60 protein-coding genes and 1 riboswitch (1 of these 61 running past the window's edge) are annotated in these 54,668 nt (G+C 71.4%); of the genes, 20 read left to right on the top strand and 40 right to left on the bottom strand.

Features of this window, described 5'->3' with window-relative positions; translation table 11 throughout:
• Positions 1-169: 169 nt before the first annotated feature.
• The 12 genes from ACF1G2_RS08805 to ACF1G2_RS08860 form a co-directional block, all read right to left on the bottom strand.
• Positions 170-1,321, bottom strand: coding sequence for a tyrosine-type recombinase/integrase (locus ACF1G2_RS08805; protein WP_391797600.1), 1,152 nt, complete (start codon positions 1,319-1,321; stop codon positions 170-172).
• Positions 1,321-1,509 (bottom strand): helix-turn-helix domain-containing protein, encoded by a 189-nt coding sequence (locus tag ACF1G2_RS08810; RefSeq protein WP_391797601.1) that lies wholly within the window; start codon positions 1,507-1,509, stop codon positions 1,321-1,323. Before ACF1G2_RS08810 ends, ACF1G2_RS08805 begins: the two co-directional genes overlap by 1 nt.
• Positions 1,506-2,909 carry a replication initiator protein RepSA gene (repSA, locus tag ACF1G2_RS08815; RefSeq protein ID WP_391797602.1) on the bottom strand — a complete coding sequence of 468 codons (1,404 nt, stop codon included), beginning with the start codon at positions 2,907-2,909 and terminating at the stop codon, positions 1,506-1,508. The genes ACF1G2_RS08810 and repSA overlap by 4 nt, the downstream gene beginning before the upstream one ends.
• Positions 2,910-2,914: 5 nt before the next feature.
• Complete coding sequence (locus tag ACF1G2_RS08820) at positions 2,915-3,097, bottom strand: hypothetical protein (RefSeq protein WP_391797603.1); 183 nt, start codon at positions 3,095-3,097, stop codon at positions 2,915-2,917.
• 96 nt (positions 3,098-3,193) lie between these two features.
• Positions 3,194-3,739, bottom strand: coding sequence for a GGDEF domain-containing protein (locus ACF1G2_RS08825; RefSeq protein ID WP_391797604.1), 546 nt, complete (start codon positions 3,737-3,739; stop codon positions 3,194-3,196).
• A 5-nt stretch (positions 3,740-3,744) separates the two neighbouring features.
• Entirely contained in the window at positions 3,745-3,984 is a 240-nt protein-coding gene (locus ACF1G2_RS08830) for a hypothetical protein (protein WP_391797605.1), read from the bottom strand.
• Positions 3,985-3,986: 2 nt separating this feature from the next.
• Positions 3,987-4,316 carry a SpdD-like protein gene (locus ACF1G2_RS08835; RefSeq protein WP_391797606.1) on the bottom strand — a complete coding sequence of 110 codons (330 nt, stop codon included), beginning with the start codon at positions 4,314-4,316 and terminating at the stop codon, positions 3,987-3,989.
• Between the two features lie 12 nt (positions 4,317-4,328).
• On the bottom strand, positions 4,329-4,487 hold the full coding sequence (locus ACF1G2_RS08840) for a hypothetical protein (protein WP_391797607.1): 159 nt from the start codon (positions 4,485-4,487) through the stop codon (positions 4,329-4,331).
• A 15-nt stretch (positions 4,488-4,502) separates the two neighbouring features.
• A complete protein-coding gene (locus tag ACF1G2_RS08845) occupies positions 4,503-4,691 on the bottom strand; it encodes a mobile element transfer protein (RefSeq protein WP_391797608.1) in 189 nt (62 codons plus the stop codon).
• A 19-nt stretch (positions 4,692-4,710) separates the two neighbouring features.
• A complete protein-coding gene (locus ACF1G2_RS08850) occupies positions 4,711-5,409 on the bottom strand; it encodes a DUF2637 domain-containing protein (protein WP_391797609.1) in 699 nt (232 codons plus the stop codon).
• Between the two features lie 76 nt (positions 5,410-5,485).
• Complete coding sequence (locus ACF1G2_RS08855) at positions 5,486-6,835, bottom strand: FtsK/SpoIIIE domain-containing protein (RefSeq protein WP_391797610.1); 1,350 nt, start codon at positions 6,833-6,835, stop codon at positions 5,486-5,488.
• A gap of 2 nt (positions 6,836-6,837) precedes the next feature.
• On the bottom strand, positions 6,838-7,170 hold the full coding sequence (locus tag ACF1G2_RS08860) for a hypothetical protein (RefSeq protein ID WP_391797611.1): 333 nt from the start codon (positions 7,168-7,170) through the stop codon (positions 6,838-6,840).
• 165 nt (positions 7,171-7,335) lie between these two features.
• On the opposite strand from ACF1G2_RS08860, the gene ACF1G2_RS08865 reads away from it, so the two are divergent.
• Entirely contained in the window at positions 7,336-8,172 is an 837-nt protein-coding gene (locus ACF1G2_RS08865; protein ID WP_391797612.1) for a sigma-70 family RNA polymerase sigma factor, read from the top strand.
• A gap of 1 nt (position 8,173) precedes the next feature.
• On the top strand, positions 8,174-8,986 hold the full coding sequence (locus ACF1G2_RS08870; RefSeq protein ID WP_391797613.1) for a protein phosphatase 2C domain-containing protein: 813 nt from the start codon (positions 8,174-8,176) through the stop codon (positions 8,984-8,986).
• Between the two features lie 495 nt (positions 8,987-9,481).
• Here ACF1G2_RS08870 and ACF1G2_RS08875 read toward each other — a convergent pair whose 3' ends face one another.
• Entirely contained in the window at positions 9,482-11,119 is a 1,638-nt protein-coding gene (locus ACF1G2_RS08875; RefSeq protein WP_391797614.1) for a DNA methyltransferase, read from the bottom strand.
• Positions 11,120-11,394: 275 nt separating this feature from the next.
• Between ACF1G2_RS08875 and ACF1G2_RS08880 the strand changes: the two genes are divergently transcribed.
• Positions 11,395-11,685 carry a hypothetical protein gene (locus ACF1G2_RS08880; protein ID WP_391797615.1) on the top strand — a complete coding sequence of 97 codons (291 nt, stop codon included), beginning with the start codon at positions 11,395-11,397 and terminating at the stop codon, positions 11,683-11,685.
• 1,042 nt (positions 11,686-12,727) lie between these two features.
• Here the strand turns inward: ACF1G2_RS08880 and ACF1G2_RS08885 are convergent.
• Both ACF1G2_RS08885 and ACF1G2_RS08890 read right to left on the bottom strand, forming a co-directional pair.
• Positions 12,728-13,159 carry a VOC family protein gene (locus tag ACF1G2_RS08885; protein ID WP_391797616.1) on the bottom strand — a complete coding sequence of 144 codons (432 nt, stop codon included), beginning with the start codon at positions 13,157-13,159 and terminating at the stop codon, positions 12,728-12,730.
• Between the two features lie 251 nt (positions 13,160-13,410).
• Positions 13,411-13,686: a hypothetical protein gene (locus ACF1G2_RS08890; RefSeq protein ID WP_391797617.1), complete on the bottom strand. Its 276-nt coding sequence runs from the start codon at positions 13,684-13,686 to the stop codon at positions 13,411-13,413.
• A 400-nt stretch (positions 13,687-14,086) separates the two neighbouring features.
• Between ACF1G2_RS08890 and ACF1G2_RS08895 the strand changes: the two genes are divergently transcribed.
• The 4 genes from ACF1G2_RS08895 to ACF1G2_RS08910 all read left to right on the top strand — a co-directional run bounded on the left by ACF1G2_RS08895 (position 14,087) and on the right by ACF1G2_RS08910 (position 17,567).
• Positions 14,087-15,148, top strand: coding sequence for a serine hydrolase domain-containing protein (locus ACF1G2_RS08895; protein ID WP_391797618.1), 1,062 nt, complete (start codon positions 14,087-14,089; stop codon positions 15,146-15,148).
• Between the two features lie 158 nt (positions 15,149-15,306).
• The gene (locus ACF1G2_RS08900) at positions 15,307-16,134 is read left to right on the top strand and encodes a universal stress protein (protein ID WP_391797619.1); all 828 of its coding nucleotides are present in this window, start codon (positions 15,307-15,309) and stop codon (positions 16,132-16,134) included.
• 102 nt (positions 16,135-16,236) lie between these two features.
• Positions 16,237-16,770 carry a DUF4231 domain-containing protein gene (locus ACF1G2_RS08905; RefSeq protein WP_391797620.1) on the top strand — a complete coding sequence of 178 codons (534 nt, stop codon included), beginning with the start codon at positions 16,237-16,239 and terminating at the stop codon, positions 16,768-16,770.
• A complete protein-coding gene (locus tag ACF1G2_RS08910; RefSeq protein ID WP_391797621.1) occupies positions 16,767-17,567 on the top strand; it encodes an MBL fold metallo-hydrolase in 801 nt (266 codons plus the stop codon). Before ACF1G2_RS08905 ends, ACF1G2_RS08910 begins: the two co-directional genes overlap by 4 nt.
• On the opposite strand, the gene ACF1G2_RS08915 is transcribed toward ACF1G2_RS08910, so the two are convergent.
• Complete coding sequence (locus ACF1G2_RS08915) at positions 17,509-18,267, bottom strand: GntR family transcriptional regulator (RefSeq protein ID WP_391797622.1); 759 nt, start codon at positions 18,265-18,267, stop codon at positions 17,509-17,511. The genes ACF1G2_RS08910 and ACF1G2_RS08915 overlap by 59 nt on opposite strands.
• Before the next feature lie 191 nt (positions 18,268-18,458).
• Here ACF1G2_RS08915 and ACF1G2_RS08920 point away from each other — a divergent pair, with 191 nt between their 5' ends.
• Together ACF1G2_RS08920 and ACF1G2_RS08925 are read left to right on the top strand one after the other, a co-directional pair.
• Positions 18,459-18,683 carry a hypothetical protein gene (locus ACF1G2_RS08920; protein ID WP_391797623.1) on the top strand — a complete coding sequence of 75 codons (225 nt, stop codon included), beginning with the start codon at positions 18,459-18,461 and terminating at the stop codon, positions 18,681-18,683.
• Positions 18,684-18,753: 70 nt separating this feature from the next.
• Entirely contained in the window at positions 18,754-19,002 is a 249-nt protein-coding gene (locus tag ACF1G2_RS08925) for a DUF2277 domain-containing protein (RefSeq protein WP_391797624.1), read from the top strand.
• On the opposite strand, the gene ACF1G2_RS08930 is transcribed toward ACF1G2_RS08925, so the two are convergent.
• From ACF1G2_RS08930 to ACF1G2_RS08945, 4 genes are all read right to left on the bottom strand, one after another.
• The gene (locus ACF1G2_RS08930) at positions 18,962-19,573 is read right to left on the bottom strand and encodes a DedA family protein (RefSeq protein ID WP_391798118.1); all 612 of its coding nucleotides are present in this window, start codon (positions 19,571-19,573) and stop codon (positions 18,962-18,964) included. The genes ACF1G2_RS08925 and ACF1G2_RS08930 overlap by 41 nt on opposite strands.
• A gap of 123 nt (positions 19,574-19,696) precedes the next feature.
• Positions 19,697-20,185 (bottom strand): DoxX family protein, encoded by a 489-nt coding sequence (locus tag ACF1G2_RS08935; RefSeq protein WP_391797625.1) that lies wholly within the window; start codon positions 20,183-20,185, stop codon positions 19,697-19,699.
• Between the two features lie 184 nt (positions 20,186-20,369).
• A complete protein-coding gene (locus ACF1G2_RS08940; RefSeq protein ID WP_391797626.1) occupies positions 20,370-22,088 on the bottom strand; it encodes an alkaline phosphatase D family protein in 1,719 nt (572 codons plus the stop codon).
• Positions 22,089-22,174: 86 nt separating this feature from the next.
• Positions 22,175-22,837: an HNH endonuclease family protein gene (locus ACF1G2_RS08945; RefSeq protein ID WP_391797627.1), complete on the bottom strand. Its 663-nt coding sequence runs from the start codon at positions 22,835-22,837 to the stop codon at positions 22,175-22,177.
• A 254-nt stretch (positions 22,838-23,091) separates the two neighbouring features.
• Between ACF1G2_RS08945 and ACF1G2_RS08950 the strand changes: the two genes are divergently transcribed.
• On the top strand, positions 23,092-23,847 hold the full coding sequence (locus ACF1G2_RS08950; protein ID WP_391797628.1) for an ABC transporter permease: 756 nt from the start codon (positions 23,092-23,094) through the stop codon (positions 23,845-23,847).
• A gap of 163 nt (positions 23,848-24,010) precedes the next feature.
• Here the strand turns inward: ACF1G2_RS08950 and ACF1G2_RS08955 are convergent, their stop codons facing one another.
• Together ACF1G2_RS08955 and ACF1G2_RS08960 are read right to left on the bottom strand one after the other, a co-directional pair.
• The gene (locus tag ACF1G2_RS08955) at positions 24,011-24,661 is read right to left on the bottom strand and encodes an HAD-IA family hydrolase (protein ID WP_391797629.1); all 651 of its coding nucleotides are present in this window, start codon (positions 24,659-24,661) and stop codon (positions 24,011-24,013) included.
• Between the two features lie 202 nt (positions 24,662-24,863).
• Positions 24,864-25,907: a peptidoglycan-binding protein gene (locus ACF1G2_RS08960; RefSeq protein WP_391797630.1), complete on the bottom strand. Its 1,044-nt coding sequence runs from the start codon at positions 25,905-25,907 to the stop codon at positions 24,864-24,866.
• Between the two features lie 300 nt (positions 25,908-26,207).
• Here ACF1G2_RS08960 and ACF1G2_RS08965 point away from each other — a divergent pair, with 300 nt between their 5' ends.
• Entirely contained in the window at positions 26,208-28,262 is a 2,055-nt protein-coding gene (locus ACF1G2_RS08965; RefSeq protein ID WP_391797631.1) for a DHA2 family efflux MFS transporter permease subunit, read from the top strand.
• Positions 28,263-28,266: 4 nt separating this feature from the next.
• On the opposite strand, the gene ACF1G2_RS08970 is transcribed toward ACF1G2_RS08965, so the two are convergent.
• The 5 genes from ACF1G2_RS08970 to ACF1G2_RS08990 form a co-directional block, all read right to left on the bottom strand.
• Positions 28,267-28,767: a GNAT family N-acetyltransferase gene (locus ACF1G2_RS08970; protein WP_391797632.1), complete on the bottom strand. Its 501-nt coding sequence runs from the start codon at positions 28,765-28,767 to the stop codon at positions 28,267-28,269.
• A complete protein-coding gene (locus ACF1G2_RS08975) occupies positions 28,764-29,084 on the bottom strand; it encodes an antibiotic biosynthesis monooxygenase family protein (RefSeq protein WP_383167408.1) in 321 nt (106 codons plus the stop codon). Before ACF1G2_RS08975 ends, ACF1G2_RS08970 begins: the two co-directional genes overlap by 4 nt.
• A 153-nt stretch (positions 29,085-29,237) precedes the next feature.
• Complete coding sequence (locus tag ACF1G2_RS08980) at positions 29,238-29,906, bottom strand: O-methyltransferase (RefSeq protein ID WP_391797633.1); 669 nt, start codon at positions 29,904-29,906, stop codon at positions 29,238-29,240.
• Positions 29,903-30,967 carry a DUF2330 domain-containing protein gene (locus tag ACF1G2_RS08985; protein ID WP_391797634.1) on the bottom strand — a complete coding sequence of 355 codons (1,065 nt, stop codon included), beginning with the start codon at positions 30,965-30,967 and terminating at the stop codon, positions 29,903-29,905. The genes ACF1G2_RS08980 and ACF1G2_RS08985 overlap by 4 nt, the downstream gene beginning before the upstream one ends.
• A gap of 184 nt (positions 30,968-31,151) precedes the next feature.
• Entirely contained in the window at positions 31,152-32,399 is a 1,248-nt protein-coding gene (locus tag ACF1G2_RS08990; RefSeq protein WP_391797635.1) for a cytochrome P450, read from the bottom strand.
• Positions 32,400-32,732: 333 nt separating this feature from the next.
• Here ACF1G2_RS08990 and ACF1G2_RS08995 point away from each other — a divergent pair, with 333 nt between their 5' ends.
• On the top strand, positions 32,733-33,902 hold the full coding sequence (locus ACF1G2_RS08995) for a steroid 3-ketoacyl-CoA thiolase (RefSeq protein ID WP_391797636.1): 1,170 nt from the start codon (positions 32,733-32,735) through the stop codon (positions 33,900-33,902).
• 205 nt (positions 33,903-34,107) lie between these two features.
• On the opposite strand, the gene ACF1G2_RS09000 is transcribed toward ACF1G2_RS08995, so the two are convergent.
• The 8 genes from ACF1G2_RS09000 to ACF1G2_RS09035 form a co-directional block, all read right to left on the bottom strand.
• A complete protein-coding gene (locus ACF1G2_RS09000; protein WP_352188225.1) occupies positions 34,108-34,515 on the bottom strand; it encodes a transglycosylase SLT domain-containing protein in 408 nt (135 codons plus the stop codon).
• Between the two features lie 306 nt (positions 34,516-34,821).
• Positions 34,822-35,664, bottom strand: coding sequence for an ECF transporter S component (locus ACF1G2_RS09005; RefSeq protein ID WP_391797637.1), 843 nt, complete (start codon positions 35,662-35,664; stop codon positions 34,822-34,824).
• Positions 35,661-37,463: an ATP-binding cassette domain-containing protein gene (locus ACF1G2_RS09010; RefSeq protein WP_391797638.1), complete on the bottom strand. Its 1,803-nt coding sequence runs from the start codon at positions 37,461-37,463 to the stop codon at positions 35,661-35,663. Before ACF1G2_RS09010 ends, ACF1G2_RS09005 begins: the two co-directional genes overlap by 4 nt.
• On the bottom strand, positions 37,460-38,644 hold the full coding sequence (locus tag ACF1G2_RS09015; RefSeq protein WP_391797639.1) for an energy-coupling factor transporter transmembrane component T: 1,185 nt from the start codon (positions 38,642-38,644) through the stop codon (positions 37,460-37,462). The genes ACF1G2_RS09010 and ACF1G2_RS09015 overlap by 4 nt, the downstream gene beginning before the upstream one ends.
• On the bottom strand, positions 38,641-39,324 hold the full coding sequence (locus ACF1G2_RS09020; protein ID WP_391797640.1) for an SCO2322 family protein: 684 nt from the start codon (positions 39,322-39,324) through the stop codon (positions 38,641-38,643). The genes ACF1G2_RS09015 and ACF1G2_RS09020 overlap by 4 nt, the downstream gene beginning before the upstream one ends.
• Positions 39,321-40,571, bottom strand: a complete 1,251-nt coding sequence (locus ACF1G2_RS09025) for a prenyltransferase/squalene oxidase repeat-containing protein (protein WP_391797641.1) — start codon at positions 40,569-40,571, stop codon at positions 39,321-39,323. The genes ACF1G2_RS09020 and ACF1G2_RS09025 overlap by 4 nt, the downstream gene beginning before the upstream one ends.
• A gap of 98 nt (positions 40,572-40,669) precedes the next feature.
• A riboswitch (cobalamin riboswitch) is annotated at positions 40,670-40,747 on the bottom strand.
• A gap of 72 nt (positions 40,748-40,819) precedes the next feature.
• The gene (locus tag ACF1G2_RS09030) at positions 40,820-41,002 is read right to left on the bottom strand and encodes a hypothetical protein (RefSeq protein ID WP_391797642.1); all 183 of its coding nucleotides are present in this window, start codon (positions 41,000-41,002) and stop codon (positions 40,820-40,822) included.
• On the bottom strand, positions 40,999-42,039 hold the full coding sequence (locus tag ACF1G2_RS09035) for an MBL fold metallo-hydrolase (protein WP_391797643.1): 1,041 nt from the start codon (positions 42,037-42,039) through the stop codon (positions 40,999-41,001). Before ACF1G2_RS09035 ends, ACF1G2_RS09030 begins: the two co-directional genes overlap by 4 nt.
• 119 nt (positions 42,040-42,158) lie before the next feature.
• On the opposite strand from ACF1G2_RS09035, the gene ACF1G2_RS09040 reads away from it, so the two are divergent.
• The 3 genes from ACF1G2_RS09040 to ACF1G2_RS09050 all read left to right on the top strand — a co-directional run bounded on the left by ACF1G2_RS09040 (position 42,159) and on the right by ACF1G2_RS09050 (position 44,485).
• On the top strand, positions 42,159-43,628 hold the full coding sequence (locus tag ACF1G2_RS09040; protein ID WP_391797644.1) for an aldehyde dehydrogenase: 1,470 nt from the start codon (positions 42,159-42,161) through the stop codon (positions 43,626-43,628).
• Positions 43,628-43,861, top strand: a complete 234-nt coding sequence (locus ACF1G2_RS09045) for a ferredoxin (protein ID WP_391797645.1) — start codon at positions 43,628-43,630, stop codon at positions 43,859-43,861. The genes ACF1G2_RS09040 and ACF1G2_RS09045 overlap by 1 nt, the downstream gene beginning before the upstream one ends.
• An 84-nt stretch (positions 43,862-43,945) precedes the next feature.
• On the top strand, positions 43,946-44,485 hold the full coding sequence (locus ACF1G2_RS09050; protein ID WP_391797646.1) for a hypothetical protein: 540 nt from the start codon (positions 43,946-43,948) through the stop codon (positions 44,483-44,485).
• A 17-nt stretch (positions 44,486-44,502) separates the two neighbouring features.
• Here ACF1G2_RS09050 and ACF1G2_RS09055 read toward each other — a convergent pair whose 3' ends face one another.
• On the bottom strand, positions 44,503-45,183 hold the full coding sequence (locus ACF1G2_RS09055; RefSeq protein ID WP_391797647.1) for a TetR family transcriptional regulator: 681 nt from the start codon (positions 45,181-45,183) through the stop codon (positions 44,503-44,505).
• Positions 45,184-45,401: 218 nt separating this feature from the next.
• Between ACF1G2_RS09055 and ACF1G2_RS09060 the strand changes: the two genes are divergently transcribed.
• The 3 genes from ACF1G2_RS09060 (at position 45,402) to ACF1G2_RS09070 (ending at position 48,683) form a co-directional block, all read left to right on the top strand.
• Positions 45,402-46,760, top strand: coding sequence for a glycosyltransferase family 4 protein (locus ACF1G2_RS09060; protein ID WP_391797648.1), 1,359 nt, complete (start codon positions 45,402-45,404; stop codon positions 46,758-46,760).
• Positions 46,761-46,872: 112 nt separating this feature from the next.
• A complete protein-coding gene (locus tag ACF1G2_RS09065; protein WP_391797649.1) occupies positions 46,873-47,607 on the top strand; it encodes a class I SAM-dependent methyltransferase in 735 nt (244 codons plus the stop codon).
• Positions 47,604-48,683: a prenyltransferase gene (locus tag ACF1G2_RS09070; RefSeq protein WP_391797650.1), complete on the top strand. Its 1,080-nt coding sequence runs from the start codon at positions 47,604-47,606 to the stop codon at positions 48,681-48,683. The genes ACF1G2_RS09065 and ACF1G2_RS09070 overlap by 4 nt, the downstream gene beginning before the upstream one ends.
• 237 nt (positions 48,684-48,920) lie before the next feature.
• On the opposite strand, the gene ACF1G2_RS09075 is transcribed toward ACF1G2_RS09070, so the two are convergent.
• Positions 48,921-49,208, bottom strand: a complete 288-nt coding sequence (locus ACF1G2_RS09075) for a hypothetical protein (protein ID WP_352188242.1) — start codon at positions 49,206-49,208, stop codon at positions 48,921-48,923.
• Between the two features lie 111 nt (positions 49,209-49,319).
• Here ACF1G2_RS09075 and ACF1G2_RS09080 point away from each other — a divergent pair, with 111 nt between their 5' ends.
• Positions 49,320-49,874: a hypothetical protein gene (locus tag ACF1G2_RS09080; protein WP_391797651.1), complete on the top strand. Its 555-nt coding sequence runs from the start codon at positions 49,320-49,322 to the stop codon at positions 49,872-49,874.
• 11 nt (positions 49,875-49,885) lie between these two features.
• Here the strand turns inward: ACF1G2_RS09080 and ACF1G2_RS09085 are convergent, their stop codons facing one another.
• The 3 genes from ACF1G2_RS09085 to ACF1G2_RS09095 all read right to left on the bottom strand — a co-directional run bounded on the left by ACF1G2_RS09085 (position 49,886) and on the right by ACF1G2_RS09095 (position 52,858).
• Positions 49,886-50,896, bottom strand: a complete 1,011-nt coding sequence (locus tag ACF1G2_RS09085) for an LLM class F420-dependent oxidoreductase (protein ID WP_391797652.1) — start codon at positions 50,894-50,896, stop codon at positions 49,886-49,888.
• A 127-nt stretch (positions 50,897-51,023) separates the two neighbouring features.
• A complete protein-coding gene (locus tag ACF1G2_RS09090; protein ID WP_391797653.1) occupies positions 51,024-51,869 on the bottom strand; it encodes a DUF5336 domain-containing protein in 846 nt (281 codons plus the stop codon).
• Between the two features lie 92 nt (positions 51,870-51,961).
• On the bottom strand, positions 51,962-52,858 hold the full coding sequence (locus tag ACF1G2_RS09095) for an N-acetylmuramoyl-L-alanine amidase (protein WP_391797654.1): 897 nt from the start codon (positions 52,856-52,858) through the stop codon (positions 51,962-51,964).
• Between the two features lie 454 nt (positions 52,859-53,312).
• Here ACF1G2_RS09095 and ACF1G2_RS09100 point away from each other — a divergent pair, with 454 nt between their 5' ends.
• Positions 53,313-54,668, top strand: partial view of a hypothetical protein gene (locus ACF1G2_RS09100; protein WP_391797655.1) — the 5' portion only. Its footprint extends 225 nt past the window's final position; 1,356 of the gene's 1,581 nt are visible here — the first part of the coding sequence; the start codon lies at positions 53,313-53,315; the stop codon falls past the right edge of the window.

Raw genomic sequence — 54,668 nt, forward strand, 5'->3', positions numbered from 1 at the left:
CCTCACCTGGGCTCATTCAGCCTCACGGAGCCTCATGATCGCCTTACGGTTTCTTACAAAGCAGATGTCGGCGGTTCGAAACCGTCCGCGCCCACCAGTGCAAAGGCCCCTCGCCGATCACGGCGAGGGGCCTTTGACATCTACTTCTGACATCAACGGGGTCGGTCGATCACGACCGGGGACGACTTCTGAGCAACCGATCCATGTGACTCACGGCTTCCCGCTGCGTGTCCTGGACGACGTGGGTGTAGACGTTCATCGTCACGGCGATCTGGCTGTGCCCCAGGATCTCCATCACGACGCGGGGCGGGACCCCGGCGGCGGTGAGGAGCGTCGCCGTACCGTGCCGGGCGTCGTGCAGCCGGACGACACGGAGACCGGCGTTCTTCGCGACGCGGGTGAACGAGCGGTAGAGGTTGCGCGGCTCGATGGGCTGGCCGGTCCGAGTGGTGAAGACGTAGCCAGTGTCCGTCCACTTCTCTCCGGCGAGCTCGCGGGCAGCGGCCTGCTTGAGACGCTGCCAGCGCAGGGGAGCGACGCAGATCGCGGGAAGCGGGAGCGTCTGCTTGCGCCGGCGTCCCTTGGGATCGTCCTCGTACACCTCCCCGGCGACCCGCTGACGCTGCGTCCTGACCCGGATCTCCCGCTTGTCGAGGTCGACGTTCTCCCACCGCAGGCCGACGACCTCACCGCGGCGAAAGCCGAGGGCGATGGCAAGCACGAAGGCGGCGTACAGCGGGTCCTTCCGGGCGGCGGCGAGGAAGTCGAGTGTCTCGTCCAGGGACCAGGGCGAGAGCTCCCGGGCGGCGACGGTCGGCGGCTCGACAAGCGTTGCGACGTTGCGGTTCACCAGCTCCTCACGGCAGGCCGCGGTGAGGGCGGTGCGCAGCACGCGGTGCGACTCCTTGGCAGTGGCGGCGCTGGTCTTCTTCTCCACGTGGACGAGGAAGCGGCGGACGTCGGCGACGCTGAGGGATTCCAGCCGCTTGGAGCCGATCATCGGAACGAGGTAGAGCCGGACGTGTACCTCGTACTTGGCCGCGGTTGTCCTCTTGCGACGTGGCTTGACGATGTTGTCGAGCCAGTACGGCAGCCACTCGGAGAGCTTCATCGAACGGGTCGGGACGGCAATGCCGTTGTCGACCTTGTCGAGGAGAGCGCGGCGTTTGGTGTCGCACTCGGCCCAGGTCTTGCCATAGGCGAACTTCCGAGCCCGGGTGCCGTCAGGTTGGAGGACATAGACGGCTGCTTGGTAGCGACCGTCCTTCCGCTGAGTGATGGTGCCGGCGCCGTTTGGGTTGCGCCTGCGCTGGGGCGCCATCAGACGGCCTTCTCGATCTGACTGAGGATGAAGTCTCGGACGGCGTCAGCGGGGATACGCCGAGACCGACCAATGGTGATCGAAGTCAGCCGCCGCGAGCGGATCAGGTCGTAGACCGTGGAACGTCCGAGCTTGAGCCGCGCCATGACCTCGGGCACGGTCAGCAGCTCAGCAGTGACAGTGCTCATGCCAGCTCCCCTTCCAGTTCGGCCAGTTCGGCACGGATTTCGCGGGCGTGTTCGCGGTTGTGCTGGAGATCCCGGTGGATGTTGGCGGCGAGCCAGGACTCTCCCGGGGTGGAGCCGTGTCCGGCGTAGGTCCAGTGGGCGACGACGAGGATGGTGGCTTCGGGGTGTTCGTCGGGGTCGGGGAGGCCGAGGGATGCGCGTTGTTGGGTGGCGCGGTAGTCGGCGCGGACCTGGCGTAAGGCGCCGAGGGTTGTGGAGTAGCGGCGGGATTTGGTGGAGAAGTGGCCGCGGAAGCCGAGCATGTGGGCCCAGGCCCTCAGGCGCCGGTCCGGGTATGCCGGGTCGAGGTCCATGCAGGCCTCCATCAGGCGCCTCGGGTGGTCGGGGACGTCGAGGAGGATCAGCGCTTCCTTGTTGCCGACCTGGCGGTCAACGGCCCCGGTGGTCTCGGCGGCCTTGGTGGCGTATTTGGCGACGTAGGCGGCGACGGCCTGTTCGGTGAGGTCTTCGCCCTGGCCGAAGGCGCCGATGGGCTGGACGTCGAGCTGACTGCCCCATGCCAGCTTCACGTCCTGGTCCACGCCGTACTCAGGGGCGGCGGGCACGGTGACACGGGCGCGGGCGGCTGCAGCGCGGATGGCGTCGGTCAGGAGCTCGAGGGTGGCCCAGGCAGGGGGTGGGGTGTGGGGGCCGTCGGGGCCGTCGAAGCGGATGACGGCGTGGAAGTGGACGGCGCCGCGTTTCTGGTATTCGGCGACCTTGCCGAAGGAGACGCGGGACGTCTCGCGCGCGGCTTTCTGGGTGAGGCCGGCGCGGGCGGCGATTTCGCGGCGGAGGTAGATCGTGAAGTAGCGCCACAGCTCGGAAGCGTGGTTGTTCCACAACACGGCGCCCGTGTAGTCGTACGTCTCGGGGTCGAGCGGGGTGCCGAGTTCGGGCGCGTCGTCGGCGTGGCGGGTGCCGCAGCGGCACGGGCGGGTGCCGGGCCGGTTGTGGACCGGGCCGAAGGAGGGGGCGGTGAGGGTGGCGAAGACGCGGGGGTGGTCCCGGATCGTGTCAGGGGTGCCCTTGTCGGGGTTGCCGATGAGCCCAGCGCGGATCAGGTGGTAGGTGTCCCCCGCGTAGGTCCAGGCGCAGGCAGGGCAGCGGGAGGCGCGCCGGTTTCCGCAGGCGACCCGCAGGACCCCGCCAGGCTCGGTGTCGGTGTTGTAGGCGTGCAGGACGGTCTTCGTGCTCGGGTCGAGGAGTTTGCTGCCGCCGGTCAGGCGGATGGGTGCGGTGCAGCCTCCGGTGCGGCGGAGTTGGTCGGTGAGGCGGTCGAAGCCGTGGGACCCGGCCAGCCGGAGCAGGTCGCTCAGGGTGGCCGGGTCCAGGCCCGCCGCGGTGGCGGTGTCGGTCAAGGCGGTCACTTCCCGGCGCGGGCGAAGACGGCCGGGGCGGTGCGGGTGCCGGCGCCCTTGCAGACGGGGCAGGTGGCGGGGAGGGTGCGGCGCTGCCCGTCCGGGGTGGTGGTGCCGGTGGTGACGTGGACGACGGGGAAGCCGTCGCAGTGGGAGCAGACGCGCGGGGTCGAGGGCTGGGGCATCATGGGTTTTCCCTTTCGGGTCCGTTGGGGTCTGGAGTGGGGTGTTGGAGGCGCCCGGGGCGGCGGAAGTTTGGCGACCGAGGCCGCTCCGGGGGCCGCTCAGTGTGTGTTGCGCCTGCCGTGGCCCTTGGCCGCATACATCGCTGCGTCGGCGGCCGAGAGGGCGTCGGTGAGGGTCGGGACGGGCAGCTGGTCGGCGGTGCAGTGGCCGACCGAGGCCGAGACCCGCAGGATGTGGCCGTCGTGGGTGACGGGGGTGTCCAGTGCGGACCAGAGGTCGAAGAGGTTGGCGTCGCCGAGGTTGGTGATGACGGCGGCGAACTCGTCTCCGCCGAGGCGGGCGGCGATGCCGTCCCGTCCGCACCAGTCGCTCAGCCGTTGGGCGGTGGCGGTGAGGACGGTGTCTCCGGCAGCGTGGCCGTGGGTGTCGTTGATGGCCTTGAAGTCGTCTAGGTCGACCAGGAGGACGAGCGCTCCGGGGTGCCGGGTGATGAGGCGTTCGGCGCGGGCGGTCCATCCGGCGCGGGTGTGCAGGCCGGTCAGCGGGTCGCGGCGGGCGGTGGCCAGGCGGCGGGCGAGCAGTCCGCCGTGCAGGGCCCAGCCGAAGACGGGTAACCCGGCGGCGGCGAGTGTGTAGGTGTCCATGGTGGTCACCGTCCCCGGCGCTGGTTGCGGGTGGGCTTGATGGGCGGGATGGCGTCATACGCGGCGCGGCCCTGGTCGAAGGAGGCACGGTCGCTGTCGCTCATGGGGGTGGTGCCGAGCTGGCGGTTGATGCGGCCGACGGCCTTGCGGTCGCCGTGGCGCTTGGCGATGGCGTACTCGCGGCCCAGCTCGGCCATCTGCGGGTTGGACGGCGTGCTCTCGGACTTGCGGCGGAAGAGGCCCATGGTCAGTGCTTCCTTTCCTGGCTGGTCAGGGACTTGAGGACGACGGCGCACACGGCGACCGAGACAGCGGTGACGGCGACCGCCAGGAGCATCGAGACCAGAACGGCTCCGACGACCAGGACCACGGCCCCACCGCCGGCCACCAGGGCGAGCGCGCTGCCGGGGGTGAGCTGAACCGTCGGCCGAGCCGGGGCGAGGGGCGCGGGGGAGGCCGGTTCGATGGCCGCCGACTGGTTGGGGGCGGTGTGCTGAACCGGGGTGGTGGTCGGCTGGAGGAGCGGGGTGGTGATGCCGGTCGGGAGCGGGTTGACCGGGACGCGCGGTCGGAGCATGACGCTTCCCCTCTACTGGTTGATTGCGGTGTCGATGGCGGGGGCGAGGAGGCTGTCGGCGAGGAGGTAGCCGCCGAGGAGGATCACGGCGACGAGCCACCAAGGCGGGCGGATGAGCTTGATGCCGAGGCCGCCGACGGCGATCAGGGCGAGCCAGAGCGGAACGTCCATGACGGGTCTCCTTGGTCAGCGGGGGTTGCAGCGGTGGGTGCGGGCGGCGAGTTCGGCGGCGGCGCGGGTGAAGTAGTCGGCGGAGAAGTCGCAGCCGGGGGCGGTGCACACGGCGGTGTGCTTGGTACGGCCGCGGCCGTCGTGGTGGGTGCCGACGCGGACTGGTCCGAAGCGGGCGACGTTGTAGAAGCGGTTCGGGCGCACGGGTCTCTCTCCTTTCAGATCAGGTGAGTTGGAGGGCGATCGAGTCCGCGAGCGCGGACGGGACGCCGAGACGGCTGCGCAGGGTGGCGGCGTCGATCGGGGCGCCGGTCTGGGCGTGGTGGGCGTCCGCGATCTTCCGGGCGTGGTCGAGCAGCGCGGGCGGAACCGCCACGGCAGGGACCGACGCAGCAGGTTCCGGCGGGAACTCTTTCTGTGCCGGAACCGGCGTTGGCTCGGCCGGGTCGGCAATGGCCGGCGGGAGTTCGGGCGACGGGTCAGGAGCCCGCTCCACGGTCAGATCCGACTCGAATGTCTCCACCGGTTGGTGGTCCGCTGTTGGCTCGTGCTTCGGATCGGGGGTGTGGGCGTGGGCGAGGAGGGTGCCGCCGAGGAAGGCGAGGGCGGGCCATCCGGCGACGAGGATCCGTAGCCAGGGCGGGACGTCGTTCATGTCGAGCATTCCGGCGGTGGCGACGTTGGCACCGAGCGAGGCAACCAGGGCGATGGCGAACCAGAGCCAGGCGTCACGGTTGCCGCCGTCCGTACGCATCCGGCGCCAGGCGGCGACCAGGAGCAGGTCGACACTGACCGGGTAGGCCCAGGCCTTCCAGCCGTCCTGTCCGGCCGCCTGCGCCAGGTCGTGCAGGTGGGAGAAGGACAGGGCCCCGGCGATGACGGCCTGGACCAGCACGGCGTCGAAGCGGAGGGTGCGGAACACGGTTCACCTCCTTTCAGGCATGGCAGGGGTAGGGACCTGGCGCGAGACGGTCACGCCAACCAGGAGGAGGAGAGGGTCAGTCGGTGGCCGGGACAGGCTTGAACAGCGGCATCGGCGGTACCGGCTTGCCCGCGATGAGCTGCACCGGCCGGTAGGCGGCCAGGCGCGGAAGGGCCGGGGTCAGGTGCGCGAACTGGGCGCATGTGGCGGCCGCGTCGGCGGCGCTGAGCTCGGGGGTGCGGATGCGGGACCAGCCGCCGGAGGAGTCGCCGGCCACCGCGACACCGGGCCGGTCCGGCGGGATCGTCGTCACCGCGACCACCGCGTCGGGGGCGATGTCCCCGAGGCCCATGTCCGCGGTCTGCTTGTCGTTGACCCGGTGCACGACGCGGCCGGTGAGCTGGGCGCGGAGCGTGGTGGCGCCCTTGCCGAGGTCGGATCCGAACCGCTGGCCGCAGACTTCCAGGAAGATGCCGGCCGCGCGGGCCAGCTGTGCGAGGCGGATCATCTGCGTGACCATCCGGTCCCGGCGGTCCTCGTCCTTCTTCGCCGTGATGAGGAACAGCTCGGCGACCTCGTCCACCAGGAGCACGACCGGCACCGGCCTCACATGCTCGGGCAGGGCCCACACGTCGGAGACGCCGTTTTCGCTGAGCAGGTCGAACCGGGCTTCCATTTCCTCCACCAGGCCATCCAGGAGCCCGGACGCTTCTTCGGGGGTGGTGGCGAAGGCGGAGAGGCGGGGTGCGTATCCGCGCTGCTCGACGCCGCGCTTGCAGTCGATCCCGACCAGGGCGACCGGGAGCCGGGCGAGCCCGGCGATCAGGTTGCGCTGGTACATGGACTTGCCCGACTGGTTCGCGCCCAGCGTCAGCGCGTGCGGGACCTTCAAGTAGTCCCGGACGAACACCGTGCCGTCCTCCCGGAGCGCGACCGGGACCGTCATCAACCCGGCGGGAACGCGGCGCGGCATCTTCACCTGCCGCAGGACGTCGTAGCCGGTCATCCGCAGCTCGACGAACCCCGGCTTGACCGCCACCACGTTGACCGACTGGACGCCCCAGGCGTGCCGCAGCCGCTCGGAAGCCGCCATTACGTCAGCGGGCTCCAGGCCGGCGGGGAGGCGGAGCGTGACCCGCATCCCGGTCGAAGAGCCCCGCACCCGTCGGATCTTCGGCGGCACCGGCTGCACATCACCGCGGCGGGCGACGTTGCGGACCATGAACGCCCGCAGGCGGGACGGCTGCACCGTCAGCCCGCACACATCCATCGTGGAGCGGTACGTCATCGCGAACCGCACCTGCGCGACCGGCAGACCCACCAGCGACCAGAACACGCGCGGGGCCCGGCCCTTCGCGTAGCCGAGACCACCACCCGCTGCGGCGACGGGGAGACCGACCTCCCATAACGTCGACAGATCCGTCATCGTCAGGCCCCCAGCGGCGTGACCGCGACGGCACGGAAGCTGATCCCGTGCCGGGCCTGGCCGTTGAAGTTGTTCTCCCAGTCCCGCGCCTTCAGTCCGATCACCGACACCGGCATGCCCGGCGCAAGACCGTCCGGGAGGCCGGTCTCCGGGACCGTCACCTGGTAGAGGTTGCCCTCTCCCTCGTCCGAGATCAGCAGGCCCACCGTGGACAGCCCGGCACCGGTCTCCCGGTCCATGGCGCGCTCACCGGTCTGCTTGCTCACGAGCTTCGGCGTCGGCGCAGTCGCGACGAACACCACGGCGGTAGAAAGATCGATCTTGAAGGACGGCATGTCCACTCTCCCGGTAAGGGGGGCTTAACAGCCCGAGCGTTGAGACCCACTCCGTTAAGGGGGGGTTACCACCCAAGATGCATGCGACTGGTGCGAGGTGTCAACCCCCCCTTAGCATGTTGGGTATGAAGACAGTCCCCCGTCCGGTTCCGCGAGGTGCCCGCCGTGATTGATGAAGTCCGGCGCGTTGCCGCTATGCAAGATCACGCGCTCCGTGTGAAGGCCGCCGTGGACCTGATGGGGGAGCTCCAGGCCGCCGTTGTCGAGACCTCGCGCATGCGCAAGGAGAGCATTGCGTGGCTTCGTGATCACGGGCACTCGATGGCGGATGTAGCGAAGCTGATGGGCGTCAGCCGGGCACGCGTGGCTCAGCTCCGTGACGCCGGCCCGCCGCCGGAGCGCGTGTTTCTCGGCACCGGGCCCGTCCAGGTACTGGTCCCCATGCGGCCGGGCGAGCGGGAGTATGTGGCGCTTGAGGACAGCTCCACGGGTCAGAAGCTGGTGGCGTTGGCTCATCAGCTGCAGCTCGAAGGGGACCTGGGGTACATCTCGACGTCGGGCGAGATCGACTTGAACCGCGAAGACCTCATTGTGGTCTGCGGCCCCAAGACATCCCCAGTGACCGCGGCCGCCCTCCAGTCCGACCCCCGCCTCTCGTTCGAGACGCTGCCGGATGGCCGGTGGGCCCTGATCGAGATGGACTCCGGTAAGACGTACACCTCGCCGAGCGATGACCCGGGCAGCCCCACCTCTTCGGATGTGGCGTATTTGGGCCGGCTCCCGAGGCCCGACGGGCAGGGCACCTTCCTGCTGATCGCGGGTGTGCACGCAGTCGGCTCACTGGGAGTCGCGCATTTCCTCATGGAGCACCTGGCAGACCTCTACCAGCAGGCCGGAACGGCCGAGTTCTCGATGGTCATCGGTTGTGACTACGAGCCGGGCACCAAGGCGATCACAGACAGCCGCGCTATCAGTGGGTTGCTACTGCGTGAGGTGAGCTGACGTGGATGTCGCTCTGTCCAGCACCCCCCGACCTGGTGGACCCAACGAGGACTTCGCCATCGGCAGCGCCGAGTGCCTCGTGGTGCTGGACGGTGCCGGGATGCCAAAGGGACTGCCCACCGGATGCATCCACGGCGTGGCTTGGTTCGTCCAGAGGCTGGGCAACTCGCTACACAGAGAGGCCACCGAGAGCCGCAGGGGCCTGACTCACTGCCTTGCTAACGCCATTGAGCGGACGGCGGATCTGCACCGGGGGACCTGCGATGCGGGCAGCCCGTATTCCCCGTCAGCAATGGTTGCCGTGCTTCGAGTCCAGGACGAGCAGGCCGAATGGCTCGTGTTGGGAGACGGCTCACTCGTCCTCGACGCGGGGCAAGAGCCCGTGGTCGTCACTGATCAACGCCTGAAAGCGGTGGCAAGCGAGAAGCGAGCTGCATTGCGCGCGGCCACGCCGGGGTCACAGGAGGAACGGGCCAAGCACACATCGTTGGTCGAGGAAGAGCGGGCACTGCGTAACAGGCCGGGTGGCTTTTGGGTGGCTGCTGCGGAGCCCGAAGCTGCGGCCGAGGCTCTGACGGGCACCATGCCGCTCACACACCTGAGACGGGCGGCGCTTCTCACTGACGGCTCAGCCCGGTTCGTCGACACCTTCGCTTTTGGCGACTGGTCAGATTGCCTCGACGTTCTGGAACAGCACGGCCCAGCCTCTCTCATCGGCCAAGTCCGCGACGCCGAGCAGAGCGACCCAAACCGTGAGCGATGGCCCCGCTCCAAGGGGCATGACGATGCAACGGTGATCTTCGCTCGCTTCTAGGGCGAGCTGTTACAGGTTTCTCTACCTCATCAAGGCACTCGCCGCGCACGGCGCGGCGCGTGCGGCCCGTCGTCCGGGCCGCCGCTCCTGTCTGCGCCCCGCTCCGGCCCGGCCGCCAGCCGCACGCCTGACAGCTCGGGTTGATGGGTGGGGAACCACGATGCGGCCCGGACAGTGCATGAGGTGCGGGTCAGGGAGTGCCTCCGGCGGGGGCGCTCAGGCTCCGGGATGGAGGGGCTCCGATGGCGAGTGCCGGCCGCGGATGGTTGAGGCGGGGACTCCCATCCCGTCTGCCGTCGACCCAGGGCAAGCCGAGCAGACACGGCACCGGGCGTCCAGGTCGTTCGTACAGTGGCGCGCTCCACCTGGACGCCCGGCACCGCGCCTGCTCCACGGTGTGTGGGTCGACGGCAGACGGGATGGGAGTTGAGGGTGATGGTGGGAACGCCAGCGGGGCCAACCAAAGCTGCTCATGCCTAAGGGCAGCTCTGCACCCTAGAACAGCGTCCCAGTGTCGGCGGCGTCGTAACGGCGCTGAGCCTGGAAGAACGGCAGGAGCGCGACTGGCAGGTGCGGCCTCTTACCTTCCAGAAGTTCGGCGACGGTGATGATCTGCACCTTAGGGAACTGCTGACCATTACCGGGGTGTTGATATACCCCAGAGTGATTAGCCGCCTCGATCATCGCTTTAGTCGGCGCCTTCATGCAAATAAAGACCCCCATGGCTGCATTTTGCGACGCGACGGTTCCGATCAGGTCACGCACATGGCCGGGATTTGTGGTTCCGCCCTTGACGGACACGAGGACACGCTGGGATCCACCCTTTGCGTCAACAGGAAAACGAATAACCCCGTCAATCCCCTTGTCCCCCACCTGCTTTTCGTTCGGCTGGCCATCTACCTGCATGACACACCAGCGCTCGAACTCAAAGGGAGACTTCTGGAAAAGCTTTGCCGCTCCAGCCATGTCCTTAGGAGTACCCAGGATCTCGTATGACGCCATGATCGATTCGCCGTAGGTGTGCCTAAGGCGTGCATCTATGAGATCAATCGCAAGCGTAGTGACGTCCATCCCAATCCAACGTCGCCCATTCTTCTGAGCCGCATCGATCGAGGTTCCACAGCCGCAGAACGGATCGAGAACCAGATCGCCGGGTTTACTGCTGGACGCAATGATTCGCTCTAGCAAGGTCAGCGGCTTCTGGGTCGGGTACCCCAGGCGCTCGCTCGCCTGGGAGTTCAGCGGAGCAATATCACCCCACACGTCGCCCATAGGAACACCCGGCTGCTCCCCCAGGTACAGCTTTCGGCGGATCCGCGCACCCTCCTTCTTGGGAAAGATGAGGCGATTGTCGTCGTCCAAGCGCTTCATCTCTTCGAGGTTGACCCGCCAACCATTATTGGGGGGCAGGACACCCTTGTATTCGAAGGTTAGATTCGGACGCGGATTCGGGGAGTCAAGCGGAGCATCCTGATAGGGGCCCCGCCCATCGTGATCATCGAACCTGAAGCGGGCTCTGTACTCGTCAGAATGCGGGGTGGTTTGCGCAGTGAACGAAAGATCGCTGGTCTTCGAGTAGAACAGGATGATGTCGTGATTTCGCCCGTACCGTACCTTGGCGTCACCTTTCGAAGCTGTGCGCTTCCAGACAATCTCGTTGCGGAAATTCTTGGGACCGAAAATGGCGTCTAGGATTATCTTCAGGTAGTGACTCGCAGTTGGGTCGCAATGCAAGTAAAGAGCACCTGTCGAGTTAAGCACCCTATGCAACTCGATTAGCCGAGCCGACATCATGACCAGGTAGGCCAGAACGTCATTGTCTCCTAGGAGTTTACGCATCGCCTCCAGAGCATCCTTGACGGCGTTCGGCGCATTCCCATTCATGAGATCAGCGAAAAGAATCTCCGTCTCGTGGCTCCACATCCACGTGTCACCAAAGGCTTCAATCTGCGCCGGGGACTCACTTCCGCTCTTCTCTTTAAAGAGAACGTTGTACGAGCGGTTCGAGTTGAACGGCGGATCCAGGTACACGAGATCGACACTGTTCGACTCAATGTTCTCCCGAAGTAAATCGAGATTGTCTCCGTAGTAGAGCTTGTTGCGCCATCCGCCGTCACTGACCGTCTTTGCCATAGGGGGATCTTGCCAGACAGTCAGACCGCAGCGAAGGGGGTTGAGCCGCAGGTTGCGCTGTGCCCTGACTTGCGGTGGGACACAGCAGGGGACCCTCGACTAGCGCAGCGCTCATGGCAGTCGTCAGACATCCCAGGGGCTGCCGTCGCGAACTTGCGGCCCATCTGTGGACCGGTCGCGGCCTCCACGGCATCGCCATGTCTCTGACCTGCCCAAATGGACGACAGCACGAGGCCTCCGGAGCCGTGTGTGTGCTGAGCGGCATCATGTTCTCCATGACCTCCGAATCCAGCAGCGCTCCCGTTGAGAGCACCCAAGTTACGGCCGTGACCGATGGCGTCGCGCAAGTCTTCACGTGGGAGGCGGACGCGCGCATCGAGGTGCGAGACCTCGGGGGAGAGGTCGTCATTGAGGCGAACGCCGCCGGCCTCAGGACACTCGCTGGGCATCTCCTCGTGTTGGCCGGCGATGGAGTTCCGGATGGAAGTCACCTGCACCTCGAAGACAGCAACGGTCTGGAGGACGGATCCGTCGGCTTGGTCCTGGAGCGCAGCGACGACGAGTGACAGCACCCGGCGGCGGCAGTGAGGTGGGCGAGGGGTGACATCCACAGCTGACATCAACAGGGATGGACAGCAGCAGTCGTGCTCGTCTCCTCGCGGCACCGGCAGCCGTGGAAACGCAAGCAAGCAGGGGCTCCCGGACGAACTTACAAAGCAGATGTCGGCGGTTCGAAACCGTCCGCGCCCACCAGTGCAAAGGCCCCTCGCCGATCACGGCGAGGGGCCTTTGGTATCCACGCCCGGCCACAACGGGGCCGTTCTCCAGCGACCGATCCATGTGACGCGAGCGGCGTGACAAGAGACTTTCCCTTCTCCATCAAGGGACCCAGCTGCGCTACCGCTTCGCCGGGCGGGATGGGGCCAAGGGCACGAGGTCCGAGCCCCACGGCCGCCGGTAGTCGCGGTCACTGGTATGCCTCCGGCGAGGGCTTCAGGCTCCTGGGTGGCGGCGGCGCTGTAGGCGGCTGCCTGTGGGGTGCGGCGGTGGGGAACTCCCGTGCCGCGTGCCATCGGCTCAGGCCAGGCCGAGCCGACGTAGGCGGGGTGGGAGTTGGGGTGGTCAGCCGACGGAGGCCGGCCGGGCGGTAACCTGTGGCGACTCGAGGCTCACCCCTCCAGCGAACTCGGTCGGCACGCCTCGGGCCCCCTCACTAGATGAGCATTGAGAAACGAGTGAGCTGCGCCTTCTGCATGCGAAGCACCGACGTCCGCCCTTCCGGTGATGGCGTCACGCTGGAGGTCACGCGGGGGAGGAGGACGGAGTACGCAGTTCGTCTGGGCCCACCTGAGCTGCCTGGACGCGCGACTGCGCGAACAGGTCACCCGGGCCCCTGGCTCAACGGCTAAGGGTTGTCCCGTAAGTTTTTCTCGCCCTGCAATGATCTTGATCGTGTCCGGTGTGATCACGGCGTCGGAACCGTCCTGGATACCTCGGCATTGCCCGACCGCACACCGCACACCGCGCTCTCACGGGATGACTTCTGCCGCATACGAGACCTGAGAGGTCCCCGGCAGACGGCTCCCCCCTCGCAGTCTCGGAGGAGAATCAAGCGAGGCAGAACTCATTACCCTCGATGTCCTGCATCGTGATGCACGACTCGTTGACGCCATCGGCGTGCTGCGTCAGCACGTGTTTCCCGCCGAGCGCCATCAGCCGTGCGCATTCGGCCTCGAGTGTGGCCAGGCGCTCGTCACCCACGAGCCCTGTGCCGACCCGTACATCAAGATGCACCCGGTTCTTGACGACCTTGCCTTCGGGAACTCGCTGGAAGAGCACGCGCGGGCCCACACCCGAGGGATCGGCGCACGCGAAGTAGACCTCGTCCTCCGGCGGCAGGGAGTGGTGGTACTCCTCCCACGTGCCAAAGCCCTCCGGGACTGTCGGAACGACGTATCCCAGCACCTCGCACCAGAAGGCGGCGAGGCGCGCAGGTTCCGCGCAGTCGAAGGTCACTTGGAACTGCTTGATCGTTGACATCGGCGCACGATAACAGTGGCCCTGCTCAACTCCCCGGGCGGGTGGATCCACCCGCCCACGGTGACTCGTCCCAGACGGTTTCAAGACTGTCCGTCAGTCGCGCAGGTCGGCCTAGCCAGGTACGCGGCGTAGGGGCCACCGGCCGCCATTGCTCGCGGTCACGCTCGCAGTAGGGCGCATCGAGGCCGCAGTGTGCAGCTCCTCCATGGCTGTCGTGGGAATGACGGGCAACTCCTCCTGGCCGTCATGGTCTAGATCGCCCAGGATTCGAAAATCCCTGACTCCCTGCCGAGGAAGAGCACCGCCGAAGCGGGAACCAGTAAGCAGACGCCGATTCCGCCCAGCACATACGGTGCCGCTCGCAACACCTTGGGGACGTGGGCGTCCGGTCGACGCCCGCGGGTACCTGCGAAGCGCCAGGCGGACAGGGTGAAGCTCGTCAGGATCAGGAACGCGCCGGCGATCTGCAACGCCATCAAGGCGCATGCGACGACGAAAATCAGGAGGTATGAGAGCAGTACGCCCATGACTACCCTCACTTGCCGAGACTTCGGAAATCACCAGAATGCGGTCGCTCTGATCGCCGCCTGCGGCGACCACGCGCAGGGCGGACAATAGGATCATGGTCTGGAGCGCGTCAATCGGTGACGGCTGCGCGGGTGCCCCGCTCGTGCGGCATGTCGCAGGCCATCCCGATGGGTGACGTTCCTGCGGGTCGGGGAACCACGGGGCGCTGGGTGGGTGGTTTGTGTCGATACTCCCGGTATGAGACCAGTTCGTTCCACGTCACGGTCGCGCCTTGTCGCGGTCGTCGCGCTTGCCGCGCTTCTCGCCTCGGGTGCGCCCGTTTCGGCCGTCGGGGGTGACGGGGGGCACCGGCGGGGGTGTGTCGGTTCTCGGGTGCCCGCGCAGGGGCCGGCTCGGGACGTGGTGCGGATCGCTCAGCAGGCGCAGGCCGAGATGGGGCTCAAGTCCGTCATCCTGCGGGTCACCGAGGGCGGGCGGGAGGTCGTCACCGCCGCGCTCGGCGAGTCGATGACCGGGGTGCCGGCCGAGCCCGCCATGCACTTCCGGAACGGCAACATCGCGATCAGCTACCTGGGCACCGCCCTTCTGCGGCTCGTCGACCAGGGGCGGGTCGGTCTGGACGATCCCGTCGCCCGCTGGCTGCCCGGGCTCGAGGACGGTGAGCGGATCACGCTGCGCATGCTGGGCGCCTCCACCACCGGGCTCGTCGACTACGTGCCCCTGCCGGAGTTCCAGCAGGCTGTCTCCGCGAACCCGTTCCGTCAGTGGACCGCCGAGGAGCTGGTCGCCCTCGCCACCGGCAAGGAGCGGTGGTACGAGCCCGGTACCAACTGGAGCTACTCGCACGCCAACTTCGTCCTCCTCGGCAAGGCCCTGGAGAGGATCACCGGGACCCGGCTCGACGTCCTGCTGCAGCGGGAGGTCATGCGTCCCCTCGGGCTGCGCGAGACGCGCAACAGCTTCACGCCCGACATTCCCCGGCCCGTCCTGCACGCCTTCGCCTCCGACCGGGGGATCTACGAGGAGTCCACCTTCTGGAACCCCTCGTGGACCACCGCCCCCGGCGCCGTGCAGACCACCGACATCTGCGATCTGGCCCGTTCGGCGGCCGGCGTCGGCTCGGGCGAGCTGCTCTCGCCCGCCGGCTACCGCGATCTGCTGAACCCGGGAACGGTCGGCCTGGGCAGGCCCACCGACACGTGCCCCGCGACGGTCTGCCTCGCCCAGACCGAGGCCACCCACTACGGCATGGGCCTGCTCGTCCTCGGTGAGTGGATCGCCCAACACCCGCTGTTCTTCGGCTACTCCGCCTCGCAGGCCTACCTCCCTTCCCGTCGTCTGGCCATCGCGGTCTCGACCACGGACGGCCCCACCGCCCAGGCCGGCCACAGCGCCCATGTGATCGCCCAGCGCATCGCCACCGCTCTCGTCCCCGACCACCCGATCCCCGATTTCGGCTGATCCGTGTGCCCGGCTTCGCAGGGGCGGGCTTCGGATGCGCCGGACGGGTGCATCGGGGGCGTGCCCGGATGCCGTGTGTGCGGGAGTTCGGGGCGGAATCGGTAGGTTTCTGAACCGGCGCGCTCGCCCGTGGGCGGCCCCGAGACGAGGAGAGCGGCGTGTCCCGACCTGTCACCGTGGGAGTGGACGGATCCGAAGGCAGTGTGGCGGCGCTGGACTGGGCCGCCGACGAGGCGGCGGTGCGCGGCGACGGGCTGCGGCTCGTGTACGCCACGCTCTGGCAGCAGCACCAGTTGGGCGCCATGAAGGTGTCGCACGAGGACCGCGCAGGTGAGGGGGAGGGCGTGATCGCCGTCACCGAGCAGCGAGCCCGTGCCCGGCGCCCCGATCTCGTCATGAGGGCCGAGGAGATCGAGGACGCCCCCACCCAGATGCTGCTCGCCGCCGCCTCGGAGGCGCAGATGCTGGTCGTGGGGTCGCACGGGCTGGGCAGCGTCCGTGGTTTCATCGTCGGATCCGTGGGACAGGAGGTCGTCGCCGAGGCGAAGAGCCCGGTGGTGCTCGTCCGCCCCGGGTACGAGAGCCGAGGCCGGCAGAAGGTGGTGCTCGGTCTCGACGTGGGCGAGGACCAGGGTGAACTCCTCGACTTCGCCTTCGACTTCGCCGCGCGGCACGACATCCCCCTGGAGGTCGTGAACACCTGGCACTCCGCCTTCCACCGGCACCACGCTGCGGACGAGAAGGACGGCACGGCGTCCGCGCTCTCGAACGCGGTGGGGCCCTTCCGGGAGAGGTTCCCGGCGGTACGGGCCTCCGAGGTGTCCACCGAGGGACGGGCGGCCGAGCACCTCGTCGACGCCTCGTCGGACGCCTCGCTCCTGATCGTCGGCCGGCGCCGGTCGGCCCGGGGCTCCCACCTCGGTTCCGTCACCCACGCCGTGATCCACCACGCCCCCTGCCCCGTGGCCGTCGTGCCGCACTCCTGACCGACGCCGTATGCCGTCCGTCGCGACCTCGTCGCCTCGGACGGCGGGCCGTCGCGCAAGGGGGAGTTGACCGGGTGCGCCCGTGAGGGATGTACTCGCGGCATGGACGAGGTGGGGGACGCGCCCGAGGTCGAGGCGTCGGGTGGCGAGATGACGCCACAGCGGTATATCGACAGCCGGTTGACGCAGTATCAGGAGTGGTACGACCGCAAGGCCACCAAGATGAAGGCCATGCATCTGCGCATGCGCACCGTCTCGGTCGTCGGCGGCGCGCTCGTGCCCGTGCTCGTCAATCTCGATCTGGGCTTCGCGAGGATCACCGCCACGGTGCTCAGCCTCGTCGTCGTGGCGTCGGTGTCGCTGGAGAGCGTGTACCGGTACCGGGAGCAGTGGAAGAACTACCGCTCGACCGAGCAGCTGCTCGGGCACGAGCGGGTCTACTTCGCCGCCAAGGTGGGGCCGTATCAGCGTCTCTCCGACCGGGACTGCTTCACGACGCTGGTCGCCCGCGTCGAGAAGGCCATCGCCAGTGAGAACTCGGCGACCCTCAACGTCATGACCCTCGGCGGACAGGTCAACGACGACGTCCAGCAGCAGGGCGTCCCCGCCCCCAGGGGAGAGGCGAAGGGCGCGTGAGTCCGCGGATCACCGTCCTCGGCTCCGCCACGCCCTACCCCCGGCCCGGGAACTCCTGCTCCGGGTACCTCGTCGAGGGCGGGGGCGTCCGTGTGTGGGTGGACGCGGGCAGCGGTTCGCTCGGGGAGTTGCAGCGGTACGCCGGGCTCGGGGAGATCGACGCCGTCTGGATCTCGCATCTCCACGCCGACCACAGCGCCGACCTGCTCACCGCCTACTACGGGCTCCTGTACGCCGACATCCGGCGCGACGCGCCCCTTCCCCTCTACGGCCCGCCCGGAATCGCCGACCGGCTCGCGTCGTTCCTGACCAACGGGCCCCGTCGCAGCCCGGTCGAAGACGCCTTCGCCGTCCAGGAGCTGTACGACGGGCATGAGGTCGGCGTCGGCGGGCTCCGTCTGGCCTCCCGGAGCGTCCCGCACGGCGGTCTGCCCGCGTTCGCGCTGCGCGTCGAGGACGCGGACGGACGGCGGATCGCGTACTCCGGCGACTGCGAGCCCAGCCCCGCGCTCGTCGAACTCGCCCGGGACTGCGAACTGTTCCTCTGCGAGGCCGACGGCGAAGGGCCCGGGCACCACTCCGCCGAGCAGGCGGGACGGACGGCCGCCGACGCCCGCGTCGGCACACTCGTCGTGACCCATGTGGCGCCCGGGACCGAGCCCGCGGACGCCGTGCGCGCGGCCGGCAGGGTGTTCGGAGGGGAGGTCGCGTACGCCGCGCCCGGTGCCGTGTTCGGCATCAGGCGTCGAAGTCGTACTCCAGGACGTACGACGCCGAGTCCAGCGTCATCTCGTTGAGCTCCACCGCGACTCCCTTCGCCGTGAAGGCCGTGCGGCCGATCAGGATCACCGGTGTCCCGAACTCCAGGGACAGGCGCATGGTCTCGTCGGCCGTGGGCATGCGGCAGCGGATCTCCTCGCGGAAGTGCACCGGCTGATGGCCGAGCTCGGCCAGCCGCGCGTACGTGCCGCCCGGGCCTGTGTCCGGGGTCGCGATGGGGGTGTCCTCGGCGAGGTCGGCCGGGAGGTACGAGACCGAGAGCAGGACCGGCTTGTCGTCCAGGACGAAGCGGCGGCTGCGGACGCAGACCGGCGCGTCGGGCGGCAGGCCGAGGGCCGCGGCCACGCGCGGGTCCGCCTTCGCCCTGCCGACCTCGATCTGGTCCACCACCAGCGCGCGGTCCTCGATGTCCGCCGACCATACCGAGCGGCCCGTGCCCCAGTGGTCCTGCGCCAGCCGGGGGATGCCCCGCCGGCGCAGCGGCCGGAACGTGCGGACGAAGACCCCGGCACCCTTTCGGGCCTCGGCCAGGCCCTCGGTGCGCAGCACGGAGAGCGCCTGGCGTGCCGTCATCCTGGCCACGTCGTACGTGGTCATCAGATCGTTCTCGCCGGGGAGCCGGTCGCCGGGGGCGAAGGCGCCTGACTGGATGGCGGTTCTCAACTCGTCGGCGATGCGCTGGTACTTGGGCCGACGACCGCTGTCCTGGTCAGTCATGGGGTGGACCTCCCTTCGTCTGCGGGACACCCTACGGCGCGCTCCGACCAGGTGACGCACGCCTCTGCGCCGACCTGTGCGAGTGATCCATCCATCGGGGGACTTCTCTAGAGATACGTTGACAGAGGGGAGCGGTGGGGTTTCTCTGGGTGTATCTCTAGAGAACTGGAATTCCGGGACGGAGGGGATTCGTGCAACCACTGCCCGAGGTCGGTGACCTCGTACGCGACACCGCCACCGGCCGGGTCGGCTTCTACGTCGACAGCGTCGCCGGCCGGCTCCTGATCCGGCCCGTCAACGGCGGCCGCGAATGGGAGGCCGAACCCGGCGACGTACAGCTGGCCACACCCCTGAGGGAGCTGCGGGCCCGTGCCGCCGAGATCAACGCGCGGAGCAGACGCGGTATCGGGGGCTGACCCGGGGGCCGTCCCGGCTTCCGTGAGTCCGGGGCGGCGCGTTGTCAGCGGGGCGCGCGACACTGGACGCATGTGCCGCAGCATCAAGACTCTCCGACCGCCGGTCCTGCCCGAAGAGGCGACCGAGGACGACATCCACGCCGCCGCCCTGCAGTACGTCCGCAAGGTGTCCGGGTTCCACAGACCCGCCGCGCACAACGTCGAGGTGTTCGAGCGTGCCGTGGACGAGATCGCCGAGGCGACCGCCCGGCTGCTCGACGGCCTGGAGGTGCGCGGGCTCAGGAAGCCGTCGCGGGAGCCGCAGCCGGACGCCGTATGACATAGGCGGCCAGTCCGCCCGCCAGGAACAGCGCGAGGACGGAGACGCCCGCGCTGAACCAGGTCGCGCCCAGCCACAGCCCGCCGAACCAGCCGAGGGCCACGCTGTAGCCCGCCCAGGCCACCCCGGCCAGTGCCGACCAGGGCAGGAAGTCCACGATCCGGCGCCGTGCCGCGCCCGCTCCCAGGGAGACGACCGAGCGCCCCGCCGGGGCGAAGCGCGCGATCACCACGAGCGGGCCGCCGCCGCGCGCCAGTGCCACGCCGAGACGTTCCTGCGCGCGCGTCAGCCGGCGCGAGCGGGCGATCGCCCGGTCCAGCCGGGCCCCGCCCCTCCAGGCCAGCCGGTACGCGACGAAGTCGCCCAGTACGGAGGCGGTGGCCGCGCAGAGGAGAAGGAGGAGGACGGAGGGTACGTCGGTGGAGGCCGCGGTGGCGGTCGCCGCCGCCGTCGCGGCCGTGATCACCAGAACCCCGCTCGGCAGCACCGGCAGGAAGACGTCGAGCAGTACCGACGTGGCCACCGCCGCGTAGATCCACGGGCCCGCGGTCAGCGACTGCAGTGACCCCATGCTGTCGAGCACGTTCACAGCGCTAGAGCGTACGCGGGCGCGGGCGGCGAAAACCGGCAGGGGCCGGAAATCGCTCGCGCGGTCTCCGGCCCCTGCCCGTTCGGCCGTAGCCGGGCGGGACGATCACGCCCCGACGGGCTCGCGCCGCTCCTCGGTTCGCTCCGCCGCCCGCGCCTCCGGCCGCTCCGACACCCGTTCCTCGCGGGCGCCGAAGAGCCGGTCGAGGGCGAGGGCCCCGGGGCCGGTGAAGACGAGGAGCAGGAACGCCCAGCAGAAGAGCGCGGCGCTCTCGCCGCCGTTCTGGAGCGGGAAGAGCCCCTCGGGCTGGTGGACCTTGAAGTACGCGTAGGCCATCGAGCCGGAGGCGAGCAGGGCGGCGGTACGGGTGCCGAGGCCGAGGGCCACGAGGGCGCCCCCGACGAGCTGGATCACGGCCGCGTACCAGCCGGGCCAGGTGCCCGCCGGGACGGTGCCACCGCCACCGGCGGCGCCGCCGAGCACGCCGAAGAGCGAGGCGGCGCCGTGGCAGGCGAAGAGCAGACCGATGACGAGGCGGAACAGCCCGAGCGCGTACGGCTGGGACTGCTGTACGCGGTTGGCCAGGGGATTCATGGGGGTGTGACTCCTTCGGTCGAGTCGGTCCCGGGGGGACGGAGCGCGGGGGGACGGAACCGATGAGGACGTCAGGTTAGGCACCCCTCACTAGTGCTTGCAACTTCAACATTCGAGCGCGTGGCGATCTGTGGCGAGTGTCACCCGCGGCGCGGGCGCTCCGGCCGGGCTCCCCGTCGCGGCGTCAACTCCCGCTCAGATGCCGCTCGTCGACGGTGACGAGCCGGCCGTTCGCGCGCGCCTGGGTGAGCGTCAGACGGGCGGAGCGGGCGTGCAGCGTGAGCGTCATGAGCTGGTTGCCGAACCAGGGGCCGCCCGTTCTGCGCCAGCCGATCATGGGCCGGCCCACGCGCGCGTGCCGGGCCAGGGCGCGGCCCAGGCGGCCGCCCGCGCGGCTCCAACCGAAGCGGAAGCCCAGGCGTACCGCGAGCGGGATCGCGTTGTGGAGCGGCGAGCACGTCAGCTGGACCACCCGTGCCTCGGGCCGCGCCCCCGGGGCCGCGGCGCCCTCGGCCGGCTCCTCGGGCCAGCGCGGCTCCGCCACGTACGCGTGGTGGACGTCTCCGGACAGCACGCACACCGTCGCCGGCGCGCCCGGGCCGCCGCCCGCCTCCGCGATCAGCCGGGTCAGGTCCTCGAACGACGAGGGGAACGCCGCCCAGTGCTCCAGGTCCGCCCGCTGGCGCAGATCCTCCGCGAACCGCGCCCAGCGCCCCTCCGGCCCGCCGCGCTCGCCGCGGCACAGGGCCGCGTTCCAGGCCTCCGCGTCGTGGATCAGCGGCGGCAGCAGCCAGGGCAGCGAGGTGCCGATGAGGAGATGGTCGTACGCGCCCCGGTCGGACAGCGCCTGTTCGCGTACCCAGGCCGCCTCGCCCGGGTCCAGCATCGCCCGGGCGTCCTCCTTCAGGAGGCGTGCGGCCCGGGTGTCGATCATCAGCAGCCGGGTCCGGCCGAAGTCGCGGCGGTAACTCCAGCGCACACACGCCGGATCGGCGTCCGCCTCGGCCACGAACCGCCGCAGCCGCTCCGTGCCGTCCGGTACGGAACGGATTGCGGCGTACAGCGGGTCGGCGTCGAGGTCGGCGGGGGAGAGGTTGCCGAGGTGCTGGTACACCCAGTACGACATCAGCCCGCTGAGCACGCGCTCGCTCCACCAGTGCGTGGCCCGCATCCGGGCCAGCCAGGCGGCGCTGGTGTTCCAGTCGTCGATGACGTCGTGGTCGTCGAAGATCATGCAGCTGGGGACGGTGGAGAGCAGCCAGCGGACCTCGGGGTCGCCCCAGGACTCGTCGTAGAGCCGGGTGTACTCCTCGTAGTCCCCGACCTCCGAGCCCGGCGGGTCGCTCGGGTCCCGGCGGGCGGCGAGCCAGCGGCGGGTGGCGGCCGAGGTCTCGTCCGCGTACACCTGGTCACCCAGGAGGACGAGGACGTCCGGGCGTTCGGCCGCCCCGGGTGCGACAGCGCGCTCGGCCGAGGTGCCTTCCGCGAGTTGTCTCGCGAGGTGCGTGGCGAGCGTGTCCAGGGCGTCCAGGCCGACCGGGTCCCTGCCCTTGGCCGGTTTCGCCGCCCAGCGGCAGGAGCCGAACGCCACCCTGACCTCGCCGTCGGGGGAGGGGGTGCGGATCGTGCTCGGAGGGAAACGGGAGTCGGCCGGCGGCCAGACCGTCCGGCCGTCGAGCCGTATCTCGTACGCCGTCGTCGTGCCGGGGGTCAGGCCCGTCACCGGGATCAGCGCGTAGTGGTGGCCCGCTATCTGGAAGGTGCGGGTGGAGCCGCCGGCGCCGGCGGCTGCATGGACCTCCGCCGTGCACGGGCGGTCGGTCTCGACCCATATCGTCGCCGAGTCGCCCGTCACTCCGTCGACGTACCGAAGTACTGGTCCGAGCCTCAGTCCGGCCGCCATCGATCTCCCCGCCCCTCCGCCGTCCCGCCCGTTCGGCAGGGAACGCCCGTACGGTACGGAACGAGGGAGGCGCGACGGAAGCGTTCTCAGCAGCCGTTCAGGACGGACTGCAGGGCGCTCTTCTCGGCGGAGTCCACGCTCAGGCCCCAGTAGTACTTCGTGTGCACCCAGGCGCGGGCGTACGTGCAGCGGTAGGAGGTGCGCGACGGCAGCCACTCGGCGGGGTCCTGGTCGCCCTTGGACTGGTTGACGTTGTCGGTGACGGCGATGAGCTGCGGCCGGGTCAGGTCGTTGGCGAACTGCTGGCGCTTGGCGGTCGTCCAGGAGTTCGCGCCCGAGCGCCAGGCCTCGGCGAGCGGCACCATGTGGTCGATGTCCAGGTCGGCGGCGGCGGTCCAGGTCGCGCCGTCGTACTCGGAGTACCAACTGCCGCTGACGGCGGCACAGCTGGAGTCCTGGACGACGTTCACGCCGTCGCGCTTGAGGACGACCTCGCGGGTGTTGCAGGCGCCGGACTGGGTGATCCAGTGGGGGAAGAGATCACGGCTGTAGCCGGAGGAGGAACCTTCCGCCTTCACCGTGAGGGAGGCGAGGTAGGTACGGGCGGTGGCCGCGCTGACGGGCGTGGGCATGGCTGCCTGGGCGGTCGGCGCGGTGGCGAGGAGGCCGGTGACGGAGAGGGCGGCGGTGGCGGCGAGAACGGTCGCGCGACGGGCTATTCGACGCGCGTAGACGTTGGCGGCGAGCATACGAACTCCCTTGAAGTGGGGGGACCTTGGCCGTGCCGTTCCGGACGCTCGCCCTGTACGTCCCGGGTGGGTTCCCGGTGTGTGTGGGGTGAATCGCCCGGGTGGGTCCCGGGTGGGTGCCCGGCGGCCCGGCCATCATGGCGGCGCGAGGTTGCGGTGTGGGGTGCGCCAGGTAACAGAGTGACGACATGGGCACGTCACATCAAGGGGTGTGACGGAACGACACTTCCGTTTCTCGGCCCTAGGGTTGGCGTGTGCTTCTGGAAGTGAACGTCACCTTTGGGGTGGTTCTCGCCGTTCTGCTCGCCGTGGCCGCGGGCGTCGTCGCGTTCGCCCGGCTCGGACGCCCGCGCGACTCGCTGATCGCGGGCGGGCGCGCCGCGGTCCAGCTGGTCGCGGTGTCGCTCGTGATCGGCTGGGTGATGCGGTACCTGCCGATGCTGCTGGTCTTTCTGCTGGTGATGTACGGAGTGGCGGCGTGGACGGCGGGCAGACGCGTCGTCCCGGGGGAGGGGCGCGGGCGGTGGTGGGCGGGGGTGCCGATCGCCGCCGGTGTCGGACCGGTCGTCGCGACGCTGCTGCTCACCGGACTCGTCCCGGTGCGCGGTGTGGCGCTCATCCCGGTCACCGGCATCCTCATCGGCGGCGCGCTGACCGCGACGGTCCTGGGCGGGAGGCGGGCGCTCGACGAACTGGAGACGCGCCGGGGCGAGGTGGAGGCGGGGCTCGCGATCGGGCTGCCGGAGCGGGAGGCGCGGCTCGAGGTGGCGCGCACGGCGGCGTCGGACGCGCTGCTGCCGGGGCTCGACCAGACGCGGACGGTGGGGCTCGTCACGCTGCCGGGCGCGTTCGTGGGGATGCTGCTGGGCGGCGCGTCGCCGTGGGAGGCGGGGGCGGTGCAGCTGTTCGTGCTGGTGGCGCTGATGGTGGTGCAGGCGGTGGCGGTGGCGGTCGTGCTGGAGCTGGTGGCCCGGGGCGTGGTGGCACGGGGTGCGGCGGCGCGGGGGTGAGGGGTCTCCGCCATGTCGGAGAACGGTCCGCGTCCGGTGCGCGTTCGGTCCGCGTCCGGTGCCGTCCGGGCCGCTCTCGGCACGCATGCGGTGCGCGACCAGCCCGCTGTCGGCCCGTTTTCGGTCCGCTGTCGGCTCGTGTTCGCCCGGGCGGGGCCGGCTGTTACGCGAACGTCAGGCTGAGGGTGCCGTCCTGGAGGGGCGTCAGCCGTACGGTCGTGAGGTCCTGGACGTGGACGTCCGGGGCGAAGGCGGCCGCCCTCGGGCCCACGCCCACCACGCGCATTCCCGCCGCGCGGCCCGCCTGGATGCCGGCCTCGGAGTCCTCGAAGACCACGCAGTCGGCCGGGTCGAAGCCCAGCTCCGCCGCGCCCTTGAGGAACCCCTCCGGGTCCGGCTTGCTCGCGCCGACGTGCTCCGCCGTCACCCGGGTCGCCGGCATCCGCAGCCCCGCCGCGCCCATCCGGGCCCGGGCGAGCTTCTCGTCCGCCGAGGTCACGAGGGCGTGCGGCAGTCCGACGAGGGCGGCCATGAAGGCCGGGGCGCCCGGGACCGGGACGACGCCGTCGAGGTCCGCGGTCTCCTCCGCGAGCATCACCCGGTTGTCGGCGTAGTTCTGCTCCATGGGCCGGTCCGGGAGGAGGGCGGCCATCGTCGCGTACCCCTGGCGGCCGTGGACGACCTTGAGCGCCTCGTCCGGGTCCAGGCCGTGACGTTCGGCCCAGCGGCGCCAGCAGCGTTCGACGACGGCGTCCGAGTTGACGAGCGTGCCGTCCATGTCGAGGAGCAGGGCGCGGGTGGTGAGCGCGGGCATGAAGGGTCTCCAGAGGGGTGGGAGGAGAACAGAGCGGTCCCGCCCGCCGGTCAGGGAGTGCGGGCGGGGCCACTTTGTTCCTCGACGATACAAAACGAGGAGCCTCCACGCCAATCCGTCCCGGATCACGGACGCCTCGGCCGTGGTGCGGGCCTCCTCCCGGCCGCCGCAGGCCCGTGGTGCCGGCGGGTGCCCCGCCGGTTCAGCCCGTGGTCTCCGCCTCCAGTGCGCGGCGCGTCTCCGGCCCGTACACGCCCTCCCCGTCCTCCTCGATGTCCTGGTACGACTGGTATCGCTCGACCGCGCGCCGTACCTGTCGGGAGAACTCGCCGTCGATCGGGCCGTCGTAGAGCCACACCTCCCAGAGCCGCCGCTGCAGTTCCTCGACCTCGGGGCCGGAGTCCCCGTAGCGCAGGGTCGGGGCCGGCGCGATCGGCGCGACCGTGGGCGTGCGGGTCGGCGCGGAGGTGGTCCGGGTCGCCGAGGGCGACGGCGGCCCGGCCGGCCCGGTGGACGTGGCCGTCGCGGTCGCCTCCGCCGAACGGGTGGAGGGTGACGGCGACGCCGAGGGCGACGCGGAGCGTGAGGCCGTGACGGAGGCCGAGGCGGACGGCGGAGGCGTGGAGGCCGAGGAGGACGGAGCCTCCGACACGGCGACGTTCTCCGAGGCGCTGGCGGTGAGCGTCGGCGCGGCGGCCCGGTCGTCCGGCTCGTTCCCGTCGCCGAGGAGGCCGCCCGCGACCGCCGCCGTGGCGACCACCGCGACCGCGACCGCAGCCGCGAGCGCCACCAGCGCGCCGCGCCGGCGGGTGGCGGGGCGCTCGGGCTCGTGCGGACCCCACTCGGGCTCGTACGTGATGTCGTACGCCTCGGCCTCCGGCGCGACCCCGCTCAGGTACAGGGGCATCGTCTCGGCCGAGCCGGGCCCCCCGCCCGGCTCGGCCGCCGGTCCGGAAACGGCACCCGCGCCCGGCCCCGAGCCCGCGCCCGGCCCCGAGCCCGCGCCCGGCCCCGAGCCCGCGCCCGGCCCGGAGGCCGTACCCGGCACCGCGACCGGCCCGGCACCCGGTCCGGAGGCCGTACCCGGAACCCCGACCGGCACCGCGCCCGGTCCCGAGCCCGCGCCCGGCACCGCGCCCGGTCCGGAGGCCGTACCCGTACCCGGCACCCCGACCGGCCCGGCGCCCGGTACCGCGCCCGGTACCGCGACCGGCCCCGTGCCCCGGTCCGCCTGCGGTGGGGCCATCGGTGCCTCTCCGGCCTCCGCTACGGCATCCAGCGTCACGTATGGACGGATCCGCAGCGGATCGAAGTCCTCCGCCGCGGCTATCTCCGCCTCGACGCACGCGCAGCGCGGTCTGTGTACACCGCATTCAGGACAGACGTGTCCGACCACAGTCAGGCCCCTCCCCAGTTCGCCTGGCAGAGATTATGCAGCCCGCACGTGGCCCGGCCTCCGCGACCGGGGTAACGGCCCTGGCCTCCGCAGGCCATAACCGGACATTCCAATCAGGATGGGTTGGGGAACGGACCCGAGGAGACGCCCATGGCCCAGGAAGTACGCGCGGCAGACCCCAGCGGTGGCCCGGCGCCCGGGGACGGGCAGAGCCGGCGCGGTGTGTTGGTCGCGATCGGAGCGCTGCTCCTCGGCATGCTGCTCGCCGCACTCGACCAGACCATCGTCGCCACGGCCCTGCCGACCATCGTCAGCGAGCTCGGCGGCATGGAGCACCTGTCCTGGGTCGTCACCGCGTACATCCTGGCGTCCACCGCGGGCACGCCCCTGTGGGGCAAGCTCGGCGACCAGTACGGCCGCAAGAAGCTCTTCCAGAGCGCCATCGTCATCTTCCTCGTCGGCTCCGCCCTCTGCGGCGTCGCACAGAACATGCCCCAGCTCATCGGCTTCCGCGCACTCCAGGGCCTGGGCGGCGGCGGTCTCATGGTCCTCTCGATGGCCGTCGTCGGCGACCTCGTGTCGCCCCGGGAACGGGGCAAGTACCAGGGGCTCTTCGGCGCCGTCTTCGGGGCGAGCAGCGTCCTCGGCCCGCTGCTCGGCGGGCTGTTCACCCAGCACCTCTCCTGGCGCTGGGTCTTCTACATCAACCTGCCCATCGGCATCGTCGCCCTCTTCGTGATCGCCACCGTGCTGCACATCCCGGTCCGCTCCACCCGCCACACCATCGACTACCTCGGCACGTTCCTCATCGCCTCGGTCGCCACCTGCCTGGTCCTCGTCGCCTCCCTCGGCGGCAACACCTGGGCCTGGGGCTCCCCACAGATCATCGGCCTCGCCGTCCTCGGAGCCGTACTCCTGGCGTGGTTCGTGTACGTCGAGAGGCGCGCCGCCGAGCCCGTGCTGCCGCTGAAACTCTTCCGGATCCGGACCTTCACCCTCGTCTCGCTCATCAGCTTCGTCGTGGGCTTCGCGATGTTCGGCGCGCTGACCTATCTGCCGACCTTCCTCCAGGTCGTCCAGGGCGTCACGCCGACCGTGTCCGGCATCCACATGCTGCCCATGGTCCTCGGCATGTTCATCACCTCGACCGTCTCCGGCCAGATCGTCTCGCGCACGGGCCGCTGGAAGGTCTTCCCCATCGCGGGCACCGGCGTCACGGCGCTCGGGCTGCTGCTCCTCAACGAGCTGACGGAGGCGAGCTCCACCTGGGAGACGAGCGCCTGCTTCTTCGTCTTCGGCGTCGGGCTCGGTCTCGTCATGCAGGTCCTCGTCCTGGTGGTGCAGAACGCCGTCTCGTACCAGGACCTCGGGGTCGCCACCTCCGGCGCCACCTTCTTCCGTTCCATCGGGGCGTCGTTCGGCGTCGCCATCTTCGGCACGATCTTCACCAACCGGCTCAACACCAGACTCGACGCGGCGCTCGCCGGGCAGCCGCTCCCACCGGGCACCGGACCGGACCAGATCGCCGCCGACCCGCGCGCGATCTCGGAACTTCCGACGGAGTTGCAGCCGTCCGTCGTGCACGCGTACGCGAGCTCGATCACCGACGTCTTCCTCTACGCCGTGCCGGTCGTCCTCGTCGCCTTCGTCGTCGCCTGGTTCCTCAAGGAGGACAAGCTGCGCGGCTCTGTCACCGCCCCCGACGCCAGCCAGACCCTCGCCTCCAACCCGGTGGAGCGCTCCTCGTACGAGGAGTGTGCGCGGGCCCTGTCCGTGCTCGGCTCACGGGAGGGGCGCAAGGAGGTCTACGAGAAGATCACCGCGAAGGCCGGGCTCGATCTGCTGCCGGCCGCGAGCTGGCTGCTGCTGCGGATCCGCCGCCACGGGACCGTGGAACCGGCCCGGCTCGCCGAGACCACGCCCGTACCCCTGCGGGCCATCACCACGGCGTCCCTGCAGATCGAGGAGCGCCGGCTGGCCCGCCGGGAGGGTCTGCAGCTGGTCCTGACGGAAGAGGGGCTCTCCGCCGTGACGCGGCTGGCGAAGGCGCGGGAGGAGTCGCTCGCCGAGCTGCTCGGCGACTGGTGGGGGCCGGAGCGGCCCACGGATCTGGTCCAGCTGGTGGAGGAGCTGACGGCCGAGCTGAGCGGCTCGGACGCGGAGCGGCCCCACTCGCCCGAGCCGCCCCGCGACCATCACGCCTGAGGGATCAGGACCCGAGGTCCTTGCCGTACCAGACGTCCATGTACGGGCCCTCGCAGTACGCCGGGATGTCCTGGTAGCCGTGGCGCGTGTACAGGCTGCGGGCCTCGATCAGGTCCAGGCGCGTGTTGAGGACCATCCGCCGCGCGCCCAGGTCACGCGCCGCGTCCTCCAGTCTCCCGAGCAGGACACCGGCGCCGCCCGTGCCGCGGAAGGCGTGGCGCAGGAACACCCGGGTCAGCTCGGCGCGTTCCTCGTCGAGGAGCAGCACGCCGCCGCACGCGGCCGGCTTCCCCTCGTACCGGCCCACGAGGAACCGACCGGTCGGCGGGGCCAGCAGCTCCACGCCGTCGTTCGTCAGCCCCTCGTCGATCTCCGCCACGGTTGCGGGCCGCTTCCAGTAGCGGCTCGCCACGTCGTCGTAGTAGTCGCGGCGCAGGCCGGTGGCGTCGGCGGTGTGGACGTCCTCGGGGACGAAGGACCAGCCGCCGGAGGTGGAGTCGCTCACTTCGGGGACGCCTGCTGGACGACCTCGAACGACCAGAGCGTCGACCCGGTCGCCGCCGGCTTGGGCCGCTCCCCGGCGCCGCCGCCCTCGTGCGCGGTCTTCATGGAACCGGACATCCAGTTCTGGAAGTCCTCCTCGCTCCTCCAGCGGGTGTACACGAGGTACTGGTCGGTGCCCTCGACGGGCCGCAGCAGCTCGAACCACTCGAACCCGTCGGACCCCTCCACGGCCCCGGCCCGCGAGGCGAACCGCTGCTCCAGCACCTCACGCTGCTCGGCCGGGACGGTCAGTACGTTGATCTTCACCACACTGGGCACGCGACACCTCTCAGAACGAACAGACCGGGCGCTGTGCCGGGCCTTGATCACATCTGTGCAGTGTCCTACATCCGGCGGTGCGACCCCTACTGCGGCTGCAGGCTCCCGATCAGGTCCTGGCACTGTCGCAGGAGCGAGACCCGCCGGCGTCCGTCAGGCCACGACCCGGGCGAGCAGCAGGCCGTCGTAGGCCTTCACGCCGACGGTCTGGAACGCCGTCGCGTCCAACCGGGGTTCACGTGAGACCAGTTCGAACATCGCACGCGTGCCGGTGATCGCCGGGTTGTCCGTGTCCGCCTCCAGGATCGCGCCCCCGCGGACGACGTTGTCGACGACGATGACCGTGCCGGGGCGGGAGAGCTTCAGCGCCCACGCCACGTAGTTCGGGTTGTTCACCTTGTCGGCGTCGATGAAGACGAAGTCGAACGGGCCCGCGCCCTCCGTCTCCAGCTGGGGCAGGGTGTCCAGGGCCGCGCCCGTCCGGACCTCGACCACCTTCTCCAGGCCGGCGCGGGCGATGTTGGCGCGCGCCACGTCAGCGTGGGCCGGGTTGTACTCCAGCGAGATCATCCGGCCGTCGGCGGGCAGCGCGCGGGCCATCCAGATCGTGCTGTAGCCGCCGAGCGTGCCGATCTCCAGGACCGAGCGCGCCCCGCACATCGAGACGAGCAGGTTCAGGAGCTTGCCCTGGTTGGGCGCGACGGCGATCTCGGGGAGTCCGGCGGCCGTGGAGTCGGCCAGCGTGGCGGCGAGCGCCTCGTCGGCGGGGGCGAGCAGTTCGGTGAAGTAGCGGTCGACTGCGGTCCATTGATCCTGGGTCATGCCGCCGAACGTACCGCAGGGCGCCGACGCCGTACGCGGATCGCCACGACCGTCCCGCCCGCCGCGAGCAGCGCGCCGGCGACCGTCAGGAGCCAGACCGGTACCCCGTCCCCGACCGTGAGCAGCCGGTCGGTGTAGATCACCTCCCGGTACGGCGTGTCCGCGACCGTCCGCAGCTCGTGGTCGCCGTCGATCAGCGACGGCACGGGGAACGACTGGTCCAGGGCGGTCAGGAAGAACGGGCCGCCGCCGGTGAGCGAGGCGAGCGAGTCGCGGCTCGTCCCCTCGATCCGCCCGGCGAACGTCACCTCCGGCCCGTCGCCGCCGATGTCGTCGCGCGGCTCCATGCGATGGTCGGCGAGGATGTACAGGCCGAGCGACTGCGGGGTCTTCGCCAGCCGCGAGAGCCGCATCGGGTAGACGAGCCGGTCGCTGGCGAAGCCGATCCGGAGCGGGGTCAGATCCCCCTGGAGCGCCGTACCGTCGGCGTCCGGGGCGAGCCGTACCGCGACGTACTCCCACTTCTGCTCGACGTACGGCGTCAGTTCGGCCGCCAGCCGCTCGGGGAGTTCGAAGCCGTTCGTCCTCAGCCAGCCGCTCAGCGCCTCGGGGTCGGTGGCGGTCAGCCGCGCCACGTCGAAGGGGCCGAGCCGCTCGCGCCCGACGACGCCGACGTCCGGGCCGGCGCTCCCGGGAAGGGCGGCCGAGGCGCCGTCCGACGAGCCGAGGCCGAAGGGCCAGTCGTCGCCGCGCGGCCAGAAGTAGTACCGGTCCTGGTGCGCGGGACGGGTGAGGTCCTCCAGCGCGTCGAAGAGCGACGGGTCGCCGAGCGTCACGTCCGCCCGCCCGGGTACGGGCATGATCCAGGCCGCCCGCTCGGCGTCCCCGCGCACCGTGAAGCGCATGACGATCTGTTCCGTACGGCCGTCCCAGCGCACCGCCGAGGTCTCCCGGTCGACGCCTATCTGCTGGTGCCGGTCCGGGATCATCGCGCCGCAGCCGCAGGCGTACGCCGGTGCGATCAGCGAGCCGAGCTGGAGCGCGAGCAGCGCGACGATCATGGCCAGAATTCTGTGTGTCCCCCGCATGGTCGGTCAGACGCGGCGGGGGAGATTCCGGTTCCGGGCGCGGACAAGGCCCGTTCCGGGCCCGGAGAAGGCCGTCGACGGGAGCCGGGAGGCGGGAGGCGGGGGCCTGGGCGTGGGGGTTGGAGCCCCCGCCTACCGGTCTGTCAGGAGCGTCCGGTCAGGAGCCGACCCGCACCCGCAACTCCTTGATCCCGTTCAGCCAGGCCGCGCGCAGCCGCCGCGGTTCGCCCACGAGGGTCAGATCGGGCAGGACGTCCGCCAGCGCGTTGAAGATCAGGTCGATCTCGTTGATGGCGAGCGACTTTCCGAGGCAGAAGTGCGGCCCGCCGCCGCCGAATCCGAGATGCGGGTTCGGGTCGCGCGTGATGTCGAAGGTCTCCGGGTTCTCGAAGACCTCGGGGTCGTTGTTGGCGGAGGAGTAGAAGAGTCCGACCCGGTCGCCGCGGCGGATCTTCTGGCCGCCGATCTCGGTGTCCTGGGTGGCGGTCCGCTGGAACGAGACCACCGGGGTCGCCCAGCGCACGATCTCCTCGGCGGCGGTCGCCGGCCGCTCCCGCTTGTACCGCTCCCACTCCTCGGGGTGGGTGAGGAAGGCGTGCATGCCATGGCTGATGGCGTTACGCGTGGTCTCGTTGCCGGCCACCGCGAGCAGCAGCACGAAGAAGCCGAACTCGTCGGAGGAGAGGTTGCCCTGGCCCTCGGCGGCGACGAGCTGGGTCACGATGTCCTTGGCCGGGCACTCCTTGCGCTCGGCGGCGAGGTTCATCGAGTAGCCGATGAGCTCCATGGCGGCCTCGGCGCCGATCTCCTCGGTGATGGCGTACTCGGGATCGTCGTACGCGACCATCTTGTTGGACCAGTCGAAGATCCGGGCGCGGTCCTCCTGCGGTACGCCGATGAGTTCGGCGATCGCCTGGAGCGGCAGCTCGACGGCGACCTGGGTGACGAAATCGAAGGAGCCGTCGGAGCCGGCGTTCCGCTTCGCCTCCTCGACGATCTTCCGGGCGCGCTCGCGCAGGGCGTTCTCCAGGGACCGGATCGCCCGGGGTGTGAAGCCGCGCTGGACGATCTGGCGGACGCGGGTGTGCTCCGGCGGGTCCATGTTGAGCATGATCAGCTTCTGGACCTCGATCTGGTCCCTGGTGATGTGCTCGTTGAAGCGGATGACGGCCGTGTTCTCGGTCGAGGAGAACAACTCCGGGTGTGTGGAGACGTACTTGACGTCGGCGTGCCGGGTGACGGCCCAGTAGCCCTCGTCGTCGAAGCCCGTGACGCCGCGCGGCTGGGGGCACCACCAGACGGGTGCCGTCTGCCGCAGCTGAGCGAACTCCGGGAAGGGTATACGGCTCTGGAGCAGATCGGGATCGGTGGCGTCGAACCCTTCGGGGAGGTGAGGGCAGGGCATCGGCAACACACTCCATGTCTGGGACACGCCGGCCGGACGGCGTGCCTGGCGGCGCACGGCCGGCGGCATGTCCGGCGGCATGGCTGACGGGACGGCTGGATTCTGACGGTCCATCAGAAGCTGTCCGCAAGGTAGTAACGGGTTCTACAAGTCGCAAGGCATGCGACGGGAACTGTTGCCGGTGATCGGTGCACGCGGGTGCGTGCACAACCCTTGCGTACCGGCGGTAGCAGTCATAAGACTTCACTCAGAACTAGAACGCGTACTAGTTCCCCGTACCGCCCCCGTCGCGGAGTGCCGGGACACCCCGCCCGGGCGAGGAGAGGACGAGTCATGGCCGCGGAACCCGTCATCGTCGAAGCAGTACGCACCCCCATCGGCAAGCGCGGAGGCGCGCTCGCCAATCTCCACCCCGCCTACCTCCTGGGCGAGACCTACCGTGAACTCCTCGGCCGCACCGGCATCCACGCCGACTGCGTCGAGCAGATCGTCGGCGGCACCGTCACCCACGCCGGCGAGCAGTCCATGAACCCCGCGCGCAACGCCTGGCTCACCATGGGTCTTCCCTACGAGACCGCCGCCACCACCGTCGACTGCCAGTGCGGCTCCTCGCAGCAGGCGAGCCACATGGTCGCCAACATGATCGCCTCGGGCGTCATCGACATCGGCATCAGCTGCGGGGTCGAGGCCATGTCGCGCGTCCCGCTCGGCTCCGGATCCAAGCACGGACCCGGAAAGCCCTGGCCGGACGAGTGGAACGTCGACCTGCCCAACCAGTTCGAGGCCGCCGAGCGCATCGCCCGGCACCGCGGCCTGACCCGCGAACGGGTCGACTCCCTCGGTCTGCTCTCCCAGGAGCGGGCCGCGATCGCCTGGTCCGAGGAGCGGTTCAAGCGCGAGACCTTCGCCGTCCAGGTCCCGACCACCGAGGAGGAGCAGGCCGCGGGTCAGGGCATGTGGCGGCTCGTCGACCGCGACGAGGGGCTCCGCGACACCAGCATGGAGGCGCTCGCCCGGCTCAAGCCCGTCATGCCGACCGCCGTCCACACCGCCGGGAACTCCTCCCAGATCTCCGACGGGGCGTGCGCGCTGATGTGGGCATCCAAGCGGATGGCCCGCGCGCTCAAGCTCAGGCCCCGCGCCCGGATCGTCGCCCAGGCGCTCGTCGGCTCCGACCCGCACTTCCACCTCGACGGGCCGGTCGACGCGACGCGCGCCGTGCTCGGCAAGGCGGGGATGTCGCTGAAGGACATCGACGTCGTCGAGATCAACGAGGCCTTCGCCTCGGTCGTCCTGAGCTGGGCCCAGGTGTTCGACCAGGATCTCGACAAGGTCAACGTCAACGGCGGCGCCATCGCGCTCGGGCATCCGGTGGGTGCGACCGGGGCGCGACTGATCACCACGGCCCTGCACGAGCTGGAGCGTACGGACAAGGAATTCGCGCTGATCACGATGTGCGCCGGCGGCGCGCTGGCGACCGGCACGATCATTCAGCGGCTGTAGGGCCCGTTCGGCGAACACAGCGCGTACGGGGCGGCTGGAGGCGCGGGGTGGTCGGCTCGAAAGCCTTCGCACAGCGGGGCGGGGTCTGCCGCGCCCGAGGGGGCGCGGGGTCTGCCGCGCCCGAAACGCCGCAGGCCCCGCCCCTCCGTGCGGAGGGCGGGGCCTTGCGGGTGTGCGCGCGGCTGCGAGCGGCTGGGGGTGACTCTTAGTACCAGCCGTTGGCCTGCCAGAACGCCCAGGCGCCGTTCGGGCTGCCGTAGCGGTCGTTCATGTAGTCCAGGCCCCACTTGATCTGGGTGGCCGGGTTGGTCTTCCAGTCGGAACCGGCCGAGGACATCTTCGAGGCCGGCAGGGCCTGGACCAGGCCGTAGGCGCCGCTGGACGAGTTGGTGGCGGAGGGGTTCCAGCCGGACTCGTGCTCCACGATCTTGCTGAACGACGCGAACTGCGAAGCCGGAACGATCTGCTTGGCGATCGCCTTGGCGTCGCTCGGAGCGGCCGAGGCCGAGGCCGTCGTACCCAGGACCGCTCCCGAGGCGCCCAGCAGCACGGCTGCGGAGACGGCGAGGGTCTTCTTGCGGGAGTTGGCACGGGTGGCGATGGAGCGGAACAAAACGCGACCTAACGTCGGGGACATGGGCCCGCCGGGCGTTTTCGGCAAGCCGGAACCAGAGCCCGGGGAACCCGGATCCTGCGGGGAATCGGCCTGTCCGAGGCGCTGCGCTGAACGCTGCCTGCCTGGCGACGTCCACCAGACAAGCAGCCCTGGCGGGCCGTCGCAATGCCCCCCGGTACGAAGCGGAGTCGGACCCGCGCCGAACGGCCGGCGGCGGGTACCCGGGTGTTATCGCAGGTCAAGGTGGTGTATGGGGGGATTTGGGAGGGTCTGGACCCTCTCCTATTCCACGTCGTACGTGACCTAGGTCCTGTGGGGCGCCTCACCCCGGAGCGGCTCTTCAGGTCCCTCGAATGTGACCTGGGTCTCGAAGTTCGCGCGCCGCGTGGCCCGCCGCAGCGCCTTCAGGAGCGTGCCGCCGACGGTCATCGTGAGCACGACGGTGAGGGTCGCCCGGCCGAGGTCCCAGCCGAGGGACGTGGCGAGGACGAACGCGAGGAAGCGGACCAGGTTCTCGTGCGCGGGCTCCCCGGGCTGGAACGAGATCCCGGAGCCCAGGCCGCCCACCGTGACCCAGCCGTAGAGATTGGTGACGGTGCCGTACGCGAACGCCGCCACGAACCCGTACGCCGACAGCATCAGCAGCTCACCCAGGCCGCGCAGCCGGACAGGGCCCGGCAGCAGCCCCGCGCCCATCGTGAACCAGCCCATGGCGAGCATCTGCACCGGCATCCAGGGGCCGACACCGCCCGTGAGCAGGGCGGAGGCGAACATCGTCACCGCACCGAGGACGAACCCGAACCCCGGCCCGAGGACCCGGCCGCTCAGCACCATCAGGAAGAACATCGGCTCCAGGCCCGCCGTCCCCGCCCCGAGCGGACGCAGCGCCGCCCCCACGGCGGCGAGCACGCCCAGCATCGCCACCGCCTTCGCGTCCATCCCGCAGTCGGCGATCGTCGCGACCACGACCGCGATCAGCAGCGGCAGCAGAGCGGCGAAGAACCACGGGGCGTCGGCCGCGTGATTCGTGACGGCGGCGCCACGGTCCGCGAAGAGCGGCCAGGCGACGGCCATCGCTCCGACGAGGGAGACGAGGACGAGCGCCGCGATCGAGCGGGGTCCGAGCCGTACGGGTCCTCTGCTCACCACGCCTCCCTCACCTGCTCGACCGTGAGCCAGGGCTGCGGGGCGAGGATCTTGGCCACCTGCGGGGAGAAGGCGGGGGAGGAGACGACGACCTCGGCCGTCGGGCCGTCCGCGACGACCTCGCCGCCCGCAAGGATCACCACCCGGTGCGCCAGCTCGGCGGCCAGCTCCACGTCGTGGGTGGCGAGCACGATGGCGTGGCCCGCACCGGCGAGCTCGCGCAGACGGGCGACGAGGCGGGCCTTGGCCGCGTAGTCGAGACCGCGGGTCGGCTCGTCGAGGAGCAGGAGCGGGGGGCGGCCGGTCAGGACGACCGCGAGCGCGAGCGCCAGGCGCTGGCCCTCGGACAGGTCACGGGGGTGGGTGTCGTCCGCCACACCCGGCAGCAGCTCGGACACCAGCGCCCGGCAGGTCCCGGGGGCCGAGCCGGTGTCGGCGTCGGCGGCCGAGCACTCGGCGCCGACGGTGTCCGCGTACAGCAGGTCGCGGGGCTCCTGCGGCACGAGACCGACGTGGCGGATCATCTCGCGGGGGTCGGTGTGGTGCGGCGCGCGGCCCGCGACGAGGGCGGTGCCCGAGGTGGGCGGGACGATGCCGACGAGCGCGTTGAGCAGCGTGGACTTGCCGGCGCCGTTGCGTCCCATGAGCGCCACGGTCTCGCCCGCGGTGACCCGGAGGTCCACGCGCCGCAGCGCCTCCACCCGGCCGCGGCGGACACCGAGGGAGCGGACGTCGACGAGACGGTGGGCTTCGGGGGCGGGCACGGAGGGCCGGGGGCGGCGCCGGAAGAGGGAGATCGCCCGGCCCTTCCCCGGGGCGCGTCGGGCGGGGGTCCGGGGTGCCTTCGGCGCGTCCGGTCCGTGCGGAGTGTCCGGCGTGTCCGGCACGTGCGCAGTCTTCGGCGCCTTCGGCATGTCCCGAGCGTCGGTCGGGTTCGGTGCTTCCGGCGTGTGGGGGACGGGGGGCGCGGGGCGGAGCTCCCGGGTGGTCGGGACCCGTGCCCCCAGACGGTCCCGGACCGGCCCCGCAGCACGGCGGGCGTCCCGGACCGTCAACGGGAGCGGGCTCCAGCCCGCCAGGCGGCCGAGCGCCACCACCGGGGGGTGGACCGGGGAGACCGACATGATCTCGGCGGGCGGGCCCATGACCCCGTCCGGCAGCAGCAGCACCTGGTCCGCGTACTGCACCACCCGCTCCAGGCGGTGCTCCGCCATCAGGACCGTCGTGCCGAGGTCGTGGACCAGGCGCTGCAGGACCGCGAGGACGTCCTCCGCCGCCGCCGGGTCCAGTGCGGACGTCGGCTCGTCGAGGACGAGGACCTCGGGGTGCGGCGTCAGCACCGAACCGATCGCCACCCGCTGCTGCTGCCCGCCCGAGAGCGTCGCGATCGGCCGGTCGCGCAGCTCCGCGAGCCCGAGCAGGTCCAGCGTCTCCTCGACCCGCCGCCGCATCACCGCCGGAGCCAGGCCCAGCGACTCCATCCCGTACGCCAGTTCGTCCTCGACGGTGTCCGTGACGAAGTGCGCCAGCGGGTCCTGCCCGACCGTGCCCACCACGTCCGCCAGCTCGCGCGGCATGTGCGTACGGGTGTCCCGGCCCGCCACCGTCACCCGGCCCTTCAGCGTGCCGCCCGTGAAGTGCGGGACGAGTCCCGAGACCGCGCCGAGCAGGGTCGACTTGCCCACGCCAGACGGGCCCACCAGCAGGACCAGTTCGCCCTCCGGGACCGTCAGGTCCAGGTCCCGCAGCGTGGGCTCGCCCTCGCCGTACGTCACCGAGACGTTCTCGAACCGGATCACGAAGTCTCCCTGGAGGCGGAGGCGGAGGCGGAGGCGGAGGCGGAGGCGGAGGTGACTGGGGCGGAGGTGACTGGGGCGGCGGGGACGGAGACTGGGACGGAGGCGGGAACGGGCGCCACGAACGCGGGTACCAGGCCCACCAGGATCGACAGCGCGGGCCACACCGGAAGCTCCGGCGCGACCAGGGGCACGACACCCGGGTGGAGCGCCTCGTAGGCGTACGTGTTCGCCCAGATCATCAGCGCCGCCACCGCGATGCCCGAGCCGGCGACCAGCCAGGCCCGCACCCCCCAGGTGTCGGGCCGGTACCGGGTGCGGGCCGCGCGGCGACCACCCAGCCGGAGCCCTGCCAGCGCCGCGCACAGCCCCGCGACGAGCAGCGGCAGCCCGTACCCCGCGCCCTCGGCGGCCAGCAGGCCGTACGAGCCCGCGCACACCCCGAGCAGTCCGCCCAGCGTCAGCACGTTCGTCGTCCGCCGCACGGCCGGCTCCACCTGCGCCGTACGTCCGTATCCGCGCGCGTCCATCGAGGCCGCCACGGCGATCGACCGCTCCAGCGCGCCCTCGAGCACCGGCAGCCCGATCTGGAGCACGGCCCGCACCCCGCCCGTCGGCCGCCCCCGCAGCCGCCGGGCGGTCCGCAGCCGCATCACGTCGGCCACCATGTTCGGCGCGAAGGTCATCGCCACGACGACGGCGACCCCCACCTCGTACAGCGCGCCCGGCAGCGACTTGAGCAGCCGCGCCGGATTGGCGAGCGCGTTCGCCGCGCCCACGCAGATCAGCAGGGTCGCCAGCTTGGCGCCGTCGTACACGGCGAAGACCACCTGCTCCGCCGTCACCCGGCCCCCGATCCGCACCCCCTGCGCCCAGTCGGGAACCGGCACCTCGGGCAGCGTGAACAGCTCGTACGTGCCCGGGATCGCCGAACCCAGCACCACCGAGAACACCACCCGCAGCGCCACCACGAAGAGACCCAGCTTCACGAACGCCCCGTACGAGCGGGCCCAGGGGGCGTCCGTGCGGCGGGCCGCGACGACATAGCCCGCGATCGCGACGATCAGGCCGAGGAGCAGCGGGTTGGTGGTACGGGAGGCGGCGACGGCGAGGCCGAGCGCCCAGAGCCACCAGGCGCCCGCGTGCAGGGCGTTGGAGCGGCTCGCCTCGGGGGCACGGATCATGCGCGTCGGCGGGCCTTCCAGACCGCGGCGCCCCCGAGCACGAGCACCGCGGCTCCGCCCACCACGATCCCGACGGCGGGTCCGCCGCCGTCGTCGCCCTTGCCCTCCGGCGCCTGGGTGGCCGTCGCGGTGGGGTCGCCCGCGGGCCTGTTCTCGTCGGCCGGGGACCCGGTCTCCGCGACCTGCTCGCCGCAGCCCTTCGCCGGGTAGCCGGCGATTCCGCACAGCAGTGCCGCGCTGTCGTACCGCAGCGGCTTCGCGACCGCGGCCAGCGCGTCCGCGCTCGTCGCGTCCTCGCGGACCTGGGCGCAGCCGGTCTTCACCTGCGGCCGGGGCGGAGCCTCTCCCGGCGGGGCGTCCTGCGGGGTGCCGAAGTCCACGACGACCGCCACCCGCTTGGTGCCGGCCTTCGCCTCCGTACCGCCGCAGACGCCCGCGAAGTCGGGGGCCGCGGTGGGCTTGGCGGCGTCACCGCTGTCCTTGCTGACCGCGAAGCGGAAGCCGACGGCGTCGCCGTCGGACGGCCGGGCGGTGGCCGGGCCCTGCGTCGCGTACTCCCAGGTGCCGCCGCCGTCGCTCTCCCACGACGACCAGTAGCGGTATCCGACGGCCTCGGCGGGAGCGGCGGCGGCCAGGATCAGGACGGCGCCGGCCGCGGCGCCGAGCAGCCCGGTCCTCACTTCCTGCGCCCGCTCACCAGGAAGCCGATGCCGACACCGACGACCATGCCGATGCCGATGATCCACCACACGTCGAACGAGCCGGAGTCGTCGTCGCTCGCCTCCGGCGCGGCGGACGGCGACGGCTTCGGCGCGGGGCCGGTGGCGGCCAGCTCCTTCAGGAGGTCGGTCGAGCCGAAGGCGCGCGGGTCGACGTGCATCGCCTTCGCGGCGAGGACCAGCTGCGCGTACGCGGCGGGGCCGTTCTCCTTCGCCCAGGCGGCGGAGTTCGCCTTGAGCCAGGTCAGCGCGCCGGTCGCCTCCTTCGTGGCACCGGTCGCGGCGAGGGCGACGACGGCGTCGGCGGTGTTGCCGTGGTCGGGCTGCTCGGTGGGGTCGGCGGCGCCGGGCATGGGCGGGGTGTTCAGGTGTCCGTTCTTCGCCAGCGCGGCGGCCAGGTAGGAGGCGCCGTTGAGCGCGGCCCGGTCCATCGTGGGCGTGGCCAGGTCCGTGCAGACCGGGCTCTGCTGGGGCTCCACGCCCCGAGCGGTGATGCCCTTGCCGAGCCCGGCGAGCGTCGCGGCGGCGGTGGCGTCGGCGTTCGCGAGGAGCTTGCCGTCCTTGTCCGGCTGGTACGCGAAGGCGCCCGCCCCCTCCCTGGCCGAGCAGGGCAGGGCGAGTCCGAGCAGGGCGTCGTACGGGGTCATGCCCTCGGTGGACTTCACCTGGCCGGGCTTCTCACCGAGCGCGGTCAGCGCGCTGATGACGATGGAGGTGGAGTTGGCATCGCTGGGGCCGCCGGGGTTGTACCCCCAGCCGCCGTCCTTGTTCTGTACGCCCTTCAGCCAGGCCGCGCCGGCCTCGGCCGCCTTGGCCAGGGGCTCGGGGTCGGTGCTCTGGCGCTTGGCACCGGTGAGCGCCTGCACGGCGACGGCGGTGGCGTTGGTGTCCAGCATGGTCGACGCGTCGCACGCCTTGGCCGGGTCCGGCCGGTACGACGTGAACGCGCCGGTGGCGCACTGCTGCTTCAGCAGCCAGGACACGGCCTCGTCGGCGGGCTGCACACCGCTGGTGGTCTGGGCGATGAAGGCGAGCGACTGGCGCCACACACCGTCGTACGTCGGGTCCTTGGTGCCGTACAGCCCGGCGGGGATCACGGGCGCGGGGGTCGCCGACGGCGAGGGGGCGGCGGATGCGACGGGGGCTACGCCGGTGCAGAGCACCGCTGCGGCGGCGAACGCGGCGGCGCCGCGACGGACGGTGATCATGCGAGCTGTGGCCTCTCCTGCGGCCGGGCACCGGCACGCTTGAGGCACCAGGCTCGGCTCCGTATTCCTCGACGGTGCCGGCGGTCACGTCCCGGGCGGGGCATTCCGACTTCCGTCCACGACGGGCGCGGGCGGTCACGGTTGCGGGTCAGCGCCGGATTTGCACCGGCTTCCCCCCGTACGGGTGTGATGACGACTCGCCCACTCTACCGGCCCGTACACGGCCCGACCGGCGGGTGCGAGGCGCCTCACACCTCCGCCCGGACCGAGGGGCCGGAGGCGTCGCGAAGGAGCCGCACCGCCGCCCGGGCCGAGGGGCCGGAGGCGTCGCGAAGGAGCCGCACCGCCGCCCGGGCCGAGGGGCCGGAAGCGTCGCGAAGGAGCCGCAGCGCCGCCCGGACCCAGAGGTCGGGGACGCCCCGGAGCTTCACACCGCCACGTACGCCACGGGGTCGGTGCCCGGTGCGGCCTCCGCGCGGCCCAGCTTCACGAGGCGGCGCAGATGCGCCTCCGCCTCGCTGACCGCGATGGTCCGGGAGCCGTACGGGATCTGTTCCCAGGGGCGGTTCCACTCCATGCGCTCGGCGAGCTGCCAGGGGGTGAGCGGGGTCGCGAGGAGACGCAGGAGGCCGGTCAGGCGCTCCTCGTGGTGGTCGAGCAGCTCCCGCACCCGGCCGGCGGCGTCGGCGAAGGCGTACTGGTGGGCGGGGAGCACCTCGGCGACGCCGAGCCGCCCGATCCGCTCCAGCGAGTCCAGGTAGTCGCCCAGGGGGTCGGTGGCCGTCGTGTCGTCGGGGTCCTCGTAGAGGCCGATGTGCGGGGTGATCCCGGGGAGCAGATGGTCGCCGGAGAAGAGCCTGCCGTGGCCGGGAAGTCCGGCGGGGTGCTCCTCCTCCAGGTGGAGGCAGACATGGCCGGGGGTGTGGCCGGGTGTCCAGATCGCGCGCAGCCGGCGGCCCGCGAGGTCGAGCAGCTCGCCGGGGACGATCTCGCGGTCGGGCAGGGCCGAGCGCAGTCCGGGCAGGGTGCTCGCCCGGCGGCCGGAGGCACGGGCGGCGCGGAGCGGGGCGGTGTGCTCCTCGGGGGCGCCGACGGCGGCCAGCTTGCGGGCGAGGTAGTCGAGCCAGGTGCCGGGCTCGGACTCGCGGGTGCGGCGGACGACGGCGGTGTCGGCGGCGTGCATCGCGATCCACGCGCCGGACGCCTCGCGGACCTGGCCCGAGAGCCCGTGGTGGTCGGGGTGGTGATGGGTGATGACGACCCCGTGCACGTCCCGTACGGAGGTCCCCAACGCGGCCAGCCCGTCGGACAGTTCGTTCCAGGACGCCGGATCGTCCCAGCCGGTGTCGATCAGCACGGGCCCGCGGTCGGTGTCGAGGACGTGGACGAGGGTGTGCCCGAGAGGGTTGTCCGGAATCGGCACCCGAAGCGCCCAGACCCCTCCGCCGTGCTCGGTCACCTGGCTCATGGGCCCTCATCTCTCCGCGACGGCAAGGCGCTTGCTCGACCATTGCCCACTATAACTAGAACTGATATCAGTTCTGATACACAGTCAGAAACAGTGCGGGTTCCGGGAGGCAGTCGGCCATGACCGAGCTTGTGGAGCACGGAAAGCTTTACATCGGCGGGGAGTTGACCGATCCGGCCGGCGTTGACGTCATCGAGGTGATCTCGCCGCACACCGAGGAGGTCATCGGCCGTGTGCCGCACGCGTCCCGGGCCGATGTCGACCGGGCCGTCGCCGCCGCGCGGGAGGCCTTCGACCACGGGCCCTGGCCGCGGATGACGGTCGAGGAGCGGATCGCGGTCGTCGGCCGGATCAAGGACGCCATCGCCGTGCGCCACGAGGAGATCGCCCGCTCGATCAGCTCCCAGAACGGCTCCCCGTACTCCTGGAGCGTCCTCGCCCAGGCGCTCGGCGCCATGATGGTCTGGGACGCGGCTATCACCATCGCCCGCGACTTCCCGTACGAGAGCAGGCGCGCCGGTGTGCTCGGTCCGATCCTGGTACGGCGTGAGCCGGTCGGGGTCGTCGCGGCGGTCGTGCCGTGGAACGTCCCGCAGTTCACCGCCGCCGCCAAGCTCGGGCCCGCGCTCCTCGCCGGCTGCACGGTGGTCCTCAAGCCGTCGCCGGAGTCCCCGCTCGACTCGTACATCCTCGCCGAGATCGCGACCGAGGCCGGGCTCCCCGAAGGCGTCCTGTCCATCCTGCCCGCCGACCGCGAGGTCAGCGAGTACCTGGTCGGGCACCCCGGCGTCGACAAGGTCTCGTTCACCGGATCCGTCGCGGCCGGAAAGCGCGTGATGGAGGTCGCCTCCCGCAACCTCACCCGCGTCACCCTCGAACTCGGCGGCAAGTCCGCCGCCGTCGTCCTGCCCGACGCCGACGTGGCCACCGCCGTCGCGGGAATCGTCCCCGCGGCCTGGATGAACAACGGCCAGGCGTGCGTCGCCCAGACCCGCATCCTCGCCCCGCGCAGCCGGTACGACGAGATCGCCGAGGCGTTCGCCGCCGCCGCGGGCGCGCTGGTGGTCGGCGACCCGCTGGACCCGTCCACGCAGGTCGGGCCGCTCGTGGCCCAGCGGCAGCGGCAGCGTTCCCTCGACTACATCAGGATCGGACAGGACGAGGGCGCCAAGGTCCTCAGCGGCGGCGGCCGGCCCGCCGGGCTCGACCGCGGCTGGTACGTCGAGCCGACCCTGTTCGGAGCCGTCGACAACTCCATGCGGATCGCCCGCGAGGAGATCTTCGGTCCGGTCATCTGCCTCCTTCCGTACGCGGACGAGAGCGAGGCCCTGCGGATCGCCAACGACTCGGACTTCGGGCTCAGCGGCAGTGTCTGGACCGGGGACGTCGAGCACGGCATCGACTTCGCCCGCAGGGTCCGCACGGGCACCTTCAACGTCAACACCTTCAGCCTCGACATGCTCGGCCCCTTCGGCGGGTACAAGAACTCCGGCCTGGGGCGGGAGTTCGGCCCCGAGGGCTTCGGCGAGTACCTGGAGCACAAGATGGTCCACCTGCCGGCCGGGTACGAGGGGCCGGGTGGTGTCTGATGGGCGACCGCTGGCATGTGGAGGTCGACCGGGGGGTGTGCATCGGCTCGGGCATGTGCGTCAACCACGCCCCGGAGGGCTTCCGGCTCGACACGGCCCGTCAGTCCCACCCGCGCGCACCGGAGTCGGACGCGAACGAGGCGGTGCTGGCAGCGGCCGAGGGCTGCCCGGTGGAGGCCATCCTGATCACTCTGCTCGACGGCGGGGAGCCGGTCTTCCCGCCGGAGGAGTAGCCACGAGCACTCGTTCACGCGTGCAAAAATCTTCCTCTGATCACGGGGGCGACAGGCCCACGTGTGCCCAGGATGGGGAGAGTTGTGCGCAAGGCGATGATGGTGGCCGCGGCCGCCGGTGCGGTGCTGCTGGTGGCGGGTTGCGGCAGCGACGGCGGCGGCTCGGGCAAGAACAAGGGCGGTTCGTCCTCCTCCACCACGGGCTCCACGACCGGCGGTTCGGAGGCGGGCGGCGGCGACAGTCCGGACGCTGCCACGGTGGAGAAGGAGATCGGCACCGCGGCCACGGCCGCCGGTTTCACCGAGGACCCCTCCGGCGACGCGGTCCCGGCCGAGCTCAAGAGCTGCATGGTGTCGTGGACGGCCGACGCCGAGAAGGCGGCGGACCCGAAGAAGTCCTACGACGCCACGGTGACGGCGCTCACCGGCGGTGGCTGGAAGGAGGGCCAGGCCACCGAGCAGTCCGGGTCCACCATCAAGACGCTGAACAAGGGGACCTGGTCGGTCAAGGCCAGCAACCACGGCGCCGCCGGCTTCGCCATCGTCATGTTCATCGGCACGGACAACACCCCGCAGTGCGAGGCCCTGTTCAAGGCCGACCTGGAGAAGAACAAGAAGTCGTAGGGCTTCTTGAGGCGCCGTCAGGCCGTCCCGCGGCCCTCGCCGGCCGCGGCGGCGGCCGGGCCGCCCGTCGTGCCCTGCGCGATCCGGCCGTCCGGTCCGGTCGGCGCGGTCAGGTCGATCAGCCGGCAGACCGTCTCGATGTCGATCTTCACCTGGGCGATCGAGGCCCGCCCCGACAGCCAGGTGATGAGCGCCGAGTGCCAGGTGTGCTCGATCACCCGTACCGCCGACAGCTGCTGCGGCGTCGGGTGCTCCAGCCCCATCGAGTCCAGGATGATCGCCGTCGTCAGCCGGGAGACCGTGTCCACCTCGGGGCTCACGCTCCGGTCGGCGAACGTCAGCGCCCGCACCATCGCGTCCGCGAGCTGCGGCTCGCGCTGGAGCGCGCGGAACGCCCTCATCAGGGTCTCCGCGACCCGCTCGGCCGAGGTGGCGCCCGCCGGCGGGCGCTTCCGCAGCGTCGTGTGCATGTGCTGGAGCTGGTCCTGCATCGTCGCGACCAGCAGATGGATCTTGGAGGGGAAGTAGCGGTACAGCGTGCCCAGGGCCACCCCGGCCGCGTCGGCGACCTCACGCATCTGTACGGCGTCGAAGCCGCCACGCCCGGCGAGCTGCGCGCTGGCGTGCAGGATGCGGCGGCGTCGCGCCTCCTGGCGCTCTGTCAGGGGCGGCGAGGCCGGTCTTTCTTCCGCGGTCATGAAGTCCCGTTCCGTGCGGTGGGGGAGCGACAGTACGGCCGGAGTATGGCGGGGCTTCCGCCGTGGCGCGAATCACCTGATCCGGCTCTTACGACGGGGCTACCTGCCGGTAGATTCTGTGCTCCTTGAACGATCAAGAACGATCAAGTCTGAAACTTGTTCTAGATTAGCGCGAGCGGTTACGCTCCCGCGAAACGCAAGCTCGAAGGGGGCCGCGAGTGACCGCTGAGGCCATAGAGGCAGGCCCCCGCCAGGGCGTCACGGAGGGTGACAGCCCCCAAGCTCTCGGCTCCTCGGATCGAGCAGCGGAGCCCTCCATGTTGCGGATCGCTCTCCTCACCTACAAGGGGAATCCCTTCTGCGGTGGACAGGGCGTCTACGTCCGCCATCTCTCCCGGGAACTCGCCCGCCTGGGCCACCACGTCGAGGTCATCGGCTCCCAGCCGTACCCGACGCTCGACGAGGGCGTCCCGCTCACCGAGATCGCCAGCCTCGACCTCTACCGCTCGCCCGACCCCTTCCGTACGCCGAAGCGGGACGAGTACCGCGACTGGATCGACGCGCTCGAGGTCGCCACCATGTGGACCGGCGGCTTCCCCGAGCCCCTCACCTTCTCCCTGCGGGCCCGGCGCATGCTCGCCGCCCGCCGCGGCGACTTCGACGTCGTCCACGACAACCAGACGCTCGGCTACGGACTCCTCGGCGGCACCCGCGCGCTCGGCGCCCCGCTCGTCACCACGATCCACCACCCCATCACCGTCGACCGGCAGCTGGAGCTCGACGCCGCTGGCGACTGGAAGCGCCGCGCCTCCGTCCGCCGCTGGTACGCCTTCACCCGGATGCAGAAGCGCGTCGCCCGCCGGATGCCGTCCGTCCTCACCGTCTCCGGCACCTCACGCCAGGAGATCGTCGAGCACCTCGGCGTACGCGACGACCGCATCCGGGTCGTCCACATCGGCGCCGACACCGACCTCTGGTCCCCGGACCCGTCGGTCGCCGAGGTCCCCGGCCGGATCGTCACCACCTCCAGCGCCGACGTCCCGCTCAAGGGCCTGATCCACCTCGTCGAGGCCCTCGCCAAGCTCCGCACCGAGAACCCGGCCGCCCACCTCGTCGTCGTCGGCAGGCGTGCCGAGGACGGACCCGTCGCGCAGGCCATCGAGCGGTACGGGCTCGAGGGCGCCGTCCGGTTCGTCAAGGGCATCTCCGACGCCGAGCTGGTCGACCTCGTGCGGTCGGCGCAGGTCGCGTGCGTGCCGTCGCTGTACGAGGGGTTCTCGCTGCCGGCCGCGGAGGCGATGGCGACGGGGACGCCGCTGGTCGCGACGACCGGCGGCGCGATTCCGGAGGTCGCGGGACCCGACGGCGAGACGTGTCTCGCCGTGCCCCCGGGCGACGCGGGGGCGCTCGCGGCGGGACTCGCGCGGGTGCTCGGCGACGCCGAGCTGCGCGGCCGCCTCGGCGCGGCCGGGCGGGCGCGGGTGCTCGAACGGTTCACCTGGGCGCGGGCCGCCCAGGGCACCGCCGAGCTGTACCGCGAGGCGATCGCCCGGCGAGGCGCCGGAGTCCGTCGGTGACGCCCCGCCCCGCCACCCGGGTGCGGCCCGGTGGTCCGGTTGTGCCCCCGGGTTCCGCCCCGGCGGAACGACTGCCCGCAACCTCCGTAACCAGTGAAAGCAGGACGACCCCGTGCTGACCGTCGACTTCACCCGCTTCCCGCTCGCCCCCGGCGACCGCGTGCTCGACCTGGGCTGCGGTGCGGGCCGGCACGCCTTCGAGTGCTACCGGCGCGGCGCCCAGGTCGTGGCCCTCGACCAGAACGGCGAGGAGATCCGCGAGGTCGCCACGTGGTTCGCGGCGATGAAGGAGGCCGGCGAGGCCCCGGCCGGCGCGACCGCCACCGCGATGGAGGGCGACGCGCTCAACCTGCCCTTCCCCGACGAGTCCTTCGACGTCGTGATCATCTCCGAGGTCATGGAGCACATCCCGGACGACAAGGGCGTCCTCGCCGAGATGGTCCGGGTGCTCAAGCCCGGCGGCCGGATCGCCGTCACCGTCCCGCGCTACGGCCCCGAGAAGGTCTGCTGGGCGCTCTCCGACGAGTACCACGAGGTCGAGGGCGGCCACATCCGCATCTACAAGGCGGACGAGCTGCTCGCCAAGATCCGCCAGGCGGGCCTCAAGCCGTACGGCACCCACCACGCGCACGCGCTGCACTCCCCGTACTGGTGGCTCAAGTGCGCCTTCGGCGTGGACAACGACAAGGCGCTGCCGGTGCGGGCGTACCACAAGCTCCTGGTCTGGGACATCATGAAGAAGCCCGCCCTGACCCGGGTCGCCGAGCAGCTGCTCAACCCGGTGGTCGGCAAGAGCTTCGTGGCGTACGCGACCAAGCCCCACCTCCCCGCGGATGCCGCGAAGTGACCTCTCCCGAGCAGATCGCTGAGCACCTGCTCCTGCCCGGCGTCCTCACCGCCGAGCAGGCCGCCGAGACCGTCGCCGGAGTCCTCGCCGCGCAGCGCGAGGACGGGGCGATCCCGTGGTTCCGCGGCCACCACCTGGACCCGTGGGACCACACCGAGGCCGCCATGGCCCTGGACACCGCCGGCGAGCACACGGCGGCGGCGCGGGCGTACGAGTGGCTGGCCCGGCACCAGAACGCCGACGGCTCCTGGTACGCGGCCTACCACGACGGCGACCCGGACGACGTCACCGACCGGGGCCGGGAGTCCAACTTCGTCGCGTACGTCGCCGTCGGCGTCTGGCACCACTACCTCGCGACCGGCGACGACGCCTTCCTCGACCGGATGTGGCCGGTCGTCTACGCCGCCGTCGAGTTCGTCCTCGCCCTCCAGCAGCCCGGCGGGCAGATCGGCTGGAAGCGGGAGGCGGACGGCACGGCCGTCGACGACGCGCTCCTCACCGGCAGCTCCTCCGTCTACCAGGCGCTGCGCTGCGCGCTCGCCGTCGCCGAGGCCCGCGAGGAGCCCCAGCCCGACTGGGAGCTGGCGGCGGGCGCGCTCGGCCATGCGATCCGCAGCCACCCCGAGCGCTTCCTCGACAAGTCCCGCTACTCGATGGACTGGTACTACCCGGTCCTCGGCGGAGCCGTCAGGGGGCCCGCCGCCACGGACCGGATCGACGCCCACTGGGACGACTTCGTCGTCCCCGGTCTCGGCGTGCGGTGCGTGCTGCCCAACCCGTGGGTGACCGGCGGCGAGAGCTGCGAACTCGCCCTCGCCCTGTGGGCGATGGGCGAGTCCGACCGGGCCCTGGAGATCCTCCAGTCCGTCCAGCACCTGCGCGCCGAGGGCGGCATGTACTGGACGGGGTACGTCTTCGAGGGCGACAAGGCCATGTGGCCCGAGGAGCTCACGACCTGGACGGCCGGCTCGCTGCTCCTGGCCGTCGCCGCGCTCGGCGGGGACGAGGCGACGGTGGCGGTCTTCGGCGGGGAACGGCTGCCGGCGGGCCTGGAGCCGGACTGCTGCGGCGCCTGACGGCGCGTGCGGGTTGCGGAGCGCAGGGCTCCCCTGACCGCGGCGGCCAGGCTCCCCGGGGCCGCGAGGGTGTCCTTCGCGGGCCATGCTGCCCGCGACCGACCGCGGCGGCGCAAACTCCCCGGGACGGGGCGGGGTGTCCGTCGCGGCGCAGGCTGCCCGGGACGCCGGGACGCCGGCTGCGGGTGCGGGCCGGCCGCGATCGGTCGACCGCGGGCCGGCCGCGACCGGCCGGCGTCAGCGGCGGCGCAGGCTGCCCGCTACCGCGTGGCCGATGGCGAGGTACACCACGGCGGCGAGGCCGTAGCCCGTCACGACGCGGGCCCATGCCTCGTCGAAGGTGAACAGGTCGTAGGACCATGCCGCCAGCCAGCGGGCGGAGTCCTGGACGAAGCCGACCAGGGCGTTGGCCCGGTTGGCCTCCAGCAGGTACATGAGGATCCAGAGGATGATCAGGCCGGCCATGATGTCGGCGACCACGGCGATGACTCTCGCCGTCTGCGTCGTGCCGCTGCGTGAAGTCATGACGTTCGGTTTGCCGCGATCCGGTGGCCGAAACCCGTTCGGCGTCGCCCGGGTGGCGCAGCCCCGGCGGCGCGGCGAGGCTGTGGCCAAAGCCCTCAGGGAGGTTTCGCCGTGCCCCGTTCCGCGCCCTCCGGACCGATACGCCGAGGCCTCGTGGCGCTCGTCCTCGCCTGCGCCCTGCTCCTGACGACCGCCGCCTGCGGCGGGGACGACGGCGTGAGCGCGAGCGGCAGCGCGAGCCCGACGGGCACGGTCGAGAAGCAGCGGCTCGCCAAGACCCGGTTCGTGGCCAACGCGGGCCTGGCGGCGGGTGCGACGTACCAGTGGATCGTCAAGCCGTACCGCGACGGCAAGTTCAAGAAGGGCGCGGACGGACGGACGTTCGCCCTGGTCAAGGCGGGCCTCGCGGGAGCCTTCGCGTACAACCGGCTCAAGGCCGCGACGGAGAACGCCAAGGGCGACCCTCTCCTGTCGAAGGCGGTCGCGCCGCTCACGGCGGGCATCGACCGGCTCAAGGACCTCGGCACCAAGCTCCGCAAGGGCGAGGCGAGCGAGGCGGACGTCGGGGCGTTCGAGGACGTCATCACCGATGTGAAGGACGCCGGCAGGAGCGCGGGCGCGGTCGTGACCGACAAGGTGCCCAGCACCTCGCAACTGGGCGGATGAGCCGAAGATCCTCAGGTGTTGAGCTCCGTGAGGAGCCGTAGCGTGGCCGGGTCCGGAGCCGTGACCAGCAGGTCGGTGACCGGGCCCTTGCGCCACCGGTCGAGCCGTTCGGCGATCCGCTCCCTCGGCCCGACGAGCGAGATCTCGTCCGCGAAGGCGTCGGGCACGGCGAGGACGGCCTCCTCGCGGCGCCCGGCGGCGAACAGCTCCTGGATGTGCCGGGCCTCGGACTCGTACCCCATGCGCCCCATCAGGTCGGCGTGGAAGTTCCGGGCGGCGTGCCCCATGCCGCCGATGTAGAAGCCGAGCATCGCCTTGACGGGCAGCAGTCCCTCGGCCGGATCGTCGCAGAGCTGCGCCCGGACCATGGGCGCGACGCGGAAGCCCTCGGGCAGCCGGCCGGGGAGGGCATAGGCCTCGGCGTACCGCGAGGGCGACCAGTAGAGCGGCAGCCAGCCGTCGGCGATCCGCAGGGTCTGCGCGATGTTCTTGGGGCCCTCCGCCCCGAGCAGCACCGGCAGATCGGCCCGCAGGGGGTGGGTGATCGGCTTGAGCGACTTGCCGAGCCCGGTGCCGTCGTCCCCGGTGTACGGGTGGGAGTGGAACCGCCCGTCGAGCGCGACGGGCCCCTCCCGGCGCAGGACCTGCCGGATCACGTCCACGTACTCGCGGGTCGCCGTCAGCGGCGAGCGGGGGAAGGGCCGGCCGTACCAGCCCTCGACGACCTGTGGCCCGGACAGCCCGAGCCCGAGCATCATCCGCCCGCCGGAGAGATGGTCGAGGGTGAGGGCGTGCATGGCGGTCGCGGTCGGCGTCCGCGCGGCCATCTGCGCGACGGCGGTCCCGAGTCCGATGCGGGACGTGTGCGCCGCGATCCAGGTCAGCGCGGTGAACGCGTCGGAGCCCCAGGCCTCGGCGGTCCACACCGAGTCGTACCCGAGCCGCTCCGCCTCGCGGGCGAGTTCCAGGTGGGCGGGGGAGGGGCCGCGTCCCCAGTAGCCGAGAGCGAGTCCGAGACGCATGGCGTCCAGCCTTCCTGTTCCTGACGATCCGTCAGATCACTTCCCGGGGACTGTACGACAACGGCCCCTCGTCCGGAAGGGATTCCGGACGAGGGGCCGTGGGAGCGGATGCTCGGGCGTGGAGGGTTCAGCCGCGCTGAATGCCGGTGGTGTCCTGGAGAACACCGCGGCGGCCGTCCTGCGTCTGGGCGATCAGACCCGGACCGCGCTGCTCGACCGCCAGGTACCAGGTACCGGGGGCCAGTTCGGCGATCGGCGTGGGCGAGCCGTCCTCCGCGTACAGCGGACGGGCGACCGGGACCGCGAACCAGAACGGCGCGAAGTCGCCGGACTGGCCCTGACCCTGCGCCGGGCCCGGCTGGGCGGCGGTGGGCTGAGGGGCGTGCTGGGACTGCGCGTCGGGCTGCGGCTGGCCGGGGTAGGGCTGCGGCTGGCCACCGTAGGGCGGCTGCTGGGCACCCGGGTAGCCGTAGCCGCCGGGGACGCCCTGCTGGCCGGGCTGGCCCGGCTGCATGCCGTACGGCTGCTGGGTCTGCGGCTTCGGCGCGCTCAGCAGCGGGCCCTTGAGGGCCGGGACCAGCGGGGCGGCGACGGCCGCACCGGCCAGGACCAGGGAGGCGATCAGGCCGAGGATGAGGCCGGCGCCGGCGTTGTCCGACTCGAAGATCCACATCAGCACGTTCCAGGCCGCGGCCACGGTGAACGCGACGCCGACCTGACCCAGCTCCAGGCCCACGACCTTGCGGGGCTGCGGGAGCGCGCGCGAGACGACGACCAGGGCGGCACCCGCGATGCCGAGGAGGAAGGCGCCCCAGCCGAGGGGCGAGATCTCCCAGGAGTTCGGCGCGTCGAACGAGTCGCAGATGGCATCGCTGGCGTCACAGCCGCTGATGCCGAGGAACGAGGCGATGAACAGCACCACCGCTGCACCGATCAGAACGCCATCGCCTCGAGTGAGGGAGCGGATATTCACGTAAGAGTCCTTCGTCGGGTCGTCTCGTCGGGGTGGCGCGAAAGCACGGGGGCGGCCCCCATCGTACGGAGGGAATCTATCGCCCGTCGGTACTACCCCTTGAGGTAGGTCCCGATGCCGTCCGCGATCCCCTGCGCCGCTTTCTGACGCCATGCCGCGTTCGTGAGGAGTGCGGCGTCCTTCGGATCACGCATATTGCCGCATTCGACGAACACCTTGGGCACGGTCGAGAGATTGAGTCCCCCGAGATCGTCCCGGACGTCCAATCCCGTTCCCTCGCCGAGGTAGTTGGCGGGCGAGGTGCCGGTCGCGCGGGCGAAGTGGTGGGCGATGTCCTCGCCGAGGTCACGGGAGGGGCCGACGATCTTCGTGGTGTCGGCCGCGCCGGAGCTGACCTGGGCGGGCACGATCACATGGAATCCCCGGTTGCCGGTGGCGGACCCGTCGGCGTGCACCGAGACGACGGCGTCGGCACGCGCGGAGTTGCCGATCCGGGCGCGCTCGTCGATGCAGGGGCCGAAGGGGCGGTCGGCGTCGTGGGTGAGAACCACCTTCGCGCCCTGGGCCTTGAGAAGATCGCGCAGACGGTGTGAAACATCGAGGGTGAATGCGGCTTCGGTGTAATCGGCGGCGGTGGAGGTGCCGGTGGTGTCGCATTCCTTGCGTTGCGTGCCGATATCAACCTTCTGGTTGATGTCCCGGGAATGCTGAAAATTGCCGGGATTGTGACCGGGGTCGACGACGATCGTGCGCCCGGCGAGAGGGAGGGCCCCGGCGGAGGGCGGAGCGCCCGGGTCCGATGTCGTCGTCGGCGACGCGGACCGGGACGAGGACGGGGACCGGGTCGTCTTGGCGTCCGGAGTCCCCGGAGCGGCGGCCTGCGAGCCGCCGCCGCAGCCGGTCAGGGCGGCGCAGGCGGCGAGGGCTCCGGCGAGGGCGACGGCGCGCGCTCCGGGGCGGGTGGGGATCTTCCGGTGGTCGTACGGCACCTTGCGACTCTAGTGGGAGTGCCGCCGGGCGGTTCGTCGACGCGGCGGGACTGTGAAGGGCCCGTGATGGGTAGGGAGAGATGAGGCACGGACCACGGGGGGAACTGTGGCGGGGGAAGAGCCGAACGACGTACGTCCGTCGAACGGGCCGAACGGACCGGCCGGGGCGAATGGACCGACGGGACCGGCCGGATCGACCGGGGCGGGTGGACCGGCCGGACCGACGGGATCGACCGGGGCGGGTGGACCGACCGAACCAGCGGGCCCGGGGCACCCGGGGGAGCCGAGAGACCCGAGGGTCTCCGAGACACCCTGGGCCTACGGAGCGCCGGGGGCGCCTGGAGCTGCGGGGGCATCTGGGGCGCCAGGGCCCGTGGGGGCTCCCGGGATGCCGGGGGCCCCTGGGGAGCCTTCCGACGCGTGGTTTCCGCCGCCGCCCGCGGCGCCGCCCGGAATGCCGCCGTCGCCGCCGCCCGCACCACCGGAATCCAACCCGGCGCAGGCCGTCCTCGTCGGGTTGCTGAACCTCTCCTGCCTCGGACTCGGCTACGTGCTGCTCAGGCAGTGGATACCGGCCGCCGTCTGCTGGCTGGCGACGGCCGTCCTGCTGTTCGTGGCGCTGCCCGCCGACGTGGACGGAGTCCCCGGCGGCGTCCTCGTCGGCTACGGCGCCGTCCTGCTGGCGGCGGCCGCCGACGGGGCCCGGCGCGGGCTGCGGGCCCCGCTCGTGCTCGGCGGCGCACCGGGCGCCGGTGCGGGTCCGGGGGCCGGCGCGGGATCGGGCGCCGCCCGGCGGCGGCTCGTGCTTCCGCTGGCCCTCGCGCTGGTTCTCCTCGCGGTGCCGGTCGGTGGCTCGGTCGCCTACGGCGCGGCGCGGGACGAGGCCGTGGAGCAGTCGCTCCTGGCCCGCCTCGCCGCGGCGGACCGGGAGGTGAAGTCGGTCGAGGGCCAGAGCTTCGGCGGCGCCGAGCACACGTACCGCAAGGCGCTGGCCGTCTACCAGGAGCTCGGTACGAAGCACGCGGGCTCGCGGGCGGGCAGGCTCGTCCCCGACCGGCTCGCGGAGTACTACGCGTCCGTCTCCGCCCCGTACGCGCAGAAGAAGTACTGCGAGGCCGTCCCGGGCCTCCGGCATCTGCGGGACCTGCCGCGGACGGTGGACCGCGGGCTGCTCGCCGGGCTGACGGGGAAGGCGGACGACCCGCTGGCCCACTCCTGGTACGCGTGCGGGGTCGCCGGGCTCGGGGGCGCGGGCACCGAGGCGGCGGCCGCGGAACACCTGAACGCCCTGCAGTCGACGTTCCCGCAGTCCCCCTACACGGGGAGGGTCGAGCCCGCGGTCCGCGAGAGTCTCAGGACCAAGGCCGCGGCGGTGTCCACCGGCGCCTGCGCGGCCGTCGTCGGGCTGCGGCGCTTCGACACCTCGGTCGACGGACTCCGGCCGGAGACCACCTTCGCCGCCGTCGCGCGCGACACGGGCGAGGAGATACGGAAGGGCGACTTCGCCTGCGGGGTCGAGCAGTTCAAGGGCAAGGAGTTCGCCGACGCCCTCCGGACGATGACGGAGTACACCGAGCAGTACCCGGGCAGCCCGCAGGCCGCCCACGCCAGGTCCATCGCGATCGCCGCCGAGATAGCCGGGGAGACGCCGGCCGCGGGCGACCGGCTGCCGTCCGCGACGGCCCCCGGCGGCTCACGGATGGTCATGGTGGTGTCCAACGACGGCCCGGGGGAGGTCGAGCTGCTCTACACCGGGCCGGTGACCGGCCGGGTCACGCTGAAGGCGTGCGGCAGCTGCACGGCGTACGGA

Origin of the sequence: Streptomyces sp. NPDC013457 (assembly GCF_043089925.1) — a bacterium.
Classification (GTDB): Bacteria; Actinomycetota; Actinomycetes; order Streptomycetales; family Streptomycetaceae; genus Streptomyces.

Coding starts and splice junctions, on each gene's coding strand:
- ACF1G2_RS08860 (WP_391797611.1), bottom strand. CDS start 7,170: ATGCCGTCCTTCAAGATCGATCTTTCTACCGCCGTGGTGTTCGTCGCG.
- ACF1G2_RS08965 (WP_391797631.1), top strand. CDS start 26,208: ATGGCCCAGGAAGTACGCGCGGCAGACCCCAGCGGTGGCCCGGCGCCC.
- ACF1G2_RS08840 (WP_391797607.1), bottom strand. CDS start 4,487: ATGGACGTTCCGCTCTGGCTCGCCCTGATCGCCGTCGGCGGCCTCGGC.
- ACF1G2_RS09025 (WP_391797641.1), bottom strand. CDS start 40,571: ATGATCACCGTCCGTCGCGGCGCCGCCGCGTTCGCCGCCGCAGCGGTG.
- ACF1G2_RS08915 (WP_391797622.1), bottom strand. CDS start 18,267: ATGACTGACCAGGACAGCGGTCGTCGGCCCAAGTACCAGCGCATCGCC.
- ACF1G2_RS08990 (WP_391797635.1), bottom strand. CDS start 32,399: ATGCCCTGCCCTCACCTCCCCGAAGGGTTCGACGCCACCGATCCCGAT.
- ACF1G2_RS08955 (WP_391797629.1), bottom strand. CDS start 24,661: ATGCCCGCGCTCACCACCCGCGCCCTGCTCCTCGACATGGACGGCACG.
- ACF1G2_RS08825 (WP_391797604.1), bottom strand. CDS start 3,739: ATGGACACCTACACACTCGCCGCCGCCGGGTTACCCGTCTTCGGCTGG.
- ACF1G2_RS09040 (WP_391797644.1), top strand. CDS start 42,159: ATGACCGAGCTTGTGGAGCACGGAAAGCTTTACATCGGCGGGGAGTTG.
- ACF1G2_RS09055 (WP_391797647.1), bottom strand. CDS start 45,183: ATGACCGCGGAAGAAAGACCGGCCTCGCCGCCCCTGACAGAGCGCCAG.
- ACF1G2_RS09015 (WP_391797639.1), bottom strand. CDS start 38,644: ATGATCCGTGCCCCCGAGGCGAGCCGCTCCAACGCCCTGCACGCGGGC.
- ACF1G2_RS09085 (WP_391797652.1), bottom strand. CDS start 50,896: ATGCGTCTCGGACTCGCTCTCGGCTACTGGGGACGCGGCCCCTCCCCC.
- ACF1G2_RS08820 (WP_391797603.1), bottom strand. CDS start 3,097: ATGATGCCCCAGCCCTCGACCCCGCGCGTCTGCTCCCACTGCGACGGC.
- ACF1G2_RS08890 (WP_391797617.1), bottom strand. CDS start 13,686: ATGGGCGTACTGCTCTCATACCTCCTGATTTTCGTCGTCGCATGCGCC.
- ACF1G2_RS08835 (WP_391797606.1), bottom strand. CDS start 4,316: ATGCTCCGACCGCGCGTCCCGGTCAACCCGCTCCCGACCGGCATCACC.
- ACF1G2_RS08810 (WP_391797601.1), bottom strand. CDS start 1,509: ATGAGCACTGTCACTGCTGAGCTGCTGACCGTGCCCGAGGTCATGGCG.
- ACF1G2_RS08830 (WP_391797605.1), bottom strand. CDS start 3,984: ATGGGCCTCTTCCGCCGCAAGTCCGAGAGCACGCCGTCCAACCCGCAG.
- ACF1G2_RS08905 (WP_391797620.1), top strand. CDS start 16,237: ATGGACGAGGTGGGGGACGCGCCCGAGGTCGAGGCGTCGGGTGGCGAG.
- ACF1G2_RS08880 (WP_391797615.1), top strand. CDS start 11,395: ATGACCTCCGAATCCAGCAGCGCTCCCGTTGAGAGCACCCAAGTTACG.
- ACF1G2_RS08875 (WP_391797614.1), bottom strand. CDS start 11,119: ATGGCAAAGACGGTCAGTGACGGCGGATGGCGCAACAAGCTCTACTAC.
- ACF1G2_RS08925 (WP_391797624.1), top strand. CDS start 18,754: ATGTGCCGCAGCATCAAGACTCTCCGACCGCCGGTCCTGCCCGAAGAG.
- ACF1G2_RS08940 (WP_391797626.1), bottom strand. CDS start 22,088: ATGGCGGCCGGACTGAGGCTCGGACCAGTACTTCGGTACGTCGACGGA.
- ACF1G2_RS08960 (WP_391797630.1), bottom strand. CDS start 25,907: ATGGCCCCACCGCAGGCGGACCGGGGCACGGGGCCGGTCGCGGTACCG.
- ACF1G2_RS08985 (WP_391797634.1), bottom strand. CDS start 30,967: ATGATCGTCGCGCTGCTCGCGCTCCAGCTCGGCTCGCTGATCGCACCG.
- ACF1G2_RS08885 (WP_391797616.1), bottom strand. CDS start 13,159: ATGTCAACGATCAAGCAGTTCCAAGTGACCTTCGACTGCGCGGAACCT.
- ACF1G2_RS08930 (WP_391798118.1), bottom strand. CDS start 19,573: ATGGGGTCACTGCAGTCGCTGACCGCGGGCCCGTGGATCTACGCGGCG.
- ACF1G2_RS08935 (WP_391797625.1), bottom strand. CDS start 20,185: ATGAATCCCCTGGCCAACCGCGTACAGCAGTCCCAGCCGTACGCGCTC.
- ACF1G2_RS09035 (WP_391797643.1), bottom strand. CDS start 42,039: ATGAGCCAGGTGACCGAGCACGGCGGAGGGGTCTGGGCGCTTCGGGTG.
- ACF1G2_RS08855 (WP_391797610.1), bottom strand. CDS start 6,835: ATGACGGATCTGTCGACGTTATGGGAGGTCGGTCTCCCCGTCGCCGCA.
- ACF1G2_RS08805 (WP_391797600.1), bottom strand. CDS start 1,321: ATGGCGCCCCAGCGCAGGCGCAACCCAAACGGCGCCGGCACCATCACT.
- ACF1G2_RS08995 (WP_391797636.1), top strand. CDS start 32,733: ATGGCCGCGGAACCCGTCATCGTCGAAGCAGTACGCACCCCCATCGGC.
- ACF1G2_RS09075 (WP_352188242.1), bottom strand. CDS start 49,208: ATGACTTCACGCAGCGGCACGACGCAGACGGCGAGAGTCATCGCCGTG.
- ACF1G2_RS08980 (WP_391797633.1), bottom strand. CDS start 29,906: ATGACCCAGGATCAATGGACCGCAGTCGACCGCTACTTCACCGAACTG.
- ACF1G2_RS09045 (WP_391797645.1), top strand. CDS start 43,628: ATGGGCGACCGCTGGCATGTGGAGGTCGACCGGGGGGTGTGCATCGGC.
- ACF1G2_RS08945 (WP_391797627.1), bottom strand. CDS start 22,837: ATGCTCGCCGCCAACGTCTACGCGCGTCGAATAGCCCGTCGCGCGACC.